We start from the raw sequence: 54,428 nt of genomic DNA, 5'->3' as shown, positions 1-54,428 counted from the left end.
CTGCCGGCGCTGGTGCAGGTCCCTTCGGCGTGACCGCCTTCACCGCGGCGCAGGCGCGCAGCGCGCGGGTCGGTGCGCTGTTCGCGGCGGACCGTCGCGACCGCCTGCGCGGCGGTCACTTCTGTACCGCGTCCGTCGTGCACAGTCCCCACCGGAACCTCATCGTCACCGCCGCCCACTGTCTGGACCGGAGGGTCGACGAGCTCTGGTTCGTGCCCGGGTACCGGGACGGCGACGCGCCATACGGGGTGTGGAAGGTCGCGAAGTGGTTCATGGCGAAGGGGTGGGTGAAGGGGCGGGACGAGGACAGTGACGTGGCGTTCGGGGTCGTGGAGGAGCGGAGTGGCGGGGAAGGCGTCGAGGAGGCGGTCGGTGGCAATCGGTTCGCCACGGGCAGGGCCACCGGGGCTACGGCGGTGACGGTCACGGGGTACCTCAACTCCCGGGAAGCGCCGATCAGTTGCACCAACAAGCCGGGCCTTCAGACCCGTACGCAGCAGCGCATCGCCTGTCCCGGCTTCCGCGGGGGGACCAGCGGAAGTCCTTGGGTGAACGGGGACGGGGCCGTTGTCGGGGTGCTGGGCGGGCACGACGGGGGCGGGGCCACGGCGGACGTGTCGTACAGCGTGGTGTTCGGGGCGGAGGCGGCGGAGCTGTATCGGAGTATCGGACGGGAGCTTCATTGAGCCGGCCCTGACGACTTTCAGTGGCGATTGCGAGAGCATCGGTTGCCACGGGTTCCGCGTGGGAAGCTCCTAAACTGGCGCGGGCGGACTCCCGGCGGGCGAGGGGCGGTTGACGGTGCGTAAGGCATGGATCGTGGCGGGTGCCGCTGTCGCGGCGGGGCTCAGCTTCGTGATGCTGCTCGTCGTCGGGGTCTACATCGTCGCCGGGAACCTGGCCAACGGGGTGGGCGGCGGGGCCAAGACCCTCGCCAAGGGGGCTGTGCCGGCCGCGTATCAGACGCTCGTGCAGAAGTGGGGCAATATGTGCCCTGCCATCAATCCCGCGTTGCTCGCCGCCCAGCTGTACCAGGAGAGCGGGTTCAACCCGAAGGCCCAGAGCCCGGCGGCCGCGCAGGGCATCGCGCAGTTCATCCCGGGCACCTGGGCCACGCACGGCGTCGACGGCGACGGTGACGGCGACCGTGACGTATGGGATCCGAATGACGCGATTCCGTCGGCCGCGTCGTACGACTGCAAGCTCGCCTCGTACGTGAAGGACGTCCCCGGCGACCCGACGAAGAACATGCTCGCGTCCTACAACGCGGGGGCGTACGCGGTCATCAAGTACGGGGGCGTGCCGCCGTACAAGGAGACCCAGAACTACGTGAAGACGATCACGACTCTGGAGGAGAGCTTCGCCGCGCCCGTCAACCGTGTCGATCCCAGCAAGCAGGCCGCCGGCGCCATCTACTACGCGCAGAAGAAGCTGGGCACGCCCTATCTCTGGGGTGGGGAGGGCACTGCCGAGGACGGTGGGCGGTTCGACTGTTCGGGGCTGACGCAGGCCGCATATGAGACGGTCGGGATCACGCTGCCGCGCGTGGCGAACGATCAGTACAACGCGGGGCCGCATCCGGAGCGGGGCGAGTTGTTGCCCGGGGATCTGGTGTTCTTCTCGGACGACCTCACCAACTCCCGGGCCATCCGGCATGTCGGGATTTATGTCGGCGGCGGGTACATGATCGACGCGCCGAGAACGGGTGCTGTGATCCGGTTCGACCCGATCGACACCCCCGATTACTTCGGGGCCACGCGAGTGACCGAGGATGGCGCGAAAGCGCTGCCTACGGCGGTGTAGACGGAGCGTGAACCCACCCCCTGAGCTGCAGGGATGGATATCTCTTCGATAACGTCTGAGTGATCATTCAGTGGAGTGTGGAACGTATCAACAGGGACCGTGCGTTCCTGGTTTCGTAGCCGGATCTACAACCACGGGGGTGGGCGGAGCGGCGTACGCAAGATGCGCCGGAGAGACGACGAAGGGGCCGCAGCATCATGGCTGGACTCGCAGAATCCGGGTCGAACCCCGACGTCGAGCTGCTCTACGACATCAATGGCCTGGCCAAGGACGCGCCGCGCTGGTTCGACCGGGTCATGGAGTACGTCGGTGAGTACGGGCTGGTGCTCGCCATGGTGCTGCTCGTGGTGTGGTGCTGGTGGTCCGTGCGGCGTCGGGGCGCGGAGGATGCCGCCTCGTCGGTGGCCGCGCTCGTGTGGGCGCCGCTCGCCGCCGCGCTCGCGGTGGTCGTGAATGTGCCCATACGGGGGTTCGTCGAGCGGCCTCGGCCGTTCAACGATCACCAAGGGCTCGAAGTCCTCGTGTCCGGCAAGACCGACTTCTCGTTCGTGAGTGATCACGCGACGATCGCCATGGCCCTGGGGGTCGGGTTGTTCGTCGCGAACCGGAAGTTCGGGCTGGTCGGGATCGGGCTCGCTCTTCTCGAAGGGTTCTGCCGGGTCTATATGGGCGTGCACTATCCGACCGATGTGGTGGGTGGGTTCGCGCTCGGTACGGCTGTTGCGCTGTTGCTGTCGCCGTTGGCCATGGCGCTGTTGACACCTGTGATGTCCGCGATCGAGCGGTCGCCCAGGGGTGGGTGGCTGATCCGGTCGCGGAGGTTGTCCCGGGCGGGTGGGCAGGACGCGTTGATTCCGGGGGCTCGGAAGGAGTCGGCGGGGGCGGGGGCTGAGGAGCGGGATCTCGCGGCTTAGGGCGTTTGGCGCCGCCGTTGACGTGCCTTTCTTGGCTTGCGTCGTGTTGTGTTGATGACTGTGACCGCTACAGCGCCTGCGGGTACGTGAAAAAGCCCTGCGGGTCGTACTGCTTCTTCAACTTCGTCAGGCGCGTCGCCGCATCCCCGTAGTACGCCTTGCGCCAGTCCCTCAGGGTCGGGTCGGCGTAGTTCTGGTACGCGGCGCCCGAGGCGTACGGCCGCATCGCGTCGTGGGCCGACTTCAGCCAGGCCTGGGACGCGGAGCCCGTCGTACCGGCGCGCCAGGAGCCGATGTACTGGGCCAGGATGCGGGAGCGGCGGTGCACGAAGGCGGTTGCCGTGGGGGAGACGCGGTTGACGGCTCCGCCGAGGGCCGTGAGTGCGATGCTGCCGGAGCCGCCGCGGACCGCCTGCATCTGCTTCAGCAGGGTCTGGATGCCGGCCGAGGAGAGCGAACGGTCGAAGAAGTCCGACTTCGCCGCGTACGTCTCGCGGCCCAGCGCGCCCTGCGGGGAGCGGCCCGGGGTGGAGCCGGGGAGGTGGCACTGCGCGTCCGTGGTGAACGACGAGCAGCCGGCGTAGAGCTCCATCGACTGCTCGTACGAGCGGCGCTTGAGGGCGACGTTGGTCGCGGGGCCGGGGCCGCCGGGGCGGTCGGCCAGGCGGTCAACGGCGTTCTGGAGCTCGCCGTAGGTGCCCAGGGAGAACGCGGCGACGGAGATGGTGGGGGTGCCGCCGGCGTAGTTGGCCACGTGCAGGGACGACCAGATCTCGTCGGGCTGGGTCGGGCCCCACTCCTGCCAGGCCTTGATCAGCGCGGCGGCCTTCGACCAGGGCCAGGTCATGTATGCCGTTACGGCCTGGGGGGCCGGGTGGGTCTTGAAGTGCAGTTCCGTCACGACGCCGAAGTTGCCGTTGCCGGCGCCGCGCAGGGCCCAGAACAGGTCCTTGTTGGTGGTGGCGTTGGCGGTGAGCTGCTTGCCGTCGGCGGTTATCAGGGTGGCCTGGGTGAGGCTGTCGCAGGTCAGGCCGTAGGCGCGGGAGGTGACGCCGTGGCCGCCGCCGAGGGTGAGGCCGGAGACGCCGACGGTGGGGCAGGAGCCGGCGGGGATGGTGGTGCCCTTTGCGGCGAGGGCTCGGTAGACGTCGATGAGCTTGGAGCCGGCGCCTATGACCGCGGTGTTGCCGGAGGCTCGGATGCGGTTGAGCTTGGAGACGTCGATGATCAGGCGGTTGTTGCCGGAGGACCAGCCGGCGTAGGAGTGGCCGCCGTTGCGGATGGCGACGTGGAGGTTGTGGGCTCGGGCGTACGCGAGGGTGGTGCGGATGTCGTCGGGGTGGGCGACGTAGGCGACTGCGGCGGGCTTCAGGGAGTCGAAGCGGGTGTTGTAGAGCTGGTGGGCTGATTTCCAGTCGGCGTCGCCCGGGCGGATGAGGGGGCCGTCGAGGTCTTGGGCGAGGGCGGTCCAGTTGGCGGGGGCGGAGGCGGTTGTGGTTCGGGTGGTGGTGGTCTCGGTGCGGGTGGCTGTGTCGGCGGCCGTGCCTGTGTCCGAGTTGGCCTTACAGGCGGTTGCTGCCAGGGCGGTGAGGGCTGCTGCGCCGCCGCCGATGAAGGTACGCCGTTCCATGTCGCCTCCTGGGGGTTACGTGGAACGAGACGGGGTGGTGGGGGGCGGGGTTCCATGGTGCGGTGCGGTTGCCGTGGTGCGTTTCTCGCCCCCGCCGCCCCTACCCGTCCCATCCTGAAGGGGCTCCGCCCCTTCGGCCCCGCCAGGGGGCTGCCGCCCCCTGGACCCCCGCTTCGGCCCTGAACGGGCCTCGTCCTCAAACGCCGGACGGGCTGAAATGCGCGGACCGGTGTTGGGAGGTGACCGTCAGCACCGTGAGGCGAAGCCCCGTGCGGGTGGGGGCTCGGGATGGCCGAGATCGAATGCCAGAGCTCCGTCACCTCCCGGCGCCAGTGCCGCAGTTCTCAGAACGCCGACGGAGTCCTCGTCCCCCGTCGCCGCGTCAGCGCCGCAGCTCTCAGACCGTGGACCGAGTCCTCGCCCCCGCCCGACGCCTACAAGAACGCCAGATGTACGACCCCGAAGGCCGCCGCAGCCACCGCGGCCGCTGCCGGCATCGTGATGAACCAACCCAGGACGATGTTCTTGGCCACGCCCCAGCGCACGGCGTTCACCCGCTTCGTTGCGCCCACGCCCATGATCGCGGACGTGATGACGTGGGTCGTGGAGATCGGGGCCTTGAAGAGGAAGGCTGTGGTGAACATGATCGACGCGCCCGTTGTTTCCGCGGCGAAGCCCTGGGGCGGGTCCAGTTCGATGATCTTGCGGCCGAGGGTGCGCATGATGCGCCAGCCGCCGGCGTACGTGCCGAGTGACAGCATCACGGCGCACGCGATCTTGACCCATACCGGGATCGGGTCGCCGTAGTCCTCGACGTCGGCGATGACCAGCGCCATCACCACGATGCCCATGGTCTTCTGGGCGTCCTGGAGGCCGTGGCCGAGGGCCATGCCGGCGGCCGAGACCGTCTGTGCGATACGGAAGCCCCGCTTGGCCTTGTGCGGGTTCGCGCGGCGGAAGATCCACATGATCGCCGTCATCACCAGGTAGCCCGCGCACAGGCCGACGATCGGCGACACGAACATCGGGATGACGACCTTCTCCAGGACGCCGTGCCAGTACACGGTGGTTCCGCCTGCAAGTGCCGCTCCCACCATGCCTCCGAACAGGGCGTGGGAGGAGGACGACGGTAGGCCGAAGTACCAGGTGATCAGGTTCCAGGTGATCGCGCCCACCAAGGCCGCGAAGAGGATCCCCATTCCCTTCGAGCCCTCGGGTGTCTGGATCAGTCCCTCACTGACCGTCTTGGCCACGCCCGAACCCAGGAAGGCGCCGCCGAGATTCATCACCGCGGCCATCAGCAGCGCGGCCCGCGGTGTCAGCGCGCGCGTCGACACGGACGTGGCGATCGCGTTCGCGGAGTCGTGGAAGCCGTTGGTGTACGTGAAGAAGAGCGCGACTCCGATGGTCGCGACCAGCGCAAAGGTGTCCATGGGTGGGCTTCAGGACTCCTTGACGGCGATGGTCTCCACCGTGTTCGCCACGTGCTCGAAGGCGTCCGCCGCCTCCTCCAGCACATCCACGATCTGCTTGAGCTTGAGGACCTCGATCGCGTCGTACTTGCCGTTGAAGAGGTGGGCCAGGAGCTTGCGGTGTATCTGGTCGGCCTGGTTCTCGAGGCGGTTGACCTCGATCCAGTACTCGGTGAGGTTGTCCATCGTGCGCAGGTTCGGCATCGCCTCGGCCGTCAGCTCGGCCGCGCGTGCCAGCACCTCGATCTGCTGCTCGACGCCCTTGGGCAGTTCCTCGACGTTGTAGAGGACGACCAGGTCGACGGCCTCCTCCATGAAGTCCATGATGTCGTCGAGGGAGGATGCGAGGGCGTAGATGTCCTCGCGGTCGAACGGCGTGATGAACGAGGAGTTCAGCTGGTGGAAGATCGCGTGTGTGGCGTCGTCACCTGCGTGTTCCGCGGCCCTCATACGCTCTGCGATCTCGGCCCGGCCGGCGGTGTCCGCCCCGAGCAGTTCCATCAGGAGTTTCGAGCCCGTGACGATGTTGTCCGCGGATGCGGCGAACATGTCGTAGAAGCTCGTCTCCCGGGGGGTCAGACGAAAGCGCACGTGAGGGTCCTCAAGAAGCGTCGGTTCGGTCAGGCTGATGCTAGGCGCATCATCCGGCCAGGGCTAATGGGCCGTCCCCCAGTGTCGCCCATCAGGCACAGTGGTCGGCACGGGGGCTGCCCAGTGGTCCAGTCCAGCGGTCGTTCGCGGTGTCGGCCACAGGCCCTATACCTAGCAAAGTTCGGTACGATATACCCAGTAGGGGTATATGAAGCGGTTTCTGACTGGAGGACGCGATGACGACCACCGAGGCCGGCGCGGGTGTGCCCTCCGCCACTGACCAGGCCGCGGAAGCAGCCGTCCCGGAGGTCGTGACCGACCACGACCGGGGCATCCACGGGTACCACAAGCAGAAGGACGAGCACCTCAAGCGCCTGCGCCGGATCGAGGGCCAGATCCGTGGCCTGCAGCGCATGGTCGACGAGGACGTCTACTGCATCGACATACTCACGCAGGTGTCCGCCTCCACCAAGGCCCTGCAGTCCTTCGCCCTGCAACTGCTGGAGGAGCACCTCCGCCACTGCGTCGCCGACGCGGCCCTCAAGGGCGGTACGGAGATCGACGCCAAGGTGGAAGAGGCGACGAAGGCGATCGGGCGACTGCTGCGGACCTGATGAGGTCGCTCACTTGTCCGACGTGTCCCGTTCCTCAGCGACTCTCAGCACCTCGTCGATGCTCTCCAGGCTGAGCCGGTCCTCGCGGGCGGTCGACGCCGCGATGATCAGCTCTCCGCACAGCTCGATCTCGGCGAGGGCGACGTGGTCCTGAACTGCCGTACCGCCGACCGGAGCCACGTGCATCACCTCTTCTCTGCCGTTACCGACTTCCTAGAGTAGGGAGCGGCCTACACGCCGCGCATGGCACGGACGGGCTAGTTCTTGACGCCCGTCACGCACGCATACGCCGACCCTCACCCCGGCCCTCACTCCTCGGCAATCTTGCCCGCGTAGATGTCGTCGCCGTCCGGCAGCCGTACGTCGACGGGGGCCCCGAAGTCGTACAGCAAGGTCGTGGAGGCCACGGCGACGGCGTTGTTCATCTGTCCGTTGACGAAACTGAACCGGTGCCGGACCTTTCGGATCCGGCCGGCCTCGTCGAGGTAGACGTCGAAGGGGACCTTGTCCGTGGCGAACCCTTTCGCCGCCGCCGCCAGGGACTCCTTGTTCCCGTCGGACGCGTCCTGAGCGGCAATCCCCAGGTCAGCCGTCCCCCGGTAGTGCCGCACCGGCGTACCGGCGATCTCGTCCTCACCGACATACGTCGCCGTCCGCGCCCCGCGCAGCACCTCGGCGGCGGCGAACGGATCGGTGGCGCCGCCGGTGACGAGGTTGCCGTCCGAGAGGGACCGGGTCTCGACGCGCACCCACTTGTCGGCGGGCACACCGGCGCCTCGGTTCTTCATGAACAGGGCCCCGGGAGCGAGGAGTTCCATGATCGGCCGTTGGTCGGGGGTGCCGGCGGGATCCTGCGGCAGTTGGACCTTCAGCTGCCCGATCTGCCTGCGGAAGTCGTACACGCCCTCGCCGCGGATGGTGACGCGGGTGCCGCCGGTGGCCATCTCCATGGAGGTACGGGCCTTGGAGCTCCGGGCGCCGACGAGCGCATCGGCTGCGCTCCGCACGGCTTGCACGGCCTCGCCCTCGCGCGCGTCCTCGGCGGCGGCGCCGCTCTGCGCGCACCCGCTGCCCGCCAGGCAGACACACAGGACCCCGGCCGCAACGCCCGCCCCGCGCCTCCGCTTGTGCTGCTGCCGCTCCGTCATCGCCTGCCTACCCCCAGCCGGTACGTCCGTCACGGGCCCCCTGTCGTTCCGGTTAACGACGGGTAGGTGCCCCCGTCACGCACGGCGGGGCGTTGCGCTTACTTGCCCTGGGTAACGTTGTCGGTGTGGCGCAGAAGGACGGACCGAGCTCTTCCCGAAATCACGGCGACCCCTTGGACCACCGCATGACGATGGTGGAGAAGGGCCCCTTCTGCACAGCCCAGTGCAGCTGCGGCTGGCGGGGGCCGGCGAGACGCGCGCGGAGTCTGGCGCGGACGGACGCGGCAGGGCATGTGAGGGGTTGAGGCGGCGGTAAGGAAGCGGTGAGAAGGCAGTGCCTGCCAAGACGCCTCCCACCCAGCCTGCCGAAACGCCTCCCACCCATACAGACGGGCCCGCCCCCTGGGAGCCAGGGGGCGGGCCCTTTATCTGCCTCGCGGTGGCACCGCCATGCAGCACCGCGAGGGGTTCGTGTCGCCTGGTGGCGGATCAGCCGAAGCGGCCGGAGATGTAGTCCTCCGTGGCCTGGACCGACGGGTTGGAGAAGATGCGCTCCGTGTCGTCGATCTCGATCAGCTTGCCGGGCTGGCCGACGGCGGCGAGGTTGAAGAAGGCCGTGCGGTCCGAGACGCGCGCCGCCTGCTGCATGTTGTGCGTCACGATGACGATCGTGAAGCGTTCCTTCAGTTCGCCGATCAGGTCCTCGATGGCGAGCGTGGAGATCGGGTCCAGGGCCGAGCAGGGCTCGTCCATCAGCAGGACCTTGGGCTCCACCGCTATCGCCCGCGCGATGCACAGGCGCTGCTGCTGGCCGCCGGAGAGGCCGGAACCGGGCTTGTTCAGGCGGTCCTTCACCTCGTTCCAGAGGTTGGCGCCCTTGAGGGACTTCTCGACGATGTCCTGCAGCTCGCTCTTCTTGTAGCTGCCGTTCAGCTTCAGCCCCGCCGCCACGTTGTCGAAGATCGACATCGTGGGGAAGGGGTTCGGGCGCTGGAACACCATGCCGACCTCGCGGCGGACGGACACCGGGTCGATGCCCGTGCCGTACAGGTCCTCGTCGTCCAGCAGCACTTTGCCCTCGACGCGGCCGCCGGGGGTGACCTCGTGCATGCGGTTCAGCGTGCGCAGGAACGTCGACTTGCCGCAGCCGGAGGGGCCGATGAAGGCCGTCACCGAGCGGGGCTCGACCGTCATCGAGATGTCTTCGATCGCCTTGTGGGAGCCGTAGTAGGCGGTCAGACCGCTTACGTCGATTCGCTTGGCCATTTTTACGTCACTTCCAGAGTTTTCGGTCGCTGTATGGCCGCGTCAGCGACCGGTCTTCGGGGCCTTCCAGCGGGCGATCCCGCGGGCCACCATGTTGAGGATCATCACGAATGCGATCAGCGTGAGCGATGCCGCCCAGGCGCGGTCGTACGCCGGGGTCTCTCCGGAACCGTACTGCTGGTAGATGTACAGCGGCAGCGACGCCTGCGCACCCTCGAAGGGGTTGGCGTTGATGAACTTGCTGCCGAACACCAGCAGCAGCACGGGCGCGGTCTCACCGGCGATACGCGCGATGGCCAGCATGATGCCGGTGGTGATGCCGCCGAGGGAGGTCGGCAGGACCACCTTCAGAATGGTGCGCCACTTGGGCACGCCCAGCGCCAGGGAGGCCTCGCGCAGCTCGTTCGGGACGAGCTTGAGCATCTCCTCCGTGGAGCGGACGACGACCGGCATCATCAGGATCGCCAGGGCCAGTGAGCCGGCGAAGCCGAAGGGCTGCATGTCGAACATCAGCATGAGGCTGAGGATGAACAGGCCGGCGACGATCGACGGGATACCGGTCATGACGTCGACGAAGAAGGTGACGGACCGGGCGAGGTTGCCACGCCCGTACTCCACCAGGTAGATCGCGGTGAGCACGCCGATCGGCGCGGCGATCAGCGTGGCGAGGCCGACCTGCTCCAGGCTGCCGAGGATGGCGTGGTAGATGCCGCCGCCCGGCTGGGAGTCGGCGACCACGCCCATGGAGTGGGTCAGGAAGTAGACGTCCAGGACCTTCACACCGCGAGCGATGGTCGTCCAGACCAGGGAGACCAGCGGGACGACCGCCAGCAGGAAGGCGACCCAGACGAGAGAGGTCGCGACGCGGTCCTTGGCCTGGCGCCGGCCCTCGACCCGGGCGGCGATGACGTACGAACCGAGGATGAAGAGGAGACCGGCGATCAGGCCCAACTGGACGCGGCTGTCGAGGCCGGCGGCCAGGCCGATGCCGACCGCGACGGCGACCGAGCCGGCCGCGATGGCGTACGGGGACCACTTGGGCAGGCGGGCACCGCGCAGGGTGCTGGCGCGCTTTTCGGTGACGGCTGCGTTGCTCATGCGTTGGCCCCCGAGTACTCCTTGCGGCGGGCGATGATCGCGCGGGCCGCGCCGTTGACCAGCAGGGTGATGACGAACAGGACCAGACCGGAGGCGATCAGCGCGTCCCGGCCGAATTCGGTGGCCTCGCTGAACTTGCTGGCGATGTTCTGGGCGAAGGTTCCACCGCCCGGGTTGAGCACGCTGCCGTGGATGATGAAGTCCGGGGAGAGCACGGTGGCCACGGCCATCGTCTCGCCGAGCGCGCGGCCGAGGCCGAGCATCGAGGCGGAGATCACGCCGGAGCGGCCGAAGGGGAGGACCGCCATGCGGATCACTTCCCAGCGGGTGGCGCCGAGCGCAAGGGCCGCCTCCTGGTGCATCTGCGGGACCTGGCGGAAGACCTCGCGGCTGACGTTGGTGATGATCGGCAGGATCATGATCGCGAGCAGGATGCCGACCGTGAACATCGCGCGGGGGGCGCCGCCGTCCCAGGAGAAGATGCCGGTCCAGCCGAGGTACGCGTCCAGCCAGCCGAACAGGCCGGTCAGGTTCGGTACGAGGATCATGGCGCCCCACAGGCCGTACACGATGGACGGCACGGCGGCGAGCAGGTCGATCACATACGCGATGGGGCCGCTGAGTTTGCGCGGGGCGTAGTGCGTGAGGAACAGCGCGATGGCGACGGCGATCGGGACCGCGATGACCATGGCGATGATCGAGGAGATGATCGTGCCGAAGGCCAGGACGGCGATACCGAAGACCGGCGGGGTCGCGCCGGTGTTCCAGTCGGAGGTGGTGAGGAAGTTGCCCTCGTCCTTGCTGATCGCGAGGGTGGCGCGGTAGGTGAGGAAGACCGCGATGGCGGCCATGATCACCAGCAGCAGGATGCCCGACCCGCGGGAGAGACCGAGGAAGATCCGGTCGCCGGGTCGGGTGGCGCCGTGGGCCGCGCGCTTCTGCTCGGTCGCCGTCGGCTGTGGGATGGGGGGAGGTGCTTCGGTGTTCTTCGTCGATATATCCATCGGGTTCTCCGGTCTGCGGAGCCGCACACGGTCTGCGGCGGCTCGGTGGAGCCGTACGTGATCGGCGACGGCTCCGGGCGGCGGTGCACCGGACGATGCGGTCCGGTCCGGGGTTTCGGGCCCCGGACCGGACCGCACTCAGGTCAGCTCAGGCCCTCGATGGTCTTGCGGACCTCGGTGATGATCTCGGTCGGCATCGGGGCGTAGTCGTTCTCCGTGAGGATCTTCTGGCCGTCCTCGGAGGCGATGTAGTTGAGGAAGGCCTTGGTGGCGGGCAGGGTCTCCGCCTTGTTGCCCTTGTCGCAGACGATCTCGTACGTCACCAGGACCATCGGGTAGGCACCGTCGGCCTTGGTGTTGTAGTCCAGCTCGAGCGCGTAGTCCGCGCCGGTGCCGACGCGCTTGGCGGCGGCGATGGCCTTGGTGGCGTTCTCGATGTTGGCCTCGACCGGCTCGGCGGCGCCGGTGTCGAGCTTGACCGCCTTGATGTTCTCCTTGACGTACGACAGCTCGAAGTAGCCGATGGCGCCGTTGGTCTGCTTCACCTGCTGGGCCACACCGGAGGACTGCGGAGCGGACTGGCCGCCCTTGGCCTGCCAGGCCTTGCCGCCCTCGTACGGGAAGTCCTTCTCGGCCGTGGCGATCAGGTACTTGGTGAAGTTGTCCGTGGTACCGGACTCGTCCGAGCGGTGGAACGCCTGGATCTTGAGGTCGGGAAGCTTCACGCCGGGGTTCAGCTTCGCGATCGCCGGGTCGTTCCAGTTGGTGATCTTGCTGTCGAAGATCTTGGCGATCGTCGAGGGGTCCAGGACCAGGTCGTCGACGCCCGAGACGTTGTAACCGACCGCGACCGGGCCGCCGACCATCGGGAGGTTGATGCCCTGGCCGCCCTTGCAGATCTCCTTGGAGGCGGTGACCTCTTCGGGCTTCAGCGCGGAGTCGGAGCCGGCGAAGGCGACCTGACCCTGGGTGAACGCGGTGACACCGGCGCCGGAGCCGCCACCCTTGTAGTTGATCTGGATGTCCTTGCAGGCGGCGGTGAACTGCGCGACCCAGGCGTCGATCGCGTTCTTCTGCGCGGAGGAGCCGTCGGCGAGCAGCTGGCCCTTGGCGTCGTCGCACTTGATGTTGCCGGCCTGGGCGGGGGCGGAAGCGTCGCCGCCGTTGCTGGTGTCGTCGGAGCCGCACGCCGTGAGGGCCAGGGCGCCGGAGACGGCGAGAGCGCCGAGAGCGAGGACGCGCCGGTTCTTGCGCTGAAGCTTCACTTGAGGGAGTTCCTTCCAGGAGCCGCCGTCCTGAAATTCGGCGGCGTGCGAAGAATGGTTGATGCGGACACGTCCCCCCGGGGCGCGGTCCGTCATCGTGCAAGGCCGAAATTAGGCAGGACAGGTGAAGGCGCCGAAGGGCGTAAATGAACGAGGGGTGAACCCCTGGGGACGGTGCGGTGAGGTCACGGAACGCTCACGTTGAGGACACGGGTGTATTCCGAGGCTTTGTGGGGGTGCGTCGGGCTATGCCGGGCGCAGCGACTGCAGCAGGGCGTCCACGAGGTCGCGGTCCCTCGGCTGGGTCAGGCGGCCCCGCGCGGCCGTGGGGGAGAGCCACAGCAGGCGGTCCACCTCGTCGGTCGGGGCGAACGTGCCGGGGCCGGCCTCGGCCGCCCAGTAGCGGACCTCCTTGGGGCGGCCGTTCGCCTGGTACCGCAGCGTCGGCAGCGCGGCGCCCGGCCGGGCCGAGTGGCCCGTTTCCTCCGCGACCTCGCGCAGGGCACCGGCGAGGGGGGCCTCGCCGCGCTTGAGCTTGCCCTTGGGGTGGGACCAGTCGTCGTACTTCGGCCGGTGGATCAGGCATATCTCCAGCTGACCGTCTACCGGCGATCGGCGCCACAGGACGCAGCCCGCCGCGTGGACGGTGGTCAGGTCATTCGCGTGAGTCACCGGGGTATGCCTCCTTCAGGGCCTGCCCACCGTCTGGATCTGCCAGGACTGCTGGAACGCGAACCGCGCTGCCTCCACCTCGTGCCGCTGGTCGGCGTGGAGCACGCCGAGGGCGTAGGCCGTCGCCGGGGCGATACGCGGGGTGCGGGCGGCCTGGGCCGCGGCCGCGGCCGCCTCGGAGGCGTCACGGTGCCGGTTGAGGGCCTGGCCGGCGGTCAGCAGCCGTACGTCCACCGGACCGCCCGCGCCGCGCAGGACCTCACGGGCGTAGCGGTGCAGGCGCAGCAGCAGGCGGACCTGGTGCCAGGGCGCGTCCTGCGGATGCGGGGCCGGGTCCGGGGACAGACCGTGGATCAGGGCCTCGGCGTTGTAGGGGTGGCCGGCGGTCATTAAGGGCAGCGCAGCGACCGCGTCGGTGAGCCGCTCCTCGGCGGCGCCCGCGAGGGGGCACAGGTCGGCGGTGGCCGCGGCGGCGGTCAGGGGGACCTCGCTGGCCAGTACGGCGATGTTGTCGGCCACGGCGTGAAAGCGGCTGCTTCCGAGGGCCTGGAGGGCGGTGCTGTGGGCTCGGGTCCGGGCGAGGGTGAGCTGGCGTTCGAGCAGGGCGCCTGCTTTGGCCGCGCCAACTGTGAGGTTGCCGCGCTCCGGGGTGGCCGCCGGGTGGGTGGGGTGGCCGGCGTTGCCGGGTTCCGCTTTCTGCGGGACGGGCGCCGACCCAGCGGCACGACTGCCCGCGGCTGTCTCGGCCGCGCCGTTGCCCGCGCCGGCACCGGACACGCCGCCCGCCCCCGTCTGCGTCGGCAGTACCGTCGCCCCCGACAGGCGGTGCAGCGCCAGCAGCAGGCGTTCCAGGCGGGCCGCGTAGGCGTGTTCCATCGCCAGCGTTCCCGAGAGCCAGGCCAGCTCGGGGCGGATGGCCTCCGACCAGTCGGCGTCCAGCAAGGGGCGGAACGTGTGCAGGCTGGCGCTGATGCGGCGGGCCGAGCGGCGCAGGGCCCGGGCCGCGTCGACGGACTCCTCCAAGCCGTTGGACTCCCCCACTCTCGCCTTCGCTCGAGCGGGGGAACCCCCGTCGCCGCCGGTCTCCCGGTGCAGGCGCAGGGCTCGGAGGAACTCCGTGGCCTGGGCGCGCAGGTAGCCCGCGAGGGCGTCCCCCGTCACCGCCCCGGCCGTGGGGTCCGTCGGATCAAGGTGTTGCTGTACCACGCCGGCGCCTCCGGGCGTCTATGAGCATCTCCTGGACGTTGCGCAGGGGCTGGCCGTCCGCGTCCATCGCGTGCCGGGTCCACTCGCCGTCCTGACCGAGGTGCCAGGACGCGGTGGTGTCGGACATACCGGTCTCCAGGAGCCGGTTGAGCGCGGCGCGGTGGGCCGGGTCGGTGACCCTGACCAGGGCTTCTATACGACGGTCGAGATTGCGGTGCATCATGTCGGCGCTGCCGATCCACACCTCGGGTTCGCCGCCGTTGCCGAAGGCGAAGACCCGGGAGTGCTCGAGGAAGCGGCCGAGGACCGAGCGGACGCGGATGTTGTCCGACAGTCCCGTCACGCCCGGCCGGATCGCGCAGATGCCGCGGACCCAGATGTCGACCGGCACGCCCGCCTGGGACGCGCTGTAGCAGGCGTCGATGAGCGCCTCGTCGACGATCGAGTTGACCTTGATGCGGACGTAGGCGGGACGCCCGGCACGGTGGTGCTGCGCCTCCTTGTTGATCCGCGAGATCAGGCCGTCGCGCAGGGACTTGGGGGCCACGAGCAGACGGCGGTACGTCTCCCGGCGCGAGTAGCCGGACAGACGGTTGAACAGGTCGGACAGGTCCGCGCCCACCTGCGGGTCCGCGGTCAGCAGGCCGAGGTCCTCGTACAGCCGCGCCGTCTTCGGGTGGTAGTTGCCGGTGCCGACGTGGCTGTAGCGCCGTAGCGTCTCGCCCTCCTGGCGGACCACCAGCGACAGCTTGCAGTGGGTCTTCAGGCCGACGAGGCCGTACACGACATGGCAGCCGGCCTCCTCCAGCTTGCGCGCCCATTTGATGTTGGCGTGCTCGTCGAAGCGGGCCTTGATCTCGACCAGGACGAGGACCTGCTTGCCGGCCTCGGCGGCGTCGATGAGCGCGTTGACTATGGGGGAGTCGCCGGAGGTGCGGTACAGGGTCTGCTTGATCGCCAGGACGTCCGGGTCGTCGGCCGCCTGCTCCAGGAACGCCTGCACGGAGGTGGAGAAGGAGTCGTACGGGTGGTGCAGCAGCACGTCCCGGTTGCGCAGGGCGGCGAAGATGTCCGGCGCGGACGCCGACTCGACCTCGGCGAGATCGCGATGGGTGCCCGCGACGAACTTCGCGTACTTCAGCTCGGGACGGTCGATGGAGGCGATGCGGAAGAGGCCGGTGAGGTCCAGGGGGCCGGTCAGCGGGTAGACCTCGGCCTCGCTGATCTTCAGCTCGCGTACCAGCAGGTCCAGGACCTCCTGGTTGATGTTCTCCTCGACCTCCAGGCGCACCGGCGGCCCGAAGCGGCGCCGCATGAGCTCCTTCTCCAGGGCCTGGAGCAGGTTCTCGGCGTCGTCCTCCTCGACCTCCAGGTCCTCGTTGCGGGTGACCCGGAAGGCGTGGTGCTCCAGGACCTCCATGCCCGGGAACAGCTCCTCCAGGTGCGCGGCGATGACGTCCTCCAGCGGGACGAACCGGCCGGGGGAGGCCTCCAGGAAGCGGGAGAGCAGCGGGGGCACCTTGACGCGGGCGAAGTGCGGGGTGCCGGTGACGGGGTTCCGTACGCGCACGGCCAGGTTCAGGGACAGGCCGGAGATGTACGGGAACGGGTGCGCCGGGTCGACCGCCAGCGGGGTCAGGACCGGGAAGATCTGGTGCCGGAAGAGCGTGAAGAGGCGGGCCTGCTCCTTCTCCTGCAGCTCGTTCCAGCGGACCAGGTGGATGCCCTCCTCCGCGAGCGCGGGGGCGACGTCCTCGTGGTAGCAGGCGGCGTGCCGGGCCATCAGCTCGCGGGAGCGGGCCCAGATCATCTCCAGGACCTCGCGGGGCTGGAGACCGGAGGCGGAACGCGTCGCCACCCCGGTGGCGATACGGCGCTTCAGACCGGCCACGCGGACCATGAAGAACTCGTCCAGGTTGCTGGCGAAGATCGCCAGGAAGTTCGCCCGTTCGAGAAGCGGGGTGTTCGGGTCCTCGGCGAGTTCGAGGACGCGCTCGTTGAACGCGAGCCAGCTGCGCTCACGGTCCAGGAAACGGCCCTGGGGCAGTTGGACACCGTCGATCTCGGAGGCCTCGTACGCGTCGAGGTCGGCATCGATGTCGGGCTCCAGTTCGGAGACGACCGCCGCCGAAGTGACCGTGTGCGGGCGGTGGGCCGCTATGGAGCCGACGGAGGGCTGGGCGTGCTGGACCTGTGCCTGGGCGTTCGTGGACTGGCTCATATGCCCATTGTTCCGCGCGGCGAGGCTTATGGGCGCGTCGGAAAGCGCGGGCGGGAGCGTGGTGGGGAGGTGTCGTGCGTCCCCGTTCCTCGCGTTCCCTCCCGTGGGCGGCGCAGGCTCTGGCGCGGCGGGCGTCATTGGCTGAGCGTCGCAAGCCCGTCTGAACCAATGGTTACGGAGACATGGCGTGTGGGATAGCGGGGGGCGGCTCGCGGGCGTCTACATACCGGAACGTCCGCCTGCGCGCCTGCGCACGCCTTGCGGCACTCGGCCCCCGGAGGGGGGGGTGCCTTTACGGCTGCTGCAGTTGCCGGGGTGGCTTCGCGGCCGCCGTCGGTCGAAGCGCGGTCCGCATCCGCGTCGTCCTGAGCGGGCGCCTCGGCGGCGGCCGTGCCCCTGAGCGACTGACCGGCCTGCCGAGGGCAGCACCTGGTGGGCTTCGGGCTGGGCTTGGCCAGTCCGCACTGTCGGCAGCCCTGCCGCACGTCCCTCCCCCCCGTGGAGGGACGTGCGGCGGGAATCTACGGGGTGCGGCGGTGCAGGAGTCAGATGGCGCTGACCGCTGGCCGGGGCGGTGGCGCCCAGTGGTGGGCACGTCCTTCCTCCGTGGAGGGGCGTGCGGGGCCGACGGTCCGGTGTGCCGTCAGGCGGTGCGGCGGTGCAGGAGCCAGATGGCGGCGGCGGTGGTCGGCGCGGCGGCGCCCAGTGGTAGGCACGCCCCTCCCCCCGTGGAGGGGCGTGTGGGGCCGACGGTCCGGTGTGCCGTCAGGCGGTGCGGCGGCGCAGGAGCCAGAAGGCGGCGGCGGTGGTCGGCGCGGCGGCGCGGCGGCGCCCAGTGGTAGGCACGCCCCTCCCCCCGTGGAGGGGCGTGCGGGGCCGACGGTCCGGTGTGCCGTCAGGCGATGCGGCGGCGCAGGAGCCAGAAGGCGGCGGCGGTGGCCAGTGCGGCGGTGCCCAGCAGGAGGCCGGTCTCGACGAGGTGGAGCGGCCAGAAGTGCGAGGCGGGGTGGTAGTCGGTGTAGTAGCCGACGATGTCGTGGGCCGCGAGGCACTTGGCGTCGTCGGTGCACAGGGGGTCGGGGACGCGGGCGCCCGTGGAGGTCAGGGCGCCCTGGTCGCCGTAGAGGATGTGCATCGGTGACTGGTAGCCGGTCTTCAGGGTGCCGAGCGCGGTCTCCCAGGGCACCAGGTTGCGGCTCGCGACGGTGGCGAGGGACTCCAGTGCGCCGGTGGCGACCAGGGTGACGGCGAGTGCCGGGAGCGCGCGGCGCAGGAGCAGGCCCGCGAGGGCGCCGATGGCGAGGGCGAGCAGGGGTGCGGCGATGGCGATGGTGCCGTTGGACTGGAAGTTGTCGGCGGTGTACCAGGACCACTGCCCCAGCGGGAGGGGGTGCGCGTCGGACACCAGGCGGTGCAGGAGGACGAGGACAGTCGTGCCGGCCGTGACCAGGACCGCCGGGACGGTGAGCTTGGCGGCCAGCCAGCGGGTGGGGGTGATGCCCTGGGTCCAGGCGAGGCGTGCGGTGCCGTTCTCCATCTCGCGGGCGACGAGGGCGGCGCCCGCCCAGGCGGCGACGAGCGCGGGGAGCCAGTTGATGCCGAACCCGGCGGCCCTGAAGACGCGGTCGTAGTCGTAGACCGGGTCGCCCCACACGCAGGCCTCGCGGCCGGCGCACACCCGGTCCCACTCTGCCTGGGCCGCGTCGGCACCCGGGCCGTACGCCCACAGCAGTACCGCCGCTCCGCCGAGGACGACGGCCGCCCACACGATCAGCGCCGAGCGGTGCAGCCGCAGGACGGTCCAGGTCAGGCCGCGGGGGCCGCGGGGCGGCCGGCCGGTGGCCGGGGTCGCCGTAGTGGGGATTGCGGTGGTCATACGGCGGCTCCGGTACGGCGGTTCAGCAGCCGGAAGGCGATCAGGACCGCCAGGGCCGCGACGGCGAGGACGATGCCGGTCTCCATGAGCTGGAGGGGCCAGAAGTGGGAGGACGGGTGGTAGTCGCGGTAGAAGCCGACGATGTCGTGGGTGGCGAAGCAGCCGGGCTCGCCGGTGCAGTCGGGGATCGGGACACGGGCGCCGGTGGAGGTGAGGGAGCCCTCGTCGACGATCATGCCGACGGCCTCGGGGGAGTCACCCTTGGTGGTCACGGTCTCGACCGGCCACAGACGTGGGCGCAGTGAGATGAGCGGGTACATGAGCATGGCCAGGCCCAGGACCGCGGCGCCGAGGGCGGGCAGGGCGCGGCGCACGAGCAGGGCCGCGAGGGCGCCGACCGCGAGGCCGAGGAGGGGGTAGGCGGTGGCGACGGTGCCGTTGAGCGGGAACACGGAGTCGTTGTGCCACTCGTACCAGGCGAACGTGCGCCGTAGCTCTTCGTCCGACGACCACACCAGGCGGTGCAGCAGTGTGAACGCCAGGGTGCCCGGCACGAGCAGGGCGGCGGGCACGGCGAGCTTGGCGGCCAGCCAGCGGGCCGGGGTGACGGACTGGGTCCAGGCCAGCTGGGCGGTGCCGTCCTCCAGTTCGCGTCCGATGAGCGCGCCGCCGGCCCAGGCGGCGGTGAGGAGCGGTACGAGGTTCAGCAGGCTCGCGCCTACGGAGAGCGTGGTGCTGTACCGCTGGTAGGCGGGGCTGCTGTAGTCGCAGGCCAAGCCGGGGTTCGGGTCGGCACAGCCCTCCGCCCGGTACTCGGCCCACGCGGCGTCCCCGCCGGGACCGTACGCCCAGAGCAGGGCCCCGACGGTCAGGGCAACCAGCATCACCCAGAACCACAGCGCCGAGCGGTGCAGCCGCAGCATCGCCCAGAGCAGGCCGCGCGGCCCACGGGAACGCGTCACGGCGACGGGCGCCTCGACGGTCATGGCGGCGGTCATACGGCGGCCTCCCGCGCGGAGTCGAGCCGCAGGGCCGGCGCCTCCGGGGCGCGCAGGTGGGCCAGGACCAGCTCCTCCAGGGTGGGGGCGGTGGTCTGCCAGCCGTCGCCGAGGGGGCCGTCGGGGCGTACGAGTGCGGTGAGCTGGCGTCCCGTGGTGCGGGACTCGACCACGGTGTGCGGGTCCAGGGAGTCGTCGGCCCGGCCGGTGACGAGCCGGTGCGCGGCGAGCAGGTCGTCCAGCGGGCCGGCGAGGCGGATGCGGCCGGCGCCGAGCAGCAGGAGGTGGTCGCAGGCGCCGTCCAGCTCGGCGACGACGTGCGAGGACATGACAACCGTGGTGCCGTGTTCGGCCGCGTCGGCCATGAGCGCCGCCATCAGCTGGTGCCGGGCCAGCGGGTCGAGGTCGGCCATCGGCTCGTCCAGGAGCAGCAGTTCGGGGCGCTTGCCGAGGGCCAGGGCGAGTGCGACGCGGGTGCGCTGGCCGCCGGAGAGCGTGCGGATCTTCGCGTCCGCGGTGAGGTCGCCCTCGGCGACGATGCGCTCGGCGACCCGGGCGTCCCAGCGGCGGGGGTTCAGCTCGCGGCCCAGCCGCAGGGTGTCGGCGACGGTGAGCTGCGGGTGCAGGGGCTTGTCCTGGGCGACGTACGCGAGTCGCTCGCGGGCCGCCGCCGGGGTCGTGCCGAGGATGGTGATCGTGCCGTCGGTGGGGCGCAGCAGGCCGGCGGCGAGGGAGAGCAGGGTCGACTTGCCCGCGCCGTTCGGCCCGACGACGGCGCAGACGCGGCCTGCGGGGAGCCGGAAGGAGCAGTCGTCCAGGGCGACCTTGCGGTGCCGCCCGAACTTCCTGCCCAGCGCGGCCGCCTCGATGGCGGTCTCGGTCATGACTCGTCCCCCTTGATGTGCGTGTCCGGCTGCATGTGCGTGTCCGGCCTGATGTGCGTGTCCGGCTCGAAGTGCGTTTCGAGTACGGAGGTGAAGAGAGCGTCCACGTCGTCGCGGTCCAGCCCGGCCTCGCGGGCCCGTACGGCCCACGCGTCCAGTTCGGTGCGCAGGGGCGAGTCGGCCGGCGCGGTGCTCAGTGCGCGCCGTACGAACGTGCCGAGTCCCCGACGCGCCTCGACCAGGCCCTCGCGTTCCAGTTCGCGATAGGCCTTGAGGACGGTGTTGGGGTTGATGGCGGTGGCCTCGACGACCTCACGGGCCGTCGGCAGCTTGTCCCCCGGCTCCAACAGGCCCAGGCGCAGCGCCTGTTTGGTCTGCTGGACGATCTGCACGTAGGTGGCGACGCCGGAGCGCCGGTCGATGCGGTATTCGACCATCCCGTTCCACCACCCTTTCACTAATTGAGTAGTGAAAGGGTGGTGGAAAAGAAGGGGCGACGTCAAGGGTGCCGCCCCTTACAAGAGTTATGTGCGGTTCGGTGTCACGTCTCCGCCCGGTACATAAGGTCCGTCTCGTACGTCACGAACCCCAGCCGCTCGTACACCGACACCGCCGCCTTGTTGTCGGCGTCGACGTAGAGCATCGCCGTGGGCAGGCCCTGGGCGGCCAGATGGCGCAGCCCGATCGTCGTCAGGGCCTTGCCCAGGCCGCCGCCCTGCGCGCCCGGGCGGACGCCGAGGACGTACACCTCGCCGAGCCCTTCCTGCGCGTGGACCTTCGTCCAGTGGAAGCCGATGAGTTCGCCCTCGCGTTCCGCCAGGAAGAACCCGGCCGGGTCGAACCACGGCTCGGCCTTGCGGTCGTCGAGGTCGCGCTGGGTGAGGGAGCCCTGCTCGGGGTGGTGGGCGAAGGCGGCGGCGTTCACGGCGAGCCAGGCCTCGTCGTCCTGGCCGGGCACGAAGGTGCGGACCGTCACGCCCTCGGGGAGCACCGGGTCCGCCAGCTGAAGGTCCGCCAGGGAGCGGCGCATCTGACGCAGTTCGCGGAAGAGCGTGAGGCCGAGCACCTGGGAGAGATGGCGGGCGGCGGCGTGGCCCCCGTGGGCCCACACCCGCAGCCGCTTGCCGGACGCGGCGAGGAGGGCGGCGCCCAGCGCGCGGCCGTGGCCGTGGCCGCGGTGCGAGGGGTGGACGACCAGCTCGGCGGCCGGGGCCTCCACCGGGTCGGTGTCCTCCAGCTGGGCGTAACCGACGAGTTCGCCGGCGACGTTCAGCAGCAGATGCGAGACGCCCTCGCGCTTGCCGCCGCGCAGCTGAAGCCGGCCCTGCTCGGACACCGCCTGCTGCCCGTCGTTCCGGGCGGCCTCCGCCAGCAGTTCGAGTACGGCCTCGGTCTGCTCCGGGGAGAGCGCGGAGTGGGTCTCGATGGAACGGGAGGGGAGAGGGGATGCGGTGTCGTCGCTGGTCATGCGTACGAGGGTAAAGGGAGCGCCCGGCAATGTGGCGGCAAAGAGGCGGGCAAAGGGAAACCAGAAAGTAACCATGAACCCTCTGTCGCGCTACGCGCGTTGACTCTAGGCTGCGCGCGACGGGGACATGTCACTTTCGACCCACAGGGGGGCGTATGCCAGCCGAGTCACAGGCGCACCAGCGCCGCAGACGCCGTACTCACCTTCTCCTCGCCGGAGCCGCCGGTCTCGCCACCGCGGGCGCGCTGGCCGCGGCGCTCCCCGCGACGGCGGAGGAGAGCTCCGCCAAGCACGGCGGCGGATCCACGTACAGCCGCTACCAGGACGTCCAGCTGCTGTCCTTCAACGACCTGCACGGCAACCTGGAGCCGCCGACCGGTTCCTCCGGCCGGCTCACCGAGGTCCAGCCGGACGGCTCGACGAAGACCATCGAGGGGACGGGCGGCGTCGAGTACCTCGCCACCCACCTGCGCCAGGCCCGCGAGGGCAAGAAGTACTCCATCACCGCGGCCGGCGGTGACATGGTCGGCGCCTCCCCGCTGATCTCGGGCCTCTTCCACGACGAGCCCACCATCGAGGCGCTGAACAAGCTCGACCTGGACGTCACCTCGGTCGGCAACCACGAGTTCGACGAGGGCGCCAGGGAACTGGGCCGCCTGCAGAAGGGCGGCTGCCACCCGACGGCCGGCTGCTACGTCGAGGGCGAGGAGTTCGAGGGCGCCGACTTCCCGTACCTCGCCGCGAACGTCCTCGACGAGAAGACGAACAAGCCGATCCTCAAGCCCTACTGGGTGTGGAAGAAGAACGGCATCAAGGTCGGCTTCATCGGCGTCACCCTGGAGGACACCCCGGGCGTCGTCTCCGCCGAGGGCGTCAAGGGCCTGAAGTTCAAGGACGAGGTAGAGACGATCAACAAGTACGCGCGCGTGCTCCAGGCACAGGGCGTGAAGTCGATCGTGGCGCTGATCCACGAGGGCGGCATGCCCGCCTCCGGCTCGTACAACTACAACTGCGACTCCCCGGGCGCCGGCGACGGCGTCTCCGGCCCGATCGTCGACATCGCCAAGAACATCACGCCGCAGGTGGACGCGCTGGTCACCGGCCACACGCACGCCGCGTACGTGTGCACGATCCCCGACCCGTCGGGCAAGCCCCGCATGGTCACCTCGGCCGCGTCCTTCGGCCGCCTCTACACGGACACGACGCTGACGTACGACCGCTTCACCGGCGACATCGCCCGTACGGCCGTGAAGTCGGCGAACCACGTGGTCACCCGGGACGTCGCCAAGGCGCCCGACATGACCGAGCTGATCAGCAAGTGGAACACCCTTGCGGCGCCCATCGGCAACCGTGCCATCGGTTACATATCCGCCGACATCCCCAGCACCGGCACCGAGTCCCCGATGGGTGACCTCATCGCGGACGCGCAGCTGGCGTACGGCAAGGAGCTGGACCCGGAGACGGACCTGGCGCTGATGAACCCGGGCGGCGTCCGGGCACCGCTGACCTACGCGGCCAAGGGCAGCGAGGGCGACGGTGTGGTGACGTACGCCGAGGGCTTCACCGTGCAGCCCTTCTCCAACACCGTGAACCTGCAGGACTTCACCGGTGCCCAGCTCATCCAGGTCCTCAAGGACCAGGTGAGCGGCGTGAACGCGAGTGCGCCGAAGATCCTGCAGCTGTCGTCGGGCCTGACGTACACGCTGGACCTGACCAAGACCGGCGCGGACCGGATCGTCGTCGACTCCGTCAAGCTGAACGGGGCGGCCATCGACCCGGCGGCCACCTACCGTGTCGCGACCAACAGCTTCCTCGCGGGCGGCGGCGACGGCATCACCACGCTGGGCCAGGGCACGAACGACCTGGTCGGCGGCGACGATCTGGCGGCGCTGGAGAAGTACCTCACGGCCAACTCCTCGGCCACGAACCCGATTGCGCCGCCGGCGGCGAACCGGATCACGGTCGTGCAGTAGTCCACTGGTTCAACAGTTCGTGAAGTGGCGTGACCCCACCCGCAACCTCCGGTAGAGGTTGCGGGTGGTGGGCGTGCGCATGGCCGGATGGGCCGATGCGTTCCCGTTACCAAGAGCCTCAGTGGCTCTCGGCAATCCTGGCGTCTCCGCCTGGAAGGTCCGTACCGCCCAGCTGGGCGGCTTACGGTCCGCGCTTCAGCGACCACCGCCCGGACAAGTCCCGGGTCTTACACGGTCTCCACGCAGTGTTTCACGTCTCCGAGCCACTCCCGGCGACGGTGGGCCCGTGGCCCACGGGCGCGTGTACTGTGGCTGGATGGCTTGGCTTTCGCCACCCGGCCAACACTGAACCTACCAACGCCCACTGACAGCCGCTGACGAACGCCGAAACTCCCGGCAGCAGCCTTCAACACCTTCCTCACCCAGCCCGCCGACGAGCGGCTGGACTCGGTCAAGGTGACCGTCCCCGACGTGGCCGCCGACCGGGTCTCGCTGGCGCAGGTGACGGCGACGGCACGGGACGTACGACTGGACACCGACGGCCCTGCGTCGGTGCGCGGCGCCGACGTTCCGAAGCTGGAGGGCGATGTCCTCCTCTCCTTCGCGGACCTCAACCGCGAACTCCGCGCCTCCCAGGTCACGTTCACCGGAGAGGGCCGTGACCGGGTCCGGGCGCGCGGCACGCTGCCGGTCGCCGGGCACGACCTCCGTCTGCGTGCCGAGGCCCGGATCGTGCGCGAGGGGGACCGCGGCATCGCGACGCACATCGGCGGAATGCGCCCGGACATCGGGGACTTGGCGACCTACCGCCCCGGCGCCCGCGCCTCGGAGGGCCTGCACCTCAGCCGCGCGTCGGTGGCCCGCATCGCCCACGAGACGCGCAAGGCGAAGGCGCTGCTGTCGGTCCCGGCTGTCGTACGACGCCTCGGGGTCCCCGACTCCGTCGTCCGCGCGGCCCTGCGCAACGAGGACAAGCTCACCGACCTGACCGGCACCCCGCGCTTCGCCCACCGCGCGATGCAGCTCAACCTCATCGACCTGGCCCTCGACCACCCCGCCCTCCTCAAGCGCCTCGGCTTCGACCCCGCCCTCCTCGACGCCCTGCCCCGCCTCACCCGCCCGGTCCTCGCCGACCAGCTCTCCCTGGGCTTCCGGCTGCCGGAGCCGCCGAGCGGGCAGCTGCGGTTGCGGGATGTGCGGGTGGAGAAGGACGGGATCAGGGTGCGGCTGGAGGGGGCGGGGCTGGCGGTCGGCAGGAAATAGGTCCATGCTCGCGCTCCCCGGCCTCATGGTCGCCCCGCTCGACCGGATCGCGGCGGCAGGGGTCGGTTCCCTGCACGCAGAAGGCTGGGGCGGTCCCGACCTCTGTCACGCCGTGTACGTCGCCACCCCGCAGATGGGGACCGGCTGCATGTCGATCACCGTGACGGGCCAGGAGGGCGACTACCCACCCGGCGTCCTCACCGTCGACATCGACTCCCCGGCATGCTCGGCTTCCACTGACGCCGAGCATGCCGGGCGGGCGGGACCGTCAGACCCGGTGGACGCGCTGCGTCGTCAGTTCGTAGCGGGCGCCGACGATGGCCAGCTTGCCCTCGGCCACCTTGGCGGCGAGGTCGGGCTCCGCGGCGAGGCGGGCGCGGACGGCCCGTACGTTGGCGTCGATGGTGGAGTCGACGCGGGCGTCCCCGTCCTTGGTGTGGTCGATGTTCGGGGCTATCTGGTCGGCGATGTACTGGATGTGGGCCGGCAGCCGCTCACCCGACTCGTCCGCCGCGACGGCGGCCTTCACGGCGCCGCACGACTGGTGCCCGAGCACCAGGACCAGCGGGATGTCCAGTTCGAGCACGCCGTAGGCGACGCTGCCGAGCACGGCCTCGTCCAGGACCTCGCCGGCGGAGCGCACGGTCATCAGGTCACCGAGGCCCTGGTCGAAGACGAGCTCCGGCGGAACCCGGGAGTCGATGCAGCCGAGGACGACGGCGAAGGGGTGCTGACCCGACGTCAGGCTCTGCCGCACGGCGGGCGACTCGTCGGGGTGCCGCTCGCAGAAGGTGCGCCAGCGATGGTTGCCCGCGGCGAGCTCACGCAGGGCTTCCGCCGGGGTGCCGGGGCGGTGCCCGGAGCCGGCGGCGGGGGCCGCGGAGGCGGAGGCCGTGCCCAGGGCGGCGGTGGTCCCCAGCGCTGCGGCTCCGGTCAGCCCGGCGCGAAGGAGTGCGCGCCGGGCCAGGGTGGATATGGCCGGCTTGAAGCCGGCGGCTCTGTCAGAGTTCACGGAGAGGAACGTATGCCCGAATATCCCTTTGAGCGTTCAGGTTGCTGAATCATGGGCAAGCGCGGGAGATCCGTGATCGAACGTTGGTCTGCTCTTGGGATTCCCGAGCGCCTTCCTTGACCAGCGCGACCAGCGCGACCGGCGCGACCTGCCCGGCGTCAGGACGCCGTAGGCGTCCAGTCCCCCAACCAGTCGGCGACCTCCTGCCCGCCGGCCTGGGCGTCGGTCAGCTGCGGCCGGTCGCTGCTCGCGCTGCCGGCACCCGCGCCGGTGTTCTTGTACTCGGCGAAGCGGTCGTCCTTCCAGGAGAAGCCGCCCATGTCGGACCACGGGGTGGTCTTGATCGCGGCGCTCAGCGTGGTGTTGCGGACCGTGGTCTGCGGGTCGAGGGTCGCGTCGCCGCCGGCGTGCCAGTTGCGGCCGAGGAAGAAGGAACGGTCGGACACGTCGCCGTTGACCGTGGAGTTGGCGATGAGGATGCCCTTGCGGTTCGCTGCCGTGCTGGGCGCGGTGACGTACCCGGCCGACGTGCCGTCCCAGCGCTTCTTCAGCGTGATGACGGACCTGTCGATCACCGCGGTCGCGCGGCCGAAGATGAAGTCGACGTTGCCGATGACGTAGGAGTTCTTCATGTAGACGCGGCCCAGCTTGTCCTTGGACGCGGTGTCCACGAGCAGGGTGTCCTGGTCGCCGCCGACGATGACGCCGTCGAGGAACACCTTGTCGGCGGCGGTGCGCAGGGCGACGGCCTGGTGGCCGCTCAGGTTCTGGTTGGCCTTCTCGTCGAAGTCGTTGTTGATCGTCAGGTTGCGGGCCTGGAAGTCGTCCGCCTCGACGGCGACGGTGGCGCTGCCGCCCGTGCCGTAGGTACCGCCGCCCGGCTTGGGCGTGCCGGACGCGTTGTTGTAGACGATCACCGTGTCCTTACGGCTGCCGCCCGTGCCCTGGATGGTGACGTGCGGCTTGTTGGCGGGAACCTTGACGACCTCGCGATACGTGCCCGGCTTGACCGCGATCACGACCCGGGAGGCGTTGTTCGCGGGGACGGCGTTCACGGCGGCCTGCACGGACGTGTACTGCCCGTTGCCGTCCTTGGCGACGGTGAGGGTCGTCGCGGCCTTGGTGCCGACCGCCGCCGCAGTCGTCGTGCCGATGGAACTGCGGGGCCCGGCGCCCGACTTGAGGAGCGACGGTACGTTCGCCGCCGCATCGAGCGTGTACGAGTAGTACGCCTTCGGGTCGAACGCCGTACCGCCGCTCTCGTTCCGCCCGCTGGTACCGGAGAAGACGCTGCCGCGCTGGACGAGGGTCGCGGTGCCGTCCTTGATGACGGGGTTGTTGATGCCCTGGAAGTACGAGTTCTCGAGCACCATCTTGGTCTTGCCGCGCGAGTAGTTGCCGTACGACGACTTGATGTCCGTCCCCGCCACGTCCTCCAGGAAGTTGTTGTAGAGGTGCGCGTGGGCGGCGTTGTCGGTGGAGGGATTGCGCTGCTCGGTCTCGCGGATCCAGTTGTGGTGGATGGTGATGTCGGTGACGACGTTGTCCGTCCAGCCGATCCCGAATGCCTTGTTGTCGTTGCTCAGCCTGTTCCAGGACACGGTCACGTTCGTGCTGTCCTTGCGCACGTCGATGAGCCCGTCGGCCATGTGCCGCAGATCGTTGTGGTCGATCCACACATGGTGCGCGCCGTCCATCTGGACGGCGTCGAAGTCGTGGTCCTTGTCGTTCCAGACGCCCTGGTACGCGTCCCGGATGGTCAGGTTCCGGATGATCACGTTGTGCACGCCGGAGCCGAGGAAGAAGCCGCCACCGACGATGTGCCCGGACGTCCCGGACCCGACGATGGTCTTGTCCGACTGGACCTTGATCTCCTTGCCGACCGGGTTCATGTTGATGGTCCCGGCGACGACGATCACGTAGGGCTCCGCGGCCGTGGCGTACTTCTCCAGGTCGGCCTGCGTCTTGACGGTGACGATCTGCCCGTCGCGGCCACCATAAGTGCCGTTCTGCCCACGGGAGTTGAGAGACGCGAAGCCGTCTGCGGCGGCGGTGGCCCAGGCGGGGGCGGCGGCGGTCGCGGCGGACGCCTTCTGCTGGGCGTCCGCGCCGAAGAGGCCGAGGTCCGTGCCGTAGGCGAGGGTGCCGGCGGCGGTCAGAGCGAGGGGGACACCGACCGCCAGCGCGGTCCTGCTTCTGCGGTGCCGGGGCCGGTTGCGGGTTTCAGTCACGGCTGCTTCCGATCAGGTCAAGTGGTGGGGGGTTCACGTCACTTGCCTGTCGGAGCAGTCGCGGAAAAGGTTGCCGTGCTCGGACGCGCTTTCTGGGGGCGCTTACGGGGACGGTGTCTGCGGGGACGGTGCCGGGCTCGCGTCGTCGTCCCTTGCCGTGGCGGTGCGGTTCTGCCGGCTCAGGTGGACGGCGTGGAGCAGGGTGCCGACCGCTGCGGCGCCGCTCAGCAGGGAGCCGAAGGCCGCGATCAGTGAGCCGGAGCCGTCGCCTCCGCCGCCGCCCGGGTTCACCGCGACGACGGTCTGGGTCACGACGGTGACGGGGGTCTGGGGGTCGCCCGGCTCGCCCGGGTCGGTGGGTTCCTCGGTCGGCTCCTCGGTGTCACCCGTATACGGCGGCTGCGTGGTGTACCAACTGGTCGCCCCGCCCCCGGAGTTAGGAGAGTCATCCGACCTCGATGGCGCCGCCACGACGAGAAGCGAGACGGCTCCGGCGGTGAACAAGAGACCCAAGGTGATCCACAGGGCGATCTTCGGTGACGAGTTCTTCAACATGGCTCCCCCTCACCTCAAGCGTAAGGAGAAACGGCCGGGAAGTGGATCACTTTCCCGGCCGCCTTCGGCGAGAAAGTGCGCCAAGTGGCGCCTGGAGCCCGCCTACTTGGAGCAGGTGCCCGGGTTCAGCTTCTCCTCCACCTTGTCCTCGCGGCCGTCGGGCTGTCCGTTGGGCAGGAGCTTGTCGGAGACGCCGTCGATGTAGTAGCCGTAGGAGTAGATCGTCTTCCAGCTTGCGTCCCGGCCACGCCAGGTGTGCGTGGTGACCTCGCCGTCACCCTTGTTCCACTGGTAGTCCTCGACGTAGAAGACCGGGTTCACGCGCACCACGCGCTGGTACGGCGTCCAGGTCACGGCGACCTGGGTGCACGGCGGGATGGTCTTCTCGCTGCGGCGCTCGAACTTGGACTCCTTCTCCCAGCCCCACTCGTAGCCGGCGCTGCCGCCCACGCTGCCCGAGAAGATGCTCTTGGCGAGGGAGAGACCGATGGTGCCGCCGACGCTCTTCTTGGCGAATGTCTTGGTGCTGTAGCTGCTGACGAAGGTCTCCTTGTCGTCCTTCGAACCGCGGTTGCCGATCCACGGCGAGGTACGGACCGTCGCGCCCTTGGTGGACCAGGTGGACGCCTCGGCGTAACCGCACCAGCCGCGGAACAGCTCCCACGGCCCGGCGGGCACCCACAGCCCGAAGACGTCCCGCAGGTACTCGTCCTGCGTCTTGAACTCGCCGGTGTCGACGTTGTAGGCGCCGTAGACGCCGGTCAGGCTCCCCTCCTGGTTGCAGAGCCGCTCGATCATCAGGTCGGTGTTGCCGGGGTCCGTACCCCGGATGTTCGTCGCGCCGCCGGGCCCGTTGCCCGCCGCCTGGGCGGAACCGGCCCCCGCCAGCACGCCGGATATGGCGAGGGCGGCGGAGGCGATGCTCAGGGCGCTCTTCTTGAGTTTCGATGTTGCCGATTTGCGAATGAGTCGCATGGGGGTTGGCTCACTCCTGTGTGCTGTGCACAGGGGCCGACGGGTCCGGTCGGCCCCTGTCTGACAGCCAGGAAGATTCCAGAGAACTCACGGGTAGGGTCAGAATCAGGTGAGGATGACAGGACATCGACAGCTCGGCGGGGCCTGTCTGTCGCGCTTTGGCCGCCTCTGCCCGGATGAGCTTAGGTGAGCAACTCCGCCGACCTGTCGGCGAATTCGACGAGCCGGTCCCGCCGTGCTCCTTCGCGGGAGATACGGAAACCGTGGCGGCGGCCGTGGAACGCGGCCTGCAGAGCATGGAACTGTGCCCAGCGCCGTACGCGTTCGCGATCAAGTACGGCGAACTCGGCAAAGATGTCCAGGACCCGGTGAACGGCCTTGTCCAGGTCGTCCGCCGCGAGGAGATGCAGGGCACGGGACTTCAGCAGTGTGCCGCCGTCGTAGGCGGGATCGCCCACCAGCCCCTTGGGGTCGACAGCGAGCCAGGGCTCGCGGTCGCCGCGCAGGATGTTCCGGGCGTGCAGATCGCCGTGGATGACGCTTCCACTGCCCGGCGGCGACGAGCTGCTCGACGACCTCGCGGATCTGGACGGTGGTCACTGCGGCGACGTTCGCGCCGGGCTCCAGGCGGACCGCGTCCAGCACCGCCGTCCACGTTGTACGGCCGGTCTCCAGCGCGGCCACGATCGAGTACGGCCAGCCGGGCAGCACCATCTGGTGCTTGCCCTCACCCGACCGAAGGGGTGGCAGAAGGCCTGGTCAGGGCACGTATGGGCGTCCGGCCTCAGCCACGGAGAGACGTCCGCGGCCAGCACGATCCGACCCGTCCGCCGCCCTTGGCAACGACAGAGAGGCCAGTGCGCGACGCAACCGGGCAACGTCGATCCGTCCCTGATTGAGGCCGCCGTAGAGGGCACCGTGTCCGCGGCGGTGTTCCGAGTATGAGGGTGTCCCAGGCGCGTGCCAACACGAAGACGCTGCACGACGGCCTCACCATCCGTGACACGCCGGGCGGCGAGTGTCCGATGCCTCGGCTGGGGGTCTGGTGCGGCGGCGGGCATGTCCCAAAAGTGTGGTGCGCGTCCACTGACGGATATGTCATGATCGCGCCATGAGGAAGATCATTGCATTAGCGACAACTGTCCTGTCCGCCGCGGTACTTCTGTCCGGTACGGCGGCTCCCGCGCAGGCCCTGCACCCGGCCCAGCCGAACCCCTGGGACAGGAGAGTCAAATGCACGTCGACCGATGACGACGGGCGCAAGATCGTCACCAGGTTCGGCAACTCTGATTTCGGCTGGAACCACTTCACTCACCGCCACAACATCAAGAAGTGTTCCATCCTTAACGCCGCTCTCAAGGATAAAGTCGATCGTGACGACGGTCACGGGCGCCTTGAGTACGACGGCGTCGCCATCAGGACCGGCGGCAGGCCTGTGCAGGTCAACTTCGTCGTGATCGTCCAGTACACGCGAAAGACCAAGGACGGGAAGTACGACGCCGGCCGGGGGCAGAAGATCGGCGTCATCAACGCCTTCTGCCGTAACCAGCCGAACAACAAGTGCCCCGCATGGATGAACCAGTGACGGACCCCGAAGACCGACAGCAGCAGGCGGCCGTCAGCCGCCTGCTGCTGTACTACCTCAACGCGCCCATCGTCGAAGGCTGCCGCCTGCGCGGAGTCCTGCCCACTCCCGGCGCCGTGCGGATCGCCATCCACGCCGGAGACGACGAGGAAGGCGCCACCTTCCTCTACGAGATCCCCCACGACACCGTCGCCCCGTACTACATCCCCGGCATCCTGCGCACTGTCCTGGCCGGAACCCAGCTCTACGGCAGTAGTGACATCAGCGAAGCCATGGGAATGACCCTCATCCGTCTCCACCCGGAGCAGATCACCCCTGCCCCGGAGCCCGAACAGGGCCAGGCGCTCACCGTCCTGCGGGCCCTGTCCGACCCAGGCGACAACGAGTACCCCTTTCTGATCGGCTTCCTGATGCTGGGCCACAATCTGATGCGCCTTTACGTGCAGCGACCCGACCAGCCCGGCATCATCGGCGCGGACATCCGTCTGACTGGTACGTCCACCGCGCTGATCGCCTCCCTGCCCACGCTCATCCACGAAGAGCAGTACCAGCAGCCAGCCCCCGACGATCCCCATTGTGACCTCCTCGCCGACTTGACCAACTGGTAGAACAGCTGGCGGCCTGTCGCCCGGCGCAGGCCATCGGGTGCTTCTCCGCGCTGCCCGGACTGTGTGGTTGTGCCGATCGCCGCCCAGCTCACGCACGGTTGCCAGAGCCGCGTCCAGCACCCGGCGCGGCAGCGGGTGCTCCAGCTCCCCGGCGTCTCTGCGCAACTCCTCCTCCCAGACGCCGGCCCGCTCGCGCAGCCGGGGCAGTGGGGGTAGTCCGGGCGGTGTGGGCGGTGCGGGGATGGCCAGCCGGTGATTGAGCCGACCGGCGACCGCCACGACCTCGTCGTTGTCCTCGACCTCGGCCAGGGTCGACGCGTATGCCCGTTCGAGCAGCATCGCGAACCGCTCGTCGTCGCGCTTGTGCAGCAGCACGGCCCCGCGCCCGCCCCACACCGCGAACGCGTCCGGCTCATGGACGTTGCCGGGGTGGGGGAACGACACCTTCAGTACGGCGGCGGCATGGTCCTCGTGCCGTACCGGGACGATGATTCCGACACCGCCGTGCCTCACGTCCCCGTCCGGAACGCAGCCCCAGCGGGCCAGCAACTCGCCGACGATGGCGGGCAGTTCGGCGATCCAGCCCGCTCCGGACTCTCCCTCGCGTTCGACGGTGCCGCGCGCGAATGCCTCCGGTACGGCGGTCATTCGGGCACTTTACGGAAGCCGTTGGCCTCGACTGGCCGCGATGCGGAGGACGTCCGTCAGCGACTCGACGGTCCTGGTGAGCGCGAAGCGCACGGCGCGTTCACCGGCCTTGGCGTCTGCCAGAACGGCTCTGGCTCCGTGGAGCACCTGCTCGCCCGAGTCGAGCTGGGCCGCCTCGATGTCGTCGGCGAGCAGAGAGAGCCTGCTGCGGTCGCTGTCGGTGCTGAGGTAGCAGGGTTTGCCGTCGGGGGCGGTCCAGGGGAGGAGGCGGAGTTCGTCGGGGGCACTCATGCGGAGACCTCCTGTCCGGCCCTGCGGCGCAGCTCGGCGTCGATGCCGTAGGTGGCGATCCAGTGGGCGCGGCGGCGTTGCAGGATCCGTTCGCGCTCGCACCGGCATACGTGGACGGGGTGGCGGGGCGCGGTGGGCAACGGCCTTGTGGTGAGCGGAGGTTGGGGCGGGGCGGCTCGGTGGCGTCCCCGGGTCGGGAGCAGTACTCGTACGAGTGCGATCAGTAGCGATTCGATGAGTTGGGCGGTACGTTCGCGCATGTCGGCGCTCCTTGTAAGCGTCGGCCATGCCCCCGGGCCGAGCTGCATCGGTCGCGGGGGTTTTGGCATGGCAGGGGTCTGACGAGCGGTGATTACCGTTCGTGCCCTGATCGTCACAGGTGCGGCGTACGCTGCGGAAGAGGTTCGGTGTTGTCTGGGGCGCCAGGCAACGGGGAGGGGTGACGTGGGCGAAGTCGTTGACGGGGAGCGGGAGTCGGGGCGGGCTGTGCTGGGGCGGACGCTGAAACTTCTCCGGGAGAAGGCGGGTAAGTCACTGGGGCAGCTGGCCGAGGACACCGGGTACGACAAGAGCTACCTGAGTCGGCTGGAGTCGGGTGCGCGGCTGTCCAAGGTGACGGTCATGGAGGACCTGGACAGCTATCACAGCTCGGGTGACCTGCTGGTTCGCCTGTGGCGGGATGCGCGCAAGGAGGTCGTCAAGGACAAGTACAAGCGGTTCATGGAACTGGAGGCGACGGCACGGCTCATGTGGATGTTCCAGCTGCGCGTGCCGGGCCTGTTGCAGACCGAGGACTATGCACGAACGGTGTTGTCAGGGTTGTCTGGAGCTCAGACAACGGCTGGCAACGGTGAAGAAGTCGAAGAGCAGGTGGCGTTGCGCATGGGACGGCAGGAGTTGCTGTACCGCGATCCGGCGCCGAGTGTCCGCGTGATCCTGGACGAGGGGGCGTTACGGCGCCCGGTTCCCGACGCGAAGGTGTGGACGGACCAGTTGTCCCACCTGTTGGAGGCCGCGGAGCTGCCCTCGGTCGCACTACAGGTGCTGCCGTTCACCGCCGGAGTGCACGACCTCATGAGCAGCGACCTCATCCTGTTGTGGCAGCGAGCCGGAGATCCCGTTGCCTATGTGGAGGGCAACGGCTTCGGGGAGCTGTTCGAGGATCCGGACAGGGTTCTGCCCTTTCGCTTGTCCTACGATCTGGTCAGGGACGCGGCTTTGACTCCGGTGGAGTCGACGGCGTTCATCAAGCGCCTTCTGGAGGAGTGCAGATCATGAACCGAACCCCCGACCTGACCACCGCCGTGTGGCGCAAGTCGTCCTACAGCGACGGGGGAGCATCGAACTGCGTCGAGGTCGCCGACGGCCACCCCGGCATCGTCCCCGTCCGCGACAGCAAGGTCCCCGCAGGCCGCGTGCTGCTCTTCGGGGCGTCGTCGTGGTCCGCGTTCGTGCACGGCGTGAAGGAGACCGCGTGACCCCTGACCTCACCACCGCCGTGTGGCGCAAGTCGTCGTACAGCGGAGGGGGAGACAACGACTGCGTCGAGGTCGCCGACGGCCACCCCGGCGTCGTCCCCGTCCGCGACAGCAAAACCCCGACGACCCGCCCCCTGATCTTCTCGGCGTCGTCCTGGTCCGCCTTCACCGACGGCGTCAAGGCGCAGGCGGGCATGCACACCGTCGGGTGAAGCGGGCGGGAAACCGGGACGGACATGGGTTCGGTCCGGCCACTGTGACCTCATGGCAGAGAACACGATCACCGGCGAAGAGCTCGATCAAGGGCTGGATGCGCTGACCAGCCCGCTGTCTCCGTCGGAGCCGGTGCACGAACAATCCGCGCGGGGCCGGTGAGCGCGGTTATGGTCGTAGACACGGCGCGTCGAAGGAGGACACCGATCATGTCTGCTCATGCTGCGGAACGCGATCCGATCGTCCCTCCCATGCCCGAGCGCACCCCAAAGGCGCTGCGCGAGGCCATCGCCCAGCACACCCCCAAGCTCCTTCGCGACTTCGACGAACACTGGCGATGGGCGATCGCCGACGCATACAACGTCGGCCCTGCGGCCGCGTTCGTGGCCTTCTGGTGGGGCGAGTACGCCATCGCCCGCGATCGCAAGCTCGATGCTCACGTGCACGATCTTGAGCACCGTGCCGCGTACGAGTGCACCGACATCGAGGAGGCCAAAGCTCTTCTTGAAGAGGTGTCGAAGATCCGCTACCGGGTGCGAGAACTGGAGCCCGGCGAGTGAATGACGGGTTTATGGGGCCGCCTTGGCAGATGGACTGGCGGCTCAGTGCTCTCGCCACCCGCGAAGCGCTGCCTGAGCAGGTGCGGGAGATGGTCGACGCCGCTCGCGCCGAACTGGTCACGGCGAAGGATCCCTATTTCCGTGGCATCGAGACGGATGCCCACCTCCCTGATGGCATGCAGGTCAGGCCAATCCTGTCCAGCGAGCCGAAAGGGGCACGTGCCCTCTTCTTCGACAACGGAAACGGCTGGCTGAAGTACAGCTTCGTACGTCGAACCGAAGATCCCCAGATCGTCGTGGAAGAGATCTTCTGGCAGGAAACGGACCTGTCTACACTGCCTCCGGCGGAGGAGTAGCCGCCCCCGGCAACCGCACCGTCGCCACCGTCCCCCCGCCCTCCGCGCCGGCCAGCATGACCTGACCGCCCGCCTGCTCAACCGTCCGCGCCACGATCGACAAGCCCAGCCCCGACCCCGGCAACGCCCGCGCACTCGGCGAACGCCAGAAGCGGTCGAAGACGTGGGGGAGTTCGTCGGCGGGGATGCCGGGGCCGTGGTCGCGGACGGTGAGGACGCCGTCGGCGAGCTGGACCTCGATCGTGCTGCCCTCGGGGCTGAACTTCACCGCGTTGTCGAGGACGTTGACCACCGCGCGCTCCAGCGCCGCCGGTTCCGCCCGTACGTACCAGGGCTGAAGGTCGGCCGTGATCGTCAGCTCCGGGCCACGCAGCCGTGCCCGGCGCAGGGCCGACTCGACCGTTTCCTCGAGCGAGATCACCTGGACGCGTTCGCCGCGCTGGCTCTCCGAGCGGGACAGCTCCTGCAAGTCGCCGATCAGGGCGGCCAGTTCGGTCATCTGCGCCTTGACGGAGGCGAGCAGCGCCTTGCGGTCCGCCTCGGGGATCGGGCGGCCCGTCTCCTCGCTGCGGGTGAGGAGTTCGATGTTGGTGCGGAGGGAGGTGAGGGGGGTGCGGAGTTCGTGGCCGGCGTCGGCGATCAGTTGCTGCTGGAGTTCGCGGGAGCTGGCCAGGGCGGAGGTCATGGAGTTGAAGGAGCGGGAGAGGCGGGCCACCTCGTCCTCGGAGTCTTCCTCGACCGGGATGCGGATGCTCAAGTCCTCGGTGCGCGCGACGTGTTCGACGGCCTCGGTGAGTTTGTCGACGGGGCGGAGGCCTGCGCGGGCCACTGCGAGGCCGGCGGCTCCGGCGCCGATCACTCCGACACCGGAGACGAGGAGGAGGATCAGGGCCAGCTCGTTGAGCGTGGACTGGGTGCCCTTGAGGGGTACCGCCAGCTGCAGGGCGACCCCCTTCGAGTCGTTCTGGTCCACGCCCAGGTACCGGGTCAGCACGCGTACGGCGTTGCCGTCCTCGTCGGTGCCGTTGCGAAAGAAGACCTTGTCGCCCTCCGCACCCTTGATCACGTCCGCGTCGGAGCCGTTGACCTTGATGGTGCCCGGGGAGTTCGGGTCGACGCAGGGGTCGCCCTCCTCCTTGATCGCCTGGACGTAGTCGTTCCGGCCCGGGAACACCTGAGTGTTCCCCTGGGGGCTTTGTGTGCAGCTCTGCAGGAGCGAGGCGACCGTGCCAGGCCTCCGCGCCATGTCCTTCAGGTCGCCGTTCAGCTGGTCGTACAACTTCCCCTGCACGATGAACCAGCACGTCACCGAAACCGCAGCCACCGCAAACGCCACCGCCGCCGCCACCAGCAACGCCAGCCGCGACCGAATCGGCAGCGACCGGTACCGGCGTAGAACCCTGTTCACTCCGCCCCACCCTGCCGCAGCACATACCCCACACCCCGAACCGTGTGCACGAGCCGCGGCTCGCCTCCCGCCTCGGTCTTGCGGCGCAGATACATGACGTACACGTCCAGCGAGTTCGACGACGGCTCGAAGTCGAAGCCCCACACGGCCTTCAGGATCTGCTCACGCGTCAGCACCTGGCGCGGATGCGCCATGAACATCTCCAGCAGCGTGAACTCCGTACGGGTCAGCTCCACCGGCCGCCCACCCCGCGTCACCTCACGCGTGGCGAGATTCATGCGCAGGTCGGCGAAGGTCAGCGCCTCGTCCTCCTCCCCGGCGTCCGCACCGGCCGCCGCCGCGTACGAGCTGCGCCGCAGCAGCGCGCGGACCCGGGCGAAGAGTTCGTCCAGTTCGAAGGGCTTGACCAGGTAGTCATCCGCACCCGCGTCCAGACCCGTCACGCGGTCGCCGACCGTGTCGCGGGCCGTCAGCATGAGGATCGGTGTCGTGTCGCCGGCGCCGCGGATGCGGCGGGCTGCGGTGAGGCCGTCCATGCGGGGCATCTGGATGTCGAGGATCACCAGGTCGGGCCGGTAGGCCGTCGCCTTCTCCAGGGCGTCGGCGCCGTCGACCGCGACCTCGGTGTCGTACCCCTCGAAGGCGAGGCTGCGCTGGAGTGCTTCGCGCACCGCCGGCTCGTCGTCGACGATCAGGATGCGCTGGGGGTCACGGTCGCCATCGGCGGGGCTCATGGGCTCGGGATCCTCGGGTGCGGTGGGACAGGGGGCTGAGCGGCTGAACGCCTTCAGCCTTACATGATTCCTGGGTTACTCAGCCTCGTACGGTACGACGGCGGCCGCGGGCGGCGGCCGCCCGGCGACCGGCGTTCAGGCCGGTGGTCGCCAGCTCCGGCGCCCGGGACGGGGCCGTGGGCGCGTGCAGGGCGCCGGCGATCTCCAGGGCGAGGGCGATGTCGGCCGCGCCGACGCCGGTCGTGCCGTGTTCAACCTGCTGGATCATGACGTACTCCTTCAGCTCTGCCAGCTCTGCGCGTCAGCCAGTTCTGCTAGCTCTGCGAACCCGACCGCAGCTTCGCCAGGTCGGACTTGACGGTGTTGATCGGGATGGCGAAGCCGAGGCCCACGCTGCCCGCGTCGGACGAACTCGAGCCGGCGGCCGAGTACATCGCGGAGTTGATGCCGATGATGTTGCCGTTCATGTCGATCAACGCGCCGCCGGAGTTGCCGGGGTTCAGGGACGCGTCCGTCTGGAGCGCCTTGTACGTCGTCGTCGACGAACCGGTGTCGCCGTTGAACTGCTGACCGCCGAACTCGAACGGCCACTGCCCGTTGCCGCCACCACCCTGCTGCTGGCCCTCATCCGTCGAGACGGTCACGTCACGGTTGAGCGCGGACACGATGCCGCTGGTCACCGTGCCGGTCAGGCCCTCGGGGGAACCGATCGCCACCACCTCGTCGCCGACCTGGACGCCGTCGGAGTCGCCGAGGGTGGCCACCGTCAGCCCGGAGGCGTCCCGCAGCTTGATCAGCGCGAGGTCCTTGCTGCTGTCGGTGCCGACGACCTCGGCGGTGTACTCCTTGCCGTCGCTGGTCGTCACCTTGATCGACGAGGCGCCGGAGACGACGTGGTTGTTGGTGACGATCTCGCCGTCACTGGAGATGATCACGCCCGAGCCGGTGGAGGACCCGGCGTTCGAGGTCGCGTTGATCTCGACGATGCTCGGGCTGACCGCCTTGGCGACCCCGGAGACCGTGCCCCTCTGGCTGGAGGGGACGACGTTGGTGCTGGTGGAGCTGGAGGCAGCGGCGACGGTGTCGTTGCCGGTCAGCTCCTGTATGCCGTACGCCGTGCCGCCGCCGATCGCCGCGGCGACGATCGCCACGGCGGCGAGGAGGGCGACGGGGCCGCGGGTGCGGCGCCGTGCCTTCGGCGGCTGGGCGACGGGCTCGGTGAGGAGAGCGGTGGGGGCTCCGCCGCCCGCCTGGACCGCAGGGTTGTACGCCGGCGGGGGCGGCCACTCCGGGTTCACGGGGGAGGAGGCGTGCTGCTGGGCGCCCTGGGAGGGGTTCGTGTACTGCTCGTACTCGCCGTCGCGGCGGAAGCTCTCGGTCATGGACATGAGCTTGTCGCCCGACCATGAGAGCTTCCTGAGTGCTCCCTGAGAAGCCCGGCAGAAGCTCGTATGCCCGATGTAAAGACCGTTCTCGCGGCGCGCCGAGGCCTCTCAGGCGGGCTTCATAAAAGCCCGCCGACCTTCACTGGCCCTCACTTGCAGCCGCAGGACCGCCGTGGCACCAAGCGGGAAGGGAACACCTTCAGCCGCTCCCGCCGCGAACCCGCCACCCGCAGACCGTCGTCCAGGACCAGATCGACCGCGGCCCGCGCCATCGCCGACCGGTCCGACGCGATCGTCGTCAGCGGAGGATCCGCCAACGCCGCTTCCTTGATGTCGTCGAACCCGGCGACCGCCAACTGCCCCGGCACATCGAGTCGCAGCTCGCGCGCCGCGCGCAGTACGCCGATGGCCTGGTCGTCGGTGGAGCAGAAGATCGCCGGCGGGCGCCTGGGGCCGGAGAGAATGTCGAGGGCTATGCGATACGCGTCGTAGCGGTTGTACGGCGCCTCGAACAGCCGGCCCTCGGTCGGGATCTGGGCCTCGGCCATCGCGCGCCGCCAGCCCTCGACGTGGTCGGAGACCGGGTCGCCGACCGCCGGGGTCTCGGCGGTGCCGCCCATACAGGCGACGTACTCGTAGCCGTGCTCCAGAAGGTGGCGTACGGCGAGCTGGGCGCCGCCCAGGTCGTCGGTGACGACGGCGACGTCGTCTATGGCCTCCGGCCGCTCGTGGAGGAGGACGACGCGGGCGTCCCAGGCCTCGATCTCGGCGGCCGCCAGGTCGTTCAGAGCGTGGGAGACGAGGATCAGCCCCGAGACGCGCATCCCGAGGAACGCCCGCAGATAGTGGACCTCGCGCTCGCCGACGTAGTCGGAGTTGCCGACGAGGACCATCTTCCCGCGCTCGGCGGCGGCCCACTCGACCGCGTGCGCCATCTCCCCGAAGAAGGGCTGGCGCGCGTCCGGGACGATCAGGCCTATGAGATCGGTGCGCCGCGAGGCCATCGCCTGGGCGACCCGGTCGGGCCGATAGCCCAGCTCCTTGATCGCGGCGAGTACACGCTCGCGCGTGGCCGGGGCAACCGGCCGGGGTCCGTTGTTGATGACGTAGCTGACGACGGCAGTGGAGGTCCCTGCCAGTCGAGCCACGTCATCGCGAGTCACCTTGGCCACGCGCGGAGTCTACGCGGATGGACCTGCTCTGGGCAGGGCGTGAAGGAGCTTCCCTGTCGCCCGGCTGCCACCGGGTTGTGCGAAAGCAACGCCGTCGACGCCCCGCCCGAGCGTCCGCTGTGCCTTTCTATGCCTCGGCCCGCACTTCGACGTCGTCCAGGGCGGCCGTCTCGTCCGCATCCTCCGACTTTGACCGGTCGGCCTTGGCCTTGGCCTCCTCGGCGACGCGGTCGATCTTCTCGGGAGTAACGAATCGATAACCGACGTTCCGGACGGTCCCGATGAGTGACTCGTGCTCGGGGCCGAGCTTGGCGCGCAGTCGTCGTACATGGACGTCGACGGTCCGGGTGCCACCGAAGTAGTCGTAGCCCCAGACCTCCTGGAGCAGCTGCGCGCGCGTGAAGACCCGGCCGGGGTGCTGGGCGAGGTACTTCAGGAGCTCGAACTCCTTGAAGGTGAGGTCGAGGACCCGGCCCTTGAGCTTGGCGGAGTAGGTCGCCTCGTCGACGGACAGATCGCCGTTGCGGATCTCCATCGGGGAGTCGTCGTTGACGATCTGCTGCCGGCCCATGGCGAGCCGCAGCCGCGCCTCCACCTCCGCCGGACCGGCGGTGTCGAGCAGTACGTCGTCGATGCCCCAGTCGGCGGTGACGGCGGCGAGGCCGCCCTCGGTCACGACGAGGATGAGCGGACAGCCGGGGCCGGTCGAGCGCAGCAGCTGGCAGAGGCTGCGGACCTGCGGCAGGTCGCGCCGGCCGTCGATGAGGATGGCGTCGGCACCCGGGGTGTCGACGAGGGCGGGGCCTTCCGCCGGAGCCACGCGCACGTTGTGCAGCAGCAGGCCGAGGGCGGGGAGCACCTCCGTCGACGGCTGGAGGGCATTGGTCAGGAGCAGCAGAGAACTCATACGTCTGGTTCCTCCTCGGTCCCTGCGAGGACGTGTGCGGTACGGAACTGCTCTGCGATCCCGAAGGCCCCGTACACCTGCGGTCACCTGAGGTTTCCCGCTTCGTATACAACGCTTCCGAAAGCACAAAAGGACCCGGGGGCTACGCTGCCCGAGTCCTCTGCCCAGCAGAATAGCCCACATGAGCAACGGTCCGGCAGGTCATGTGGCACGATCGACGGTTCGTCCGAACTCTGAGACAACCAGACGTACACCTATGCGGACGTTTCTGCACACCGACGACGGGGTGACGATCGATTCCGTATACGACCCGGGTGCGGTCGTATACGACGCCTCCCGTCCATCTGCCGGTGACCTGGCGTTCGTCGTGGCCCACGGGTTCACCGGCGACGTGGACAAGCCGCATGTGCGCCGGGTGGCGGAGGCCTTCACCCGGTACGGGGCCGTCGTCACCTTCTCCTTCCGGGGCCATGGCGCGTCGGGCGGCCGTTCGACGGTCGGCGACCGCGAGGTGCTCGACCTGGCGGCCGCGGTGCGGTGGGCCCGCGAACTCGGACACGCGCGTGTGGCGACCGTGGGCTTCTCGATGGGGGGCTCGGTGGTGTTGCGGCATGCGGCGCTGTACGGCGAGCAGGGCGAGGAGACGGGGGAGACGGGGGAGCGCATGGGTGTGGACGCGGTCGTGTCGGTGAGTGCGCCCGCGCGCTGGTACTACCGGGGTACGGCTCCCATGCGGAAGCTCCACTGGCTGGTGACGCGACCCGAGGGGCGCCTGGTGGGCCGCTACGGATTCCGCACCCGTATCCACCATCGCGAGTGGGACCCGGTGCCGATGCCACCGGTCGAGGCGGCGGCGCGGATCGCGCCCACGCCGTTGCTGATCGTGCACGGCGACCGGGACGGTTACTTCCCCCTCGACCACCCCCGCATGCTGGCCGCGGCCGCCGCTGACCATGGCGAACTCTGGCTGGAGCCGGGCATGGGGCACGCCGAGCACGCGGCCGCCGACGAGCTGCTGGGCCGGATCGGGGACTGGGCTGTCGGTCGGGCGGGCTAGCCTGACGGGGTACACAGCCGATTGATTGAGGAACCGGATGCCAAAGGTCACGGTGCGCTACTGGGCCGCCGCGAAGGCCGCGGCCGGGATCGCCGAGGAGCCGTTCGACGCGGCCACGCTCGCCGAGGCGCTCGACGCCGCCCGCGAGCGACACCCCGGTGAACTCGTGCGCGTCCTGCAGCGATGCTCGTTCCTCGTCGACGGTGACCCCGTGGGCACCCGCGAACATGAGACGGTACGGCTGGCCGACGGCGGCACGGTCGAGGTGCTTCCGCCGTTCGCAGGAGGGTGACGATGACCGACCAGCCGTATCAGGGGTACGACGGGTACGACCCGTATCAGCAGCAGGCCCAGCCGCCTGCTCAGCAGCCCGCGCCGCAGGGATGGCCCGGGCAGCAGGCGTACGACGATCCGCAGGCGGCCCAGCAGTACACGCAGCAGTGGCAGGGGCAGACCTGGGAGACCCAGATGCAGCCGCCGGTCGCGCCGGCCTCGGCGGCGGAGACGTCGTATCTGCCGTCGCAGGGAGCGGGGGTGCCTGCTTCCGAGTACCGGGGCGGGAGCCCGTCCGGGTATCAGGGCGGGGGCTGGGACGGCGGCGTGCCGCAGGCGCCGGCGCAGCAGCAGGCCCATGCTCAGCAGGCCCATGCTCAGCAGGCCCATGCTCAGGGGCAGACGCGGCCACAGCCGCAGAGCCAAGGCCACGGCCAGGGCCAGGGCCAGGGCCAGACCCACGCTCAGCAGAACTGGACGCGGACCCAGGCCCCCGAGCCCGACACGGATGCACAGGCGGGCGACGGCGACGGCCCCGACTACGGCCCCGCGACCGTCTCCGGCAACGCCCGTATCACCGACGCCCAGCGGGCCCGGCTGGAGGGACGCTCCCCGGTCATCGAGCCGGGGGTTCAGCCGGCCGCGCTCACGGCGCTGCTGGGGCTGCTGCTCTCGGGCACGGCGGCGATCGGGTCGTACGCCCTGCTCGTACCGCTCGTCGTCCTTCAGGCGGTGACGGCGGCGGGCTGGTTCCGGCTGAACGGCATGTGGCCGGCCCGGCAGGGCATCGCGCTGGCCTTCGCGGGCGCGGTGACGGCGGACGTGGCGCTGCTGGCGGCCGACCGGGCGCCGGCGGCGATTCTCGGCACGCTGGGGGTCTGGGTGCTGCTGGCGCTCGTGCTGCAGCTCCGTTCGCATGCCGACCCGGACGAGCGGATGTACGGGCTGATGGCGACCGTCGCTTCCGCGGCGCTGTCGATCGTCGCGGCCGGGTACCTCGCGGCGGAGGCGGACGCGGTGACGGTGGGCGCGGTGGCGGTCGCCGTCGCGGTCCTGGCGCGGGGGCTGCCGTTGCCGACGCCGGTGTCCGTGGTCGTCTCGCTGCTTGCGGCGGCTGGGGCGGGAGCTGTGGTCGGTGCGATGACGGGGGTGGGCGGAAGCGGGGCGCTGCTCGGTGCGGGTGCGGCGGTGTGCGCGCTGATCGGCCACCGGGTGGCCAGCTACGACTACCCGTCCCGGTTCGTGCACTTCACGGCGGGCGTCGCCCTGCCGCTGGCGGCTGCGGCACCGGCGGTGTACCTGCTGGGCCGGGCGCTGGTCTGAGCGGGGGCGCTGCCCAACGAACGGGCGGCGCCCCCGCGCTACGACCTGACCGGTGACGCCGGAATCAGGTGGGGTCGGTCTCCAAGTCGATTCGCGTGGCCAGCTCGCCCGCCGCCCACATCTCGCGGGCGCGCTTCAGACAGTCCTCCTCGGACTCCACGTCGTCCGCCAGCTGCAGACCGATCCGGTTGTTGATCTCGTCCGCCCTGTTGTCCGCATCGGACCCCGGGCGGCCGAGCTCGTGTGCCTCGCCCATCGCCACGGCGAACTTTTCGCCCAGCCTCTTCTTGAGCAGACACTGCCAGTACACATGGCGCACGGCGTTCTGCTCCTCGGCGTCCGTCATGTGCTCGACGACCTGGAACACCCTGCGGTGAATCCCGAGCCAGTGGAAGAGATTGGCGGGGTACTTGAGAATTACCTGGTACTCCTCGTAGGAAATGTTCTTCCCGACCAGGTAGACGTACTTTTGAAGGGCGGAGAATCCTTCTGCCTGCAGATCCTTCATCACCTTCGACAGGATTCCCGCGGCTTCCGCCATGTTCCGTGACACGGAATCCATGGAGCCCGAGTTGGAGAATCCCAGCCAGCCGACTCCGGTGACAGCCAGGATCAGGGCCCGGGTGGCGATGCCCAGCGGGAAGGGGACCAGGAGCGTGATCGCCGACACGCCCAGGAACGCCGCGACCTGGCCCGCGCTGATGTCCCGGGACTCGATGTCGCTCCATTTGGCGAGTTTCTTCCAGGTTTCCACCATGGAGTCGAAGACGTCCGCATTCGGTACGGTGTCGCACTCGCAGCGGAAATCGACGCCGCTCGGCACGTTCATGTGCATGGTCCAGTCGCCCGGTTTGGGGTCCTTGACGATCAGGCACCGCACCGAGGAACCGGACATCAGGACGAACTGGTTGGCGTCCTCGACGGCGCGGTCGTAGGTGTTCCCGTCAGGGTCCTGGAGGGTCATCACGACGCCCTCGGGGAACTCGGTCGATTCGCCGTTCCGAGTGATCACCGAGTAGAGGTAGGGCGTTCCCTCCCCGACGGTCATCGTGGTCGTCAGGTTCACCTGCGTCACGTTGGGCTCGGTGGGGAAGTCGTCGATCAGGCAGTAGGAGCAGTCGTTGGGCCCGGCGGCCCGCGTCACGAGCGAAGGCATGGTGGCCGGCTCGTCGCTGACGTCGAAAAGGCCCCAGAGGCCGCCGACTCCCTTGTCATCGATTTCCGTCGGCTGGTCGAAGTACTGACCTGCGACGAGCGCCGGGGTCTGCCGCGCGGCGGCCTTCCAGTCATCACTGAGCGAGAGGCCCATGAGGCGCGAGCTGTACCGCGTGAACCCGGACGGCGCCCCGTCCTCCGCTTCCATGTGACCCCAGTACCAGGCCGGAACATCGTCCGATTCGACGACGTCGAACTCGCCCCAGAGCCCCAGCGCCCCCTTGTCCACGATGCGGGTCGGCCGGTTGAAGTACTGCCTCCTGATCACCGCCGGAGAGCGTTTGGCGACGGTTACCCAGTCCTCACCGTCGGGGATGTTCCACAGCCGGGCCGAGAACTGCCGCACACCGGGCCGGATCTCTCCGTCGTCCTTGAACTGAAGGAAGTCACTCGCATGGCCCAGGAATCCGACGGAGTCCCACAGGCAGTGGCTGGCCACCGGGACCGGCGGGTTCGTGACGGGCTCGGGCTCGGGGTTGCCGGAGGCGCGGTAGAGGGCCTTGATGATGCTCTTGCCGTCTTCCCAGACGTCATTGGAGAGTTCCCAGATGATGACGCCCTGGGCTCCCGCTTCCTTGAGGAAGTTCAGTTTGGTGACGGCGGTGTCCGGGGTTTCGAAATAGATGTTGTGGGCGTACGGGTAGTCGCCCGGAGGCAGGGGTTCGCCGAGGGCGGGTCGGGGTGTGGTTCCGGGAGTCTTGATGTTCGCGTTCGCGGCTTTATGCGCGTCCGGGAACGCGTCCAGGATTTCCTTGTACCGCAGAACCTTGTATCCCGGGGGCACCTCCCCGGTCAGGTCGTCCGGCTCCTTGGCGGCGGTGAAGTCATAGCCGTAGATCGGCACCCCGGCCGCTATCTTGTCGCGGGCCACCCCGTGCCCTGTCCCCTGCCAGTTCACGAAGAGCGGGTTCGTCCAGTACCAGAGAGAGTCCTCCACCGACCCGATCGGGTTGTTCTCCATGTTGTCCGCGCCCGGGGAGGCCGAACCGCCCGTTCGGGGCCCTGGCCAGGCGCCCTGCTGTTCGGGAAGGTACGACTCCTGGTAGACGTCCGCCTCGCGTATCTCCGCGGTGTCCTTGCCGCGGATCTTGAGCAGGGCGGTGTGCGGGCCCACCGGAGACCGGTCCCAGGACCCGGTGAGGTCATAGGTCATGACCCCGAGCCAGTCGACGTGGTCCGCGACCGCCGGGTCGTAGTTGTTCCCGTACCACGAGGTGCCGAAAATGGCCGCTGACACGATTTTGCCGGGCATGGCCTGCTTCAGTTTCTGAGCGAACAGCGTCAGGCCCCGCCCTGCGGGATGCGGCCCGTCGCTCTTCAGCCGGCCGCCCTGGTCCGGCTCACCGGGTTTGCCCCACCAGCACTCCAGATCGAGGTCGACACCGTCCAGGCCGTTGGCGGTGACGAAGTCGGCCACATTGCGCACGGCCTGGTCGAGCTGGGGGGCAGCCGGATTGTTTCCCACCGCCGTCATCAGGTCCAGGAAGGCGTAGTCGTTCGCGCCGCCCAGTGCAACCATGATCTTGGTGTTGGACAGATTCCCGGCGATGACGACATCCGGGAGAATCGTCTTGATCTCCGCCATCGATGCGGGGTCGAACTCGCCGAGGCTGCTCTGGCTGAACGTCAGGAACGCGATGATCCCGTGCGTGATGTACTGATACATCTCGCCATTGCCGTAGTCGAATCCCTCCGCCTTTCGCCAGGTAGGTATGTAGGCGATGATTTTCGACTGCTGGACCGGAGTATGGGCGGTCTGGTCGTACAACTCGTCGAAGAACCGCCAGCCATTCGTGTTGGCATCGCCGACCCCCGGCTCCGAAGCCCAGAAGGCGGCACGGAAGATGTTGCCCTTGTACTTGGTGACGGCTCCTGCCTGATATCCCTCGGGTTTCGCAACCCAATCGGGGACATCGGGGTAATCCGACGAAACGCCCATGGGAAACTCATTCCTCCTCGACGGCTGGACAGTTGGAGGGTACGAATCAAGTGAGGCCGTGGTCATGGCTTTAGGGGTCGGTGTTGCGCCAACCGTGAGGATCCGTCTTGCGCCAACTCGGTCCGTCTCCCCTGTCACAGATGATCGACAATTCGCCGAGTCAGGCCTTCCGCGGAGTTACGCTCGCGCTGACGGCCACCCGGTCGTCGGTGACCGTCATCGTTGATGACCTTTGAGGTGGGGGAACACCACAGCATGCGCGCCCTTCGGATACTCCTGATCGTCGTCGTGATACTCGGCGGCCTCTTCGTGCTGGCCGACCGGCTCGCCGTCGGGTTCGCCGAGGACGAGGCCGCCGGCAAGCTCCAGACCACCGAGAACCTCGACGCGGCCCCGGACGTGTCCATCAAGGGCTTCCCCTTCCTGACCCAGGTCGCGAGCGGCACGCTGGACGACGTCGAGGTCGGCATCAAGGACTACGAGGCCGCCACCGGCACCGACGGCAAGACGATCCGCATCGACGACCTCACGGCGAACATGAAGGGCGTCGACTTCTCCGGCGACTACAGCTCGGCCACCGCGGCCACCGCCACCGGCACCGCGTCCATCACCTACGCCGAGCTGCTGAAGACGGCCAAGTCCGAGCCCACCCAGGTCGCCCCCGGCGTCACCGCCGGCATCGTCGGCCTCTCCGACGGCGGCAACGGCAAGATCAAGGTCGCCGTCGAGGCCACCGTCCTCGGCACCAAGCTGCCGAACCCGGTCTACGTCCTGAGCTCCGTCACCACCCAGGGCGACACCGTGAAGGTGCACGCCGACACCCTGCCCAACTTCGGCGGCGCCGACATCGCCGAGAACCGGGCCCGCGCGATCACCGACTTCGAGCAGCAGATCGACGGCCTCCCCGGCGGCATCCAGCTCGACAAGGTGCAGGCGGCGAAGAACGGCGTCGAGATCACGGTGAAGGGTTCGAACGTCCGCCTCGCCGGGTAGTACGGCCACCGAACCTGGTCCCACACCCCTGTGTCCGATTGGCGAGACGGTGTCGTCCGTACCGTAGATGTGACTGCCGATACATCGGCCCGAGAGGCGTGCGGCGGCGCCCTCGGCAATGAGTCAATCCCGCATCCTGGACGATCCCGTCTCAGCATGCGACACGCCGGTGACACGCCCGCCTGTCCGTCCCTACGATCGTGGCCATGCAGTGTCAGACAAGCGTCCTCCGGTCGCGGGGACAGGCGGATCTCACGAAGCGGCGGGCAGTCGACCTGTGCCGCGTCGCCGCCATGCTCTGTCGCCCCTTCTGAGCGGAAGCTCCGACTTCTGCGTTTCCCCGCGCCCTGACCAGGGCACAGGTGCGCCGTCTCGGCACGAGCGCGCGCACCCCTCGCACTCGCACGCCCCGCCGCAACTGCCCCGGAGGAGAGAAGAGCATGAGCCGCAGCGACGTCCTCGTCGACGCCGACTGGGTCCAGGAGAACCTGGACAACCCCAGCATCGCGATCGTGGAGGTGGACGAAGACACGTCCGCCTACGAGAAGAACCACATCAAGAACGCGATCCGCATCGACTGGACCAAGGACCTGCAGGACCCGGTCCGCCGTGACTTCATCGACCAGGAGGGCTTCGAGAAGCTCCTCTCGGCGAAGGGCATCGGCAACGACACCCTGGTGATCCTCTACGGCGGCAACAACAACTGGTTCGCGTCGTACGCCTACTGGTACTTCAAGCTCTACGGCCACGAGAACGTCAAGCTCCTCGACGGCGGCCGCAAGAAGTGGGAGCTGGACGCCCGCGAGCTGGTCGAGGAGGTCCCGGCGCGTCCGGCGACCGACTACAAGGCCAAGCCGCAGGACAAGTCCATCCGCGCCTTCCGTGACGACGTCGTCGCCTCGATCGGCTCGCAGAACCTGGTCGACGTGCGTTCGCCCGACGAGTTCTCCGGCAAGCTGCTCGCCCCGGCCCACCTGCCGCAGGAGCAGTCGCAGCGTCCGGGTCACGTCCCGACCGCGCGCAACATCCCGTGGTCGAAGAACGCCAACGACGACGGCACCTTCAAGTCGGACGACGAGCTCAAGGAGCTCTACGCCGAGGAGCAGGTCGACCTGGCGAAGGACACCATCGCCTACTGCCGTATCGGTGAGCGCTCCGCGCTGACCTGGTTCGTCCTGCACGAGCTGCTCGGCGTGGAGAACGTCAAGAACTACGACGGCTCCTGGACCGAGTACGGCTCCCTCGTCGGCGTGCCGATCGAGCTCGGCGCCAACAAGTAAGACCCAACCCGCGTGTAACCCCCGACCGGCCTTCCTTCCGGTCAGACCCCTCTTGGAGAAAGACATGTGTGGAGCGAAGGCCGGCGGCCCCGACGCCTCGACGATCAAGCCCGGTGAGACCACGATCCAGGGTCAGGTGACCCGCGACGGCGAGCCGGTGACGGGCTACGTCCGTCTGCTGGACTCGACCGGCGAGTTCACCGCGGAGGTCCCCACCTCCGCCACGGGCCAGTTCCGCTTCTACGCGGCCGAGGGCACCTGGACCGTCCGTGCACTCGTCCCCGGCGGCACCGCCGACCGTACGGTCGTCGTCGCCGAGAAGGGCGCGCTCGCCGAGGTCGCGATCGCGGTCTGAGCGAACTCAGCAGCCGAACAGCTGCCGAAGAGGGGCCGCACCCCGCGGGTTGGACGCCTGGGGTGCGGCCCTTCGGCATGACCGCCTGCCCCCCTGCCTGACGCGCTCCTTGCGCTGCTTCGCAGGCTGCGGTGCGCTGCGTCGGACTCCGTCCGCCGGCTCCGCGTGGCGTCTGGTCCGCTGTGTCTTGTGCCTGCTGGTCATCTCACGCTGAATCGCGTGTCCGGCCTACCCTGGAACCATGTACGCACGGCGACGTCACCTGTACTTCGCCATGATGGGGACCTGCATCACGCTCTTCGTCCTGGCCTGGGGCGTCGTACGCCTCTGGTCGGTTCCGGTGGCCGTGGGCATGTGTGTGGTCGCCATGGTCATCCCGCCGCTCGCCGCGATGGTCGCCAACCGGCGGGGGCCGGAGGACCGCTGGTGGGACGACCCGTCCGGTGACCCCAAGTCCGACGAGTGGTGGGACGAGCTGGACGGCAAGAAGCGTCCGGGCGGTCCCAGCAGCGGGGTTCAGTAGGGGGTCAGTAGACGAGCGCCTGCGTCTTGTCCCCGAGTGCCTCCTGTACGAACACCTGCGCGCCCGCGATGCGGACACCTTCGATGACGTCCTTCTCCGTGATGTCCCGGCGGGCCGCGCACTGGGTGCACAGGGTGAGGCGGCCGGTCGCCAGGATCGAGTCGATGAGGTCGGGGAGCGGGGCCGCGTGCGGGAGCTCGAACTCGGCGGCACGGCCCGGGAGGGCGAACCAGGCGGACTCGCCGGTCAGCCATACGGAGACGTCGACGCCGCTGGCCACGGCCACCGCCGCCACCGTGAACGCCTGCGAGCAGCGTTCGGGGGCATCGGCCCCCGCCGTCACCTTGATCACGAGCTTCTTCGCCATGACCGAATCGTAGTCAAGGCCCCTGCGAGGCGGGTGTCGATCATGAGCCTTCGCAGAGTCGGCTGCTCGGCCTACCCGTGAGGGTGTACCTCACACAGAGGGCCGGGGCACGGCCGCGTAAGCTGGGGCCCGGCCCTGTGTACGCAAAGCATTCCCCGCGCTCAATCGAGGAGCACCCCGTGGAGATCTTCTTCGAAGTCCTGCTGGTCCTGGTCGCCGTCGGCGTTCTCGCCTTCGCCGGTCTGACCGTGAAGAAGCTGTACCAGGGCCAGCGCTGACCGCCATCACCGACGTACGAGGCTTCTGAGCTGCTCATGATCGAGATCCCGTCCGACCTCCACAAGGACCTCGTCCCCCTCGCCTTCCTGCTCGGCAACTGGGCGGGCGCGGGCGTGCACGACTTCCCCGGCTCCGAGAAGTGCAACTTCGGGCAGGAGGTCACCTTCTCGCACGACGGCCGGGACTTCCTGGAGTACCGGTCGCACACCTGGGTGCTGGACAACGACGGCAACAAGGTCAGGCCGCTGGAGTCCGAGCACGGCTTCTGGCGGATCGACGCCGACCGCAAGGTCGAGGTCACGATGGTCCGCCACGACGGGGTCGTCGAGGTCTGGTACGGCGAGCTCGCCGACAAGAAGCCGCAGATCGACCTGGTGACGGACGCCGTGGCGCGGACCGCCGCCTCCGGCCCCTACACCGGGGGCAAGCGGCTCTACGGCTACGTCAAGAGCGACCTGATGTGGGTCGGCGAGAAGCAGACCCCCGAGGTCGAGCTGCGCCCCTACATGTCGGCCCACCTGAAGAAGGTCGTCACCCCGGAGGAGGTCGAGCGCTGGGCCAAGGCCCTCCCGGACGACCTGCCGGACGACGGCATCGCCTTCTTCAAGTAAGCAGCCGTTCGAGTAGCTCTAGACTTCTGGTGTGGTGAGCACCGACTGGAAGAGCGACCTCAGGCAGCGCGGCTACCGGCTGACGCCGCAGCGGCAACTCGTGCTCGAAGCCGTGGACACCCTTGAGCATGCGACCCCCGACGACATCCTCGTGGAAGTGAGGAAGACGGCGTCGGGGGTCAACATTTCCACCGTGTACCGGACCCTGGAGCTCCTGGAGGAGCTCGGGCTGGTCAGCCACGCCCATCTCGGGCACGGTGCGCCGACGTATCACCTGGCCGATCGCCATCACCACATCCACCTGGTCTGCCGGGACTGCGAGAACGTCATCGAGGCGGACGTCCAGGTGGCCGCCGAGTTCACGGCCAAGCTGAGCCGGACCTTCGGCTTCGAGACCGACATGAAGCACTTCGCGATCTTCGGCCGCTGCAAGGACTGCTCTCTGAAGAGTTCAACTACCGAGTCGTAGGCTTAGGCATATGAAGAGCCCCCTGCTGACCCTGCCCGGCGCCGTCCCCGCCGAGGGCGTGGACGAAGGCGTCGCCGCCCACTACGGCGACCTCTTTCGCGAGCAGCGCGCCCTCGCCGACGGCACCGGTTTCGTCGACCTCTCGCACCGCGGAGTCGTCACGGTCTCCGGCGAGGACCGGCTGAGCTGGCTGCATCTGCTGCTCACCCAGCACGTCAGCGACCTCCCGGTCGGCGAGGCCACCGAGGCGCTGATCCTCTCCGCGAACGGCCACATCGAGCACGCGCTGTATCTCGTCGACGACGGTGCGACGGTCTGGGCCCATGTCGAGCCCGGCACCCAGGACGCGCTGATCGCGTACCTGGAGTCGATGAAGTTCTTCTACAAGGTCGAAGTCGCCGACCGGACCGCCGAGTTCGCGGTCGTGCACCTGCCCGCCGGCTCCATCGCCGAGGTGCCCGAGGGCGCCGCCGTACGCGAGACGGCGTACGGCCGTGATCTGTTCCTGCCGCGCGCCGACCTGGAGTCGTACGCCGCGAAGGCGGGTCCGGCGGTCGGGATCCTCGCGCATGAGGCGCTGCGGGTGGAGCACCACCGCCCCCGCCTCGGCTTCGAGACCGACCACCGCACCATCCCGCACGAGCTGGGCTGGATCGGCACCGCGGTGCATCTGCAGAAGGGCTGTTACCGGGGCCAGGAGACGGTGGCCCGGGTGCAGAACCTCGGCAAGCCGCCGCGCCGGCTCGTCTTCCTGCACCTCGACGGCAGCGAGGTCCATCTGCCGGCCCATGGCACCGAGCTCCGCCTCGCGGACGAGGGCCCCGACGGCCGCAAGATCGGCTTCATCACGACGTCGGTACGGCACCACGAGCTGGGCCCGGTCGCGCTCGCGCTGGTCAAGCGGAACGTGCCGCTGGATGCTCCGCTGGTGGCGGGGGACACGGCTGCGGCGCAGGAGGTCGTCGTAGAGCCCTGAGGTCCTGGGCCTCAGATCTCCAGCAGCACCGTGAACGGGCCGTCGTTCGCCAGGGACACCCGCATCTGCGCGCCGAAGCGGCCCGTCGCCACCGTGGCGCCGAGGGCGCGGAGCTGGGCGACCACCTCGTCGACGAGCGGCTCGGCCACGTCGCCGGGGGCGGCGGCGTTCCAGGTGGGGCGGCGGCCCTTGCGGGCGTCGCCGTAGAGGGTGAACTGGCTGATGACGAGGAGCGGGGCGTCGATGTCGCTGCAGGACTTCTCGTCATGCAGCATGCGGATCGACCAGAGTTTGCGGGCGAGCCCGGCCGCCTTCTCCTTGGTGTCCTCGTGCGTGACACCGACGAGGACACACAGCCCCTCGCCCGCGATCTCCCCGACCGTCTCACCGTCCACGACGACACTCGCGCCGTCCACCCTCTGCACCACAGCTCGCATGCCGCCATCATGCCGTGTGCAGGAAAGTGCCTCGTAAGGGGCTTCTTTTTTGATCCTTAAGCCCCCATCTGGGGCTGTTCATGGGCACTCGGTCACATAGCGGCCGGTTGTGATGGCACGATGCTTCCCACACGCCGGTCGAGGGGACGGTAGAGGCACATGAGCACACCGAGTACCGGGCAACCACCCGGGGCTGTCCTGTGGACCCACGCGGGCCAACTGGACGGCCTCAGGCCGCCCACGCAGCGCACCGCCGACGATCCGGGCCCGGGTCCGGGTCCGGGTCCGGGTCCGGGTCCGAGGCTGCCCGTGGAACCGCCCGAGCACGATCTGACCGTGCTCAGCCTGCCAGAGCTGCGCACCCTGCGTCGGGACGCCCAGCGCGACGAGGCGGACCTGAGTTATGTACGACGACTGCTGCAGGGGCGCATCGACATCCTGCGGGCGGAGCTGGCCCGGCGCTCTCCGGCGGGCGCGGCGTCCGTCGTGGAGCGTCTGTCGGAGATCCTGACCGACGCTCCGGCGCGCCACCGCTCCTCGGCCCGCCATGTGACGCTGGGCACCCCGCAGAGCGAGGAGTACCGGCGGCTGGCGGCGGAGATGCTGGCCGAGGTCGAGCTGTCGGACCTCGAGGCGCGTACGGACGTCGAGCTGACCACCGCGATGGGGCGGCTCGTGCAGTACGAGCAGCAGGTGTCGGGGCGCCGCCAGCGGTTGCAGCGGACGGCCGACGACTGCAGCGCGGAGATCACGCGCCGCTATCGGGAGGGCGAGGCGCAGGTGGACGACCTGCTGACTTAGCCGGCCTCGTCCACAGGCTGTGGACGAAGGAGGCGGGGGCGGGGGC

The 54,428-nt window shown here is 69.2% G+C and carries 57 protein-coding genes and 4 pseudogenes (1 of these 61 running past the window's edge); 26 read left to right on the top strand and 35 right to left on the bottom strand.

What is annotated here, in order from left to right; translation table 11 throughout:
• The 3 genes from ADL12_RS37220 to ADL12_RS37210 all read left to right on the top strand — a co-directional run.
• Nucleotides 1-686, top strand: partial view of a trypsin-like serine peptidase gene (locus tag ADL12_RS37220; RefSeq protein ID WP_062711083.1) — the 3' portion only. Its footprint begins 88 nt before the window's first position; only the last 686 of its 774 coding nucleotides appear in the window; its start codon lies beyond the left edge, outside the window; the stop codon is at nt 684-686.
• Between the two features lie 172 nt (nt 687-858).
• Complete coding sequence (locus tag ADL12_RS37215; protein WP_425265186.1) at nt 859-1,803, top strand: C40 family peptidase; 945 nt, start codon at nt 859-861, stop codon at nt 1,801-1,803.
• Nucleotides 1,804-2,000: 197 nt separating this feature from the next.
• Nucleotides 2,001-2,717 (top strand): phosphatase PAP2 family protein, encoded by a 717-nt coding sequence (locus ADL12_RS37210; protein WP_062711080.1) that lies wholly within the window; start codon nt 2,001-2,003, stop codon nt 2,715-2,717.
• A gap of 67 nt (nt 2,718-2,784) precedes the next feature.
• Here ADL12_RS37210 and ADL12_RS37205 read toward each other — a convergent pair whose 3' ends face one another.
• From ADL12_RS37205 to ADL12_RS37195, 3 genes are all read right to left on the bottom strand, one after another.
• Nucleotides 2,785-4,347: an FAD-binding oxidoreductase gene (locus tag ADL12_RS37205; protein ID WP_062711076.1), complete on the bottom strand. Its 1,563-nt coding sequence runs from the start codon at nt 4,345-4,347 to the stop codon at nt 2,785-2,787.
• Between the two features lie 434 nt (nt 4,348-4,781).
• Nucleotides 4,782-5,780, bottom strand: coding sequence for an inorganic phosphate transporter (locus ADL12_RS37200; protein ID WP_062711074.1), 999 nt, complete (start codon nt 5,778-5,780; stop codon nt 4,782-4,784).
• 9 nt (nt 5,781-5,789) lie between these two features.
• The gene (locus tag ADL12_RS37195; protein WP_062711072.1) at nt 5,790-6,410 is read right to left on the bottom strand and encodes a DUF47 domain-containing protein; all 621 of its coding nucleotides are present in this window, start codon (nt 6,408-6,410) and stop codon (nt 5,790-5,792) included.
• Between the two features lie 236 nt (nt 6,411-6,646).
• On the opposite strand from ADL12_RS37195, the gene ADL12_RS37190 reads away from it, so the two are divergent.
• Nucleotides 6,647-7,024, top strand: a complete 378-nt coding sequence (locus tag ADL12_RS37190) for a metal-sensitive transcriptional regulator (protein WP_062711070.1) — start codon at nt 6,647-6,649, stop codon at nt 7,022-7,024.
• A 9-nt stretch (nt 7,025-7,033) separates the two neighbouring features.
• Here the strand turns inward: ADL12_RS37190 and ADL12_RS55190 are convergent, their stop codons facing one another.
• Nucleotides 7,034-7,210 (bottom strand): hypothetical protein, encoded by a 177-nt coding sequence (locus ADL12_RS55190; RefSeq protein ID WP_167364454.1) that lies wholly within the window; start codon nt 7,208-7,210, stop codon nt 7,034-7,036.
• Nucleotides 7,211-7,332: 122 nt separating this feature from the next.
• Nucleotides 7,333-8,172, bottom strand: coding sequence for an SCO4651 family lipoprotein (locus ADL12_RS37185; protein WP_062711068.1), 840 nt, complete (start codon nt 8,170-8,172; stop codon nt 7,333-7,335).
• A gap of 125 nt (nt 8,173-8,297) precedes the next feature.
• On the opposite strand from ADL12_RS37185, the gene ADL12_RS58675 reads away from it, so the two are divergent.
• Nucleotides 8,298-8,477 (top strand): hypothetical protein, encoded by a 180-nt coding sequence (locus ADL12_RS58675; protein WP_425265185.1) that lies wholly within the window; start codon nt 8,298-8,300, stop codon nt 8,475-8,477.
• A gap of 184 nt (nt 8,478-8,661) precedes the next feature.
• Here ADL12_RS58675 and pstB read toward each other — a convergent pair whose 3' ends face one another.
• The 12 genes from pstB to mshD all read right to left on the bottom strand — a co-directional run bounded on the left by pstB (nt 8,662) and on the right by mshD (nt 22,130).
• Nucleotides 8,662-9,438, bottom strand: a complete 777-nt coding sequence (pstB, locus tag ADL12_RS37180; protein WP_062711066.1) for a phosphate ABC transporter ATP-binding protein PstB — start codon at nt 9,436-9,438, stop codon at nt 8,662-8,664.
• 42 nt (nt 9,439-9,480) lie between these two features.
• Entirely contained in the window at nt 9,481-10,536 is a 1,056-nt protein-coding gene (pstA, locus tag ADL12_RS37175; RefSeq protein WP_062711064.1) for a phosphate ABC transporter permease PstA, read from the bottom strand.
• Entirely contained in the window at nt 10,533-11,540 is a 1,008-nt protein-coding gene (gene pstC, locus ADL12_RS37170; protein WP_062711061.1) for a phosphate ABC transporter permease subunit PstC, read from the bottom strand. Before pstC ends, pstA begins: the two co-directional genes overlap by 4 nt.
• A 143-nt stretch (nt 11,541-11,683) precedes the next feature.
• Nucleotides 11,684-12,805, bottom strand: a complete 1,122-nt coding sequence (pstS, locus tag ADL12_RS37165; RefSeq protein ID WP_062711058.1) for a phosphate ABC transporter substrate-binding protein PstS — start codon at nt 12,803-12,805, stop codon at nt 11,684-11,686.
• 246 nt (nt 12,806-13,051) lie between these two features.
• Nucleotides 13,052-13,477 carry an NUDIX hydrolase gene (locus ADL12_RS37160; protein WP_062711055.1) on the bottom strand — a complete coding sequence of 142 codons (426 nt, stop codon included), beginning with the start codon at nt 13,475-13,477 and terminating at the stop codon, nt 13,052-13,054.
• Between the two features lie 15 nt (nt 13,478-13,492).
• The gene (locus ADL12_RS37155) at nt 13,493-14,683 is read right to left on the bottom strand and encodes a CHAD domain-containing protein (protein WP_062711053.1); all 1,191 of its coding nucleotides are present in this window, start codon (nt 14,681-14,683) and stop codon (nt 13,493-13,495) included.
• Nucleotides 14,664-17,042 carry an RNA degradosome polyphosphate kinase gene (locus ADL12_RS37150; RefSeq protein WP_079052476.1) on the bottom strand — a complete coding sequence of 793 codons (2,379 nt, stop codon included), beginning with the start codon at nt 17,040-17,042 and terminating at the stop codon, nt 14,664-14,666. The genes ADL12_RS37155 and ADL12_RS37150 overlap by 20 nt, the downstream gene beginning before the upstream one ends.
• A gap of 757 nt (nt 17,043-17,799) precedes the next feature.
• Nucleotides 17,800-18,780: a hypothetical protein gene (locus ADL12_RS37145; protein WP_062711047.1), complete on the bottom strand. Its 981-nt coding sequence runs from the start codon at nt 18,778-18,780 to the stop codon at nt 17,800-17,802.
• Nucleotides 18,777-19,778 carry a hypothetical protein gene (locus tag ADL12_RS37140; RefSeq protein ID WP_062711044.1) on the bottom strand — a complete coding sequence of 334 codons (1,002 nt, stop codon included), beginning with the start codon at nt 19,776-19,778 and terminating at the stop codon, nt 18,777-18,779. The genes ADL12_RS37145 and ADL12_RS37140 overlap by 4 nt, the downstream gene beginning before the upstream one ends.
• Nucleotides 19,775-20,662: an ABC transporter ATP-binding protein gene (locus ADL12_RS37135; RefSeq protein ID WP_062711041.1), complete on the bottom strand. Its 888-nt coding sequence runs from the start codon at nt 20,660-20,662 to the stop codon at nt 19,775-19,777. The genes ADL12_RS37140 and ADL12_RS37135 overlap by 4 nt, the downstream gene beginning before the upstream one ends.
• On the bottom strand, nt 20,659-21,099 hold the full coding sequence (locus tag ADL12_RS37130; protein WP_063806779.1) for a GntR family transcriptional regulator: 441 nt from the start codon (nt 21,097-21,099) through the stop codon (nt 20,659-20,661). Before ADL12_RS37130 ends, ADL12_RS37135 begins: the two co-directional genes overlap by 4 nt.
• A gap of 104 nt (nt 21,100-21,203) precedes the next feature.
• The gene (gene mshD, locus ADL12_RS37125; RefSeq protein ID WP_062711038.1) at nt 21,204-22,130 is read right to left on the bottom strand and encodes a mycothiol synthase; all 927 of its coding nucleotides are present in this window, start codon (nt 22,128-22,130) and stop codon (nt 21,204-21,206) included.
• Between the two features lie 155 nt (nt 22,131-22,285).
• Between mshD and ADL12_RS37120 the strand changes: the two genes are divergently transcribed.
• A complete protein-coding gene (locus tag ADL12_RS37120; RefSeq protein WP_062711035.1) occupies nt 22,286-24,103 on the top strand; it encodes a bifunctional metallophosphatase/5'-nucleotidase in 1,818 nt (605 codons plus the stop codon).
• Between the two features lie 414 nt (nt 24,104-24,517).
• Nucleotides 24,518-25,366, top strand: a pseudogene (locus tag ADL12_RS37115) (LmeA family phospholipid-binding protein); the annotation flags it as partial.
• 268 nt (nt 25,367-25,634) lie between these two features.
• Here the strand turns inward: ADL12_RS37115 and ADL12_RS37110 are convergent.
• The 6 genes and pseudogenes from ADL12_RS37110 to ADL12_RS57145 form a co-directional block, all read right to left on the bottom strand.
• Nucleotides 25,635-26,378 carry a carbonic anhydrase gene (locus ADL12_RS37110; protein WP_062711032.1) on the bottom strand — a complete coding sequence of 248 codons (744 nt, stop codon included), beginning with the start codon at nt 26,376-26,378 and terminating at the stop codon, nt 25,635-25,637.
• 158 nt (nt 26,379-26,536) lie between these two features.
• The gene (locus ADL12_RS37105; RefSeq protein ID WP_062711029.1) at nt 26,537-28,609 is read right to left on the bottom strand and encodes a pectinesterase family protein; all 2,073 of its coding nucleotides are present in this window, start codon (nt 28,607-28,609) and stop codon (nt 26,537-26,539) included.
• Nucleotides 28,610-28,711: 102 nt separating this feature from the next.
• Nucleotides 28,712-29,164 carry a hypothetical protein gene (locus tag ADL12_RS37100; RefSeq protein ID WP_062711026.1) on the bottom strand — a complete coding sequence of 151 codons (453 nt, stop codon included), beginning with the start codon at nt 29,162-29,164 and terminating at the stop codon, nt 28,712-28,714.
• A 102-nt stretch (nt 29,165-29,266) separates the two neighbouring features.
• Nucleotides 29,267-30,139 carry a hypothetical protein gene (locus ADL12_RS37095; RefSeq protein ID WP_062711023.1) on the bottom strand — a complete coding sequence of 291 codons (873 nt, stop codon included), beginning with the start codon at nt 30,137-30,139 and terminating at the stop codon, nt 29,267-29,269.
• A gap of 182 nt (nt 30,140-30,321) precedes the next feature.
• Nucleotides 30,322-30,681, bottom strand: a pseudogene (locus ADL12_RS37090) (aminoglycoside phosphotransferase family protein); the annotation flags it as partial.
• A gap of 1 nt (nt 30,682) precedes the next feature.
• Nucleotides 30,683-31,075: pseudogene (locus ADL12_RS57145) on the bottom strand (transposase); the annotation flags it as partial.
• A 175-nt stretch (nt 31,076-31,250) separates the two neighbouring features.
• Between ADL12_RS57145 and ADL12_RS37085 the strand changes: the two are divergent.
• Both ADL12_RS37085 and ADL12_RS55185 read left to right on the top strand, forming a co-directional pair.
• Complete coding sequence (locus tag ADL12_RS37085; protein ID WP_062711021.1) at nt 31,251-31,724, top strand: hypothetical protein; 474 nt, start codon at nt 31,251-31,253, stop codon at nt 31,722-31,724.
• Nucleotides 31,721-32,332 (top strand): hypothetical protein, encoded by a 612-nt coding sequence (locus ADL12_RS55185; protein WP_062711019.1) that lies wholly within the window; start codon nt 31,721-31,723, stop codon nt 32,330-32,332. The genes ADL12_RS37085 and ADL12_RS55185 overlap by 4 nt, the downstream gene beginning before the upstream one ends.
• Before the next feature lie 111 nt (nt 32,333-32,443).
• Here the strand turns inward: ADL12_RS55185 and ADL12_RS51510 are convergent.
• From ADL12_RS51510 to ADL12_RS37070, 3 genes and pseudogenes are all read right to left on the bottom strand, one after another.
• A pseudogene (locus tag ADL12_RS51510) lies at nt 32,444-32,980 on the bottom strand (aminoglycoside phosphotransferase family protein); the annotation flags it as partial.
• A 9-nt stretch (nt 32,981-32,989) separates the two neighbouring features.
• Complete coding sequence (locus tag ADL12_RS37075) at nt 32,990-33,271, bottom strand: hypothetical protein (RefSeq protein WP_062711018.1); 282 nt, start codon at nt 33,269-33,271, stop codon at nt 32,990-32,992.
• Complete coding sequence (locus ADL12_RS37070) at nt 33,268-33,531, bottom strand: hypothetical protein (RefSeq protein WP_062711015.1); 264 nt, start codon at nt 33,529-33,531, stop codon at nt 33,268-33,270. Before ADL12_RS37070 ends, ADL12_RS37075 begins: the two co-directional genes overlap by 4 nt.
• Nucleotides 33,532-33,715: 184 nt before the next feature.
• On the opposite strand from ADL12_RS37070, the gene ADL12_RS37065 reads away from it, so the two are divergent.
• From ADL12_RS37065 to ADL12_RS37045, 5 genes are all read left to right on the top strand, one after another.
• Entirely contained in the window at nt 33,716-34,549 is an 834-nt protein-coding gene (locus tag ADL12_RS37065) for a helix-turn-helix domain-containing protein (RefSeq protein ID WP_062711013.1), read from the top strand.
• The gene (locus tag ADL12_RS37060; protein ID WP_062711011.1) at nt 34,546-34,749 is read left to right on the top strand and encodes a DUF397 domain-containing protein; all 204 of its coding nucleotides are present in this window, start codon (nt 34,546-34,548) and stop codon (nt 34,747-34,749) included. Before ADL12_RS37065 ends, ADL12_RS37060 begins: the two co-directional genes overlap by 4 nt.
• On the top strand, nt 34,746-34,961 hold the full coding sequence (locus tag ADL12_RS37055) for a DUF397 domain-containing protein (protein ID WP_062711008.1): 216 nt from the start codon (nt 34,746-34,748) through the stop codon (nt 34,959-34,961). Before ADL12_RS37060 ends, ADL12_RS37055 begins: the two co-directional genes overlap by 4 nt.
• A 210-nt stretch (nt 34,962-35,171) precedes the next feature.
• Complete coding sequence (locus tag ADL12_RS37050; RefSeq protein ID WP_062711005.1) at nt 35,172-35,522, top strand: hypothetical protein; 351 nt, start codon at nt 35,172-35,174, stop codon at nt 35,520-35,522.
• Nucleotides 35,519-35,878, top strand: coding sequence for a hypothetical protein (locus tag ADL12_RS37045; protein WP_062711001.1), 360 nt, complete (start codon nt 35,519-35,521; stop codon nt 35,876-35,878). Before ADL12_RS37050 ends, ADL12_RS37045 begins: the two co-directional genes overlap by 4 nt.
• Here the strand turns inward: ADL12_RS37045 and ADL12_RS37040 are convergent.
• The 6 genes from ADL12_RS37040 to ADL12_RS37015 all read right to left on the bottom strand — a co-directional run bounded on the left by ADL12_RS37040 (nt 35,853) and on the right by ADL12_RS37015 (nt 41,484).
• Nucleotides 35,853-37,286 carry a HAMP domain-containing sensor histidine kinase gene (locus ADL12_RS37040; protein ID WP_062710998.1) on the bottom strand — a complete coding sequence of 478 codons (1,434 nt, stop codon included), beginning with the start codon at nt 37,284-37,286 and terminating at the stop codon, nt 35,853-35,855. The two genes, ADL12_RS37045 and ADL12_RS37040, sit on opposite strands and share 26 nt — an antisense overlap.
• Nucleotides 37,283-38,020, bottom strand: a complete 738-nt coding sequence (locus tag ADL12_RS37035; RefSeq protein ID WP_062710995.1) for a response regulator transcription factor — start codon at nt 38,018-38,020, stop codon at nt 37,283-37,285. Before ADL12_RS37035 ends, ADL12_RS37040 begins: the two co-directional genes overlap by 4 nt.
• Nucleotides 38,021-38,099: 79 nt before the next feature.
• Entirely contained in the window at nt 38,100-38,288 is a 189-nt protein-coding gene (locus ADL12_RS37030; RefSeq protein WP_062710992.1) for a hypothetical protein, read from the bottom strand.
• Nucleotides 38,289-38,334: 46 nt separating this feature from the next.
• Nucleotides 38,335-39,402 (bottom strand): S1C family serine protease, encoded by a 1,068-nt coding sequence (locus ADL12_RS37025; protein ID WP_062711152.1) that lies wholly within the window; start codon nt 39,400-39,402, stop codon nt 38,335-38,337.
• 152 nt (nt 39,403-39,554) lie between these two features.
• A complete protein-coding gene (locus tag ADL12_RS37020) occupies nt 39,555-40,577 on the bottom strand; it encodes a LacI family DNA-binding transcriptional regulator (RefSeq protein WP_079052475.1) in 1,023 nt (340 codons plus the stop codon).
• Nucleotides 40,578-40,704: 127 nt separating this feature from the next.
• A complete protein-coding gene (locus ADL12_RS37015; RefSeq protein ID WP_062710985.1) occupies nt 40,705-41,484 on the bottom strand; it encodes a winged helix-turn-helix transcriptional regulator in 780 nt (259 codons plus the stop codon).
• A gap of 181 nt (nt 41,485-41,665) precedes the next feature.
• Here ADL12_RS37015 and ADL12_RS37010 point away from each other — a divergent pair, with 181 nt between their 5' ends.
• Genes ADL12_RS37010 through ADL12_RS37000 form a run of 3 tightly spaced genes read left to right on the top strand, consistent with a single transcriptional unit; the run spans nt 41,666 to nt 44,137 of the window.
• Entirely contained in the window at nt 41,666-42,541 is an 876-nt protein-coding gene (locus ADL12_RS37010; RefSeq protein ID WP_079052474.1) for an alpha/beta hydrolase, read from the top strand.
• Nucleotides 42,542-42,578: 37 nt separating this feature from the next.
• Nucleotides 42,579-42,833 (top strand): MoaD/ThiS family protein, encoded by a 255-nt coding sequence (locus ADL12_RS37005; protein ID WP_030052141.1) that lies wholly within the window; start codon nt 42,579-42,581, stop codon nt 42,831-42,833.
• Between the two features lie 2 nt (nt 42,834-42,835).
• Nucleotides 42,836-44,137, top strand: a complete 1,302-nt coding sequence (locus ADL12_RS37000) for a hypothetical protein (protein ID WP_062710979.1) — start codon at nt 42,836-42,838, stop codon at nt 44,135-44,137.
• A 64-nt stretch (nt 44,138-44,201) separates the two neighbouring features.
• On the opposite strand, the gene ADL12_RS36995 is transcribed toward ADL12_RS37000, so the two are convergent.
• Nucleotides 44,202-47,291, bottom strand: coding sequence for a glycoside hydrolase family 18 protein (locus ADL12_RS36995; protein WP_062710976.1), 3,090 nt, complete (start codon nt 47,289-47,291; stop codon nt 44,202-44,204).
• A 255-nt stretch (nt 47,292-47,546) separates the two neighbouring features.
• Between ADL12_RS36995 and ADL12_RS36990 the strand changes: the two genes are divergently transcribed.
• From ADL12_RS36990 to ADL12_RS36975, 5 genes are all read left to right on the top strand, one after another.
• Nucleotides 47,547-48,284 (top strand): LmeA family phospholipid-binding protein, encoded by a 738-nt coding sequence (locus ADL12_RS36990; RefSeq protein WP_062710971.1) that lies wholly within the window; start codon nt 47,547-47,549, stop codon nt 48,282-48,284.
• Nucleotides 48,285-48,490: 206 nt separating this feature from the next.
• Nucleotides 48,491-48,598 carry an Ms5788A family Cys-rich leader peptide gene (locus ADL12_RS58670; protein WP_351714517.1) on the top strand — a complete coding sequence of 36 codons (108 nt, stop codon included), beginning with the start codon at nt 48,491-48,493 and terminating at the stop codon, nt 48,596-48,598.
• A gap of 126 nt (nt 48,599-48,724) precedes the next feature.
• Nucleotides 48,725-49,564, top strand: coding sequence for a sulfurtransferase (locus ADL12_RS36985; RefSeq protein ID WP_062710968.1), 840 nt, complete (start codon nt 48,725-48,727; stop codon nt 49,562-49,564).
• Nucleotides 49,565-49,628: 64 nt separating this feature from the next.
• Complete coding sequence (locus tag ADL12_RS36980) at nt 49,629-49,919, top strand: DUF1416 domain-containing protein (protein ID WP_043502058.1); 291 nt, start codon at nt 49,629-49,631, stop codon at nt 49,917-49,919.
• Nucleotides 49,920-50,160: 241 nt separating this feature from the next.
• Complete coding sequence (locus tag ADL12_RS36975) at nt 50,161-50,442, top strand: DUF3099 domain-containing protein (protein WP_062710964.1); 282 nt, start codon at nt 50,161-50,163, stop codon at nt 50,440-50,442.
• Nucleotides 50,443-50,446: 4 nt separating this feature from the next.
• Here ADL12_RS36975 and ADL12_RS36970 read toward each other — a convergent pair whose 3' ends face one another.
• Complete coding sequence (locus tag ADL12_RS36970; protein ID WP_062710960.1) at nt 50,447-50,809, bottom strand: DsrE family protein; 363 nt, start codon at nt 50,807-50,809, stop codon at nt 50,447-50,449.
• A 314-nt stretch (nt 50,810-51,123) separates the two neighbouring features.
• Between ADL12_RS36970 and ADL12_RS36965 the strand changes: the two genes are divergently transcribed.
• From ADL12_RS36965 to ygfZ, 3 genes are read left to right on the top strand one after another with little or no spacing between them, the layout of a single operon-like run.
• Nucleotides 51,124-51,699 (top strand): heme-binding beta-barrel domain-containing protein, encoded by a 576-nt coding sequence (locus tag ADL12_RS36965; RefSeq protein ID WP_062710958.1) that lies wholly within the window; start codon nt 51,124-51,126, stop codon nt 51,697-51,699.
• A 31-nt stretch (nt 51,700-51,730) separates the two neighbouring features.
• On the top strand, nt 51,731-52,168 hold the full coding sequence (locus ADL12_RS36960; RefSeq protein ID WP_062710955.1) for a Fur family transcriptional regulator: 438 nt from the start codon (nt 51,731-51,733) through the stop codon (nt 52,166-52,168).
• A gap of 10 nt (nt 52,169-52,178) precedes the next feature.
• On the top strand, nt 52,179-53,144 hold the full coding sequence (gene ygfZ / locus ADL12_RS36955; protein WP_062710952.1) for a CAF17-like 4Fe-4S cluster assembly/insertion protein YgfZ: 966 nt from the start codon (nt 52,179-52,181) through the stop codon (nt 53,142-53,144).
• An 11-nt stretch (nt 53,145-53,155) separates the two neighbouring features.
• Here the strand turns inward: ygfZ and dtd are convergent, their stop codons facing one another.
• Nucleotides 53,156-53,581, bottom strand: a complete 426-nt coding sequence (gene dtd / locus ADL12_RS36950) for a D-aminoacyl-tRNA deacylase (protein WP_062710949.1) — start codon at nt 53,579-53,581, stop codon at nt 53,156-53,158.
• Nucleotides 53,582-53,740: 159 nt separating this feature from the next.
• Here dtd and ADL12_RS36945 point away from each other — a divergent pair, with 159 nt between their 5' ends.
• Nucleotides 53,741-54,382: an RsiG family protein gene (locus ADL12_RS36945; RefSeq protein WP_062710946.1), complete on the top strand. Its 642-nt coding sequence runs from the start codon at nt 53,741-53,743 to the stop codon at nt 54,380-54,382.
• The last annotated feature ends 46 nt before the right edge of the window (nt 54,383-54,428 follow it).

The sequence above is a fragment of the Streptomyces regalis genome (assembly GCF_001509475.1).
In the GTDB taxonomy this organism is placed as follows: Bacteria; Actinomycetota; Actinomycetes; order Streptomycetales; family Streptomycetaceae; genus Streptomyces; species Streptomyces regalis.
The sequence above is the reverse complement of the archived record's forward strand: the minus strand, read 5'-3'. Positions and strand labels throughout refer to the sequence as shown.

Bases quoted from the DNA above. Each gene is read 5' to 3' on its own strand.
- ADL12_RS37070 (WP_062711015.1), bottom strand. From the start codon at position 33,531: ATGCGCGAACGTACCGCCCAACTCATCGAATCGCTACTGATCGCACTC.
- ygfZ (WP_062710952.1), top strand. From the start codon at position 52,179: ATGAAGAGCCCCCTGCTGACCCTGCCCGGCGCCGTCCCCGCCGAGGGC.
- pstC (WP_062711061.1), bottom strand. From the start codon at position 11,540: ATGGATATATCGACGAAGAACACCGAAGCACCTCCCCCCATCCCACAG.
- ADL12_RS37075 (WP_062711018.1), bottom strand. From the start codon at position 33,271: ATGAGTGCCCCCGACGAACTCCGCCTCCTCCCCTGGACCGCCCCCGAC.
- ADL12_RS37190 (WP_062711070.1), top strand. From the start codon at position 6,647: ATGACGACCACCGAGGCCGGCGCGGGTGTGCCCTCCGCCACTGACCAG.
- ADL12_RS36990 (WP_062710971.1), top strand. From the start codon at position 47,547: ATGCGCGCCCTTCGGATACTCCTGATCGTCGTCGTGATACTCGGCGGC.
- ADL12_RS37215 (WP_425265186.1), top strand. From the start codon at position 859: ATGCTGCTCGTCGTCGGGGTCTACATCGTCGCCGGGAACCTGGCCAAC.
- ADL12_RS37145 (WP_062711047.1), bottom strand. From the start codon at position 18,780: ATGACCACCGCAATCCCCACTACGGCGACCCCGGCCACCGGCCGGCCG.
- ADL12_RS37085 (WP_062711021.1), top strand. From the start codon at position 31,251: ATGAGGAAGATCATTGCATTAGCGACAACTGTCCTGTCCGCCGCGGTA.
- ADL12_RS36965 (WP_062710958.1), top strand. From the start codon at position 51,124: ATGATCGAGATCCCGTCCGACCTCCACAAGGACCTCGTCCCCCTCGCC.
- ADL12_RS37010 (WP_079052474.1), top strand. From the start codon at position 41,666: ATGAGCAACGGTCCGGCAGGTCATGTGGCACGATCGACGGTTCGTCCG.
- ADL12_RS37120 (WP_062711035.1), top strand. From the start codon at position 22,286: ATGCCAGCCGAGTCACAGGCGCACCAGCGCCGCAGACGCCGTACTCAC.
- ADL12_RS37005 (WP_030052141.1), top strand. From the start codon at position 42,579: ATGCCAAAGGTCACGGTGCGCTACTGGGCCGCCGCGAAGGCCGCGGCC.
- ADL12_RS37025 (WP_062711152.1), bottom strand. From the start codon at position 39,402: ATGACCGAGAGCTTCCGCCGCGACGGCGAGTACGAGCAGTACACGAAC.
- ADL12_RS37200 (WP_062711074.1), bottom strand. From the start codon at position 5,780: ATGGACACCTTTGCGCTGGTCGCGACCATCGGAGTCGCGCTCTTCTTC.
- ADL12_RS37205 (WP_062711076.1), bottom strand. From the start codon at position 4,347: ATGGAACGGCGTACCTTCATCGGCGGCGGCGCAGCAGCCCTCACCGCC.
- ADL12_RS55190 (WP_167364454.1), bottom strand. From the start codon at position 7,210: ATGCACGTGGCTCCGGTCGGCGGTACGGCAGTTCAGGACCACGTCGCC.
- ADL12_RS58670 (WP_351714517.1), top strand. From the start codon at position 48,491: ATGCAGTGTCAGACAAGCGTCCTCCGGTCGCGGGGACAGGCGGATCTC.
- ADL12_RS37015 (WP_062710985.1), bottom strand. From the start codon at position 41,484: ATGAGTTCTCTGCTGCTCCTGACCAATGCCCTCCAGCCGTCGACGGAG.
- pstB (WP_062711066.1), bottom strand. From the start codon at position 9,438: ATGGCCAAGCGAATCGACGTAAGCGGTCTGACCGCCTACTACGGCTCC.
- ADL12_RS37140 (WP_062711044.1), bottom strand. From the start codon at position 19,778: ATGACCGCCGCCATGACCGTCGAGGCGCCCGTCGCCGTGACGCGTTCC.
- dtd (WP_062710949.1), bottom strand. From the start codon at position 53,581: ATGCGAGCTGTGGTGCAGAGGGTGGACGGCGCGAGTGTCGTCGTGGAC.
- mshD (WP_062711038.1), bottom strand. From the start codon at position 22,130: ATGACCAGCGACGACACCGCATCCCCTCTCCCCTCCCGTTCCATCGAG.
- ADL12_RS37050 (WP_062711005.1), top strand. From the start codon at position 35,172: ATGTCTGCTCATGCTGCGGAACGCGATCCGATCGTCCCTCCCATGCCC.
- ADL12_RS37210 (WP_062711080.1), top strand. From the start codon at position 2,001: ATGGCTGGACTCGCAGAATCCGGGTCGAACCCCGACGTCGAGCTGCTC.
- ADL12_RS36985 (WP_062710968.1), top strand. From the start codon at position 48,725: ATGAGCCGCAGCGACGTCCTCGTCGACGCCGACTGGGTCCAGGAGAAC.
- ADL12_RS37150 (WP_079052476.1), bottom strand. From the start codon at position 17,042: ATGACGCCCGCCGCGCCAGAGCCTGCGCCGCCCACGGGAGGGAACGCG.
- ADL12_RS36995 (WP_062710976.1), bottom strand. From the start codon at position 47,291: ATGGGCGTTTCGTCGGATTACCCCGATGTCCCCGATTGGGTTGCGAAA.
- ADL12_RS36945 (WP_062710946.1), top strand. From the start codon at position 53,741: ATGAGCACACCGAGTACCGGGCAACCACCCGGGGCTGTCCTGTGGACC.
- ADL12_RS36970 (WP_062710960.1), bottom strand. From the start codon at position 50,809: ATGGCGAAGAAGCTCGTGATCAAGGTGACGGCGGGGGCCGATGCCCCC.
- ADL12_RS36980 (WP_043502058.1), top strand. From the start codon at position 49,629: ATGTGTGGAGCGAAGGCCGGCGGCCCCGACGCCTCGACGATCAAGCCC.
- ADL12_RS37135 (WP_062711041.1), bottom strand. From the start codon at position 20,662: ATGACCGAGACCGCCATCGAGGCGGCCGCGCTGGGCAGGAAGTTCGGG.
- pstA (WP_062711064.1), bottom strand. From the start codon at position 10,536: ATGAGCAACGCAGCCGTCACCGAAAAGCGCGCCAGCACCCTGCGCGGT.
- ADL12_RS37100 (WP_062711026.1), bottom strand. From the start codon at position 29,164: ATGTTGAAGAACTCGTCACCGAAGATCGCCCTGTGGATCACCTTGGGT.
- ADL12_RS37000 (WP_062710979.1), top strand. From the start codon at position 42,836: ATGACCGACCAGCCGTATCAGGGGTACGACGGGTACGACCCGTATCAG.
- ADL12_RS37130 (WP_063806779.1), bottom strand. From the start codon at position 21,099: ATGGTCGAATACCGCATCGACCGGCGCTCCGGCGTCGCCACCTACGTG.
- ADL12_RS36975 (WP_062710964.1), top strand. From the start codon at position 50,161: ATGTACGCACGGCGACGTCACCTGTACTTCGCCATGATGGGGACCTGC.
- ADL12_RS37030 (WP_062710992.1), bottom strand. From the start codon at position 38,288: ATGATCCAGCAGGTTGAACACGGCACGACCGGCGTCGGCGCGGCCGAC.
- ADL12_RS37060 (WP_062711011.1), top strand. From the start codon at position 34,546: ATGAACCGAACCCCCGACCTGACCACCGCCGTGTGGCGCAAGTCGTCC.
- ADL12_RS37185 (WP_062711068.1), bottom strand. From the start codon at position 8,172: ATGACGGAGCGGCAGCAGCACAAGCGGAGGCGCGGGGCGGGCGTTGCG.
- ADL12_RS37095 (WP_062711023.1), bottom strand. From the start codon at position 30,139: ATGCGACTCATTCGCAAATCGGCAACATCGAAACTCAAGAAGAGCGCC.
- ADL12_RS37035 (WP_062710995.1), bottom strand. From the start codon at position 38,020: ATGAGCCCCGCCGATGGCGACCGTGACCCCCAGCGCATCCTGATCGTC.